38 protein-coding genes (1 of these 38 running past the window's edge) are annotated in these 57,671 nt (G+C 65.9%); 22 read left to right on the plus strand and 16 right to left on the minus strand.

Translation table 11 applies throughout. From position 1 onward, the window contains the following. Positions 1 to 124 precede the first annotated feature (124 nt). From VGQ44_02160 to VGQ44_02175, 4 genes are all read right to left on the minus strand, one after another. A complete protein-coding gene (locus tag VGQ44_02160) occupies positions 125 to 892 on the minus strand; it encodes a hypothetical protein (protein ID HEV8445587.1) in 768 nt (255 codons plus the stop codon). Next, the gene (locus VGQ44_02165; GenBank protein ID HEV8445588.1) at positions 889 to 2,772 is read right to left on the minus strand and encodes a hypothetical protein; all 1,884 of its coding nucleotides are present in this window, start codon (positions 2,770 to 2,772) and stop codon (positions 889 to 891) included. Before VGQ44_02165 ends, VGQ44_02160 begins: the two co-directional genes overlap by 4 nt. 64 nt (positions 2,773 to 2,836) lie before the next feature. Continuing rightward, on the minus strand, positions 2,837 to 3,997 hold the full coding sequence (locus VGQ44_02170; GenBank protein HEV8445589.1) for a glycosyltransferase: 1,161 nt from the start codon (positions 3,995 to 3,997) through the stop codon (positions 2,837 to 2,839). Between the two features lie 24 nt (positions 3,998 to 4,021). Beyond that, positions 4,022 to 6,052, minus strand: a complete 2,031-nt coding sequence (locus tag VGQ44_02175) for a fibronectin type III domain-containing protein (GenBank protein HEV8445590.1) — start codon at positions 6,050 to 6,052, stop codon at positions 4,022 to 4,024. Positions 6,053 to 6,297: 245 nt separating this feature from the next. Here VGQ44_02175 and VGQ44_02180 point away from each other — a divergent pair, with 245 nt between their 5' ends. Then, a complete protein-coding gene (locus VGQ44_02180) occupies positions 6,298 to 6,915 on the plus strand; it encodes a C40 family peptidase (GenBank protein ID HEV8445591.1) in 618 nt (205 codons plus the stop codon). Between the two features lie 155 nt (positions 6,916 to 7,070). On the opposite strand, the gene VGQ44_02185 is transcribed toward VGQ44_02180, so the two are convergent. From VGQ44_02185 to VGQ44_02205, 5 genes are all read right to left on the minus strand, one after another. Continuing rightward, positions 7,071 to 8,387, minus strand: a complete 1,317-nt coding sequence (locus VGQ44_02185) for an Ig-like domain-containing protein (GenBank protein ID HEV8445592.1) — start codon at positions 8,385 to 8,387, stop codon at positions 7,071 to 7,073. A 280-nt stretch (positions 8,388 to 8,667) separates the two neighbouring features. Continuing rightward, positions 8,668 to 13,182, minus strand: a complete 4,515-nt coding sequence (locus tag VGQ44_02190; GenBank protein ID HEV8445593.1) for an efflux RND transporter permease subunit — start codon at positions 13,180 to 13,182, stop codon at positions 8,668 to 8,670. A 2-nt stretch (positions 13,183 to 13,184) separates the two neighbouring features. Continuing rightward, positions 13,185 to 14,321: an efflux RND transporter periplasmic adaptor subunit gene (locus VGQ44_02195; GenBank protein HEV8445594.1), complete on the minus strand. Its 1,137-nt coding sequence runs from the start codon at positions 14,319 to 14,321 to the stop codon at positions 13,185 to 13,187. A gap of 111 nt (positions 14,322 to 14,432) precedes the next feature. Further along, the gene (locus VGQ44_02200) at positions 14,433 to 15,104 is read right to left on the minus strand and encodes a TetR/AcrR family transcriptional regulator (GenBank protein ID HEV8445595.1); all 672 of its coding nucleotides are present in this window, start codon (positions 15,102 to 15,104) and stop codon (positions 14,433 to 14,435) included. A gap of 291 nt (positions 15,105 to 15,395) precedes the next feature. Then, entirely contained in the window at positions 15,396 to 17,627 is a 2,232-nt protein-coding gene (locus VGQ44_02205) for an AAA family ATPase (protein ID HEV8445596.1), read from the minus strand. Positions 17,628 to 17,821: 194 nt separating this feature from the next. Here VGQ44_02205 and VGQ44_02210 point away from each other — a divergent pair, with 194 nt between their 5' ends. From VGQ44_02210 to VGQ44_02230, 5 genes are all read left to right on the plus strand, one after another. Next, positions 17,822 to 17,968, plus strand: a complete 147-nt coding sequence (locus tag VGQ44_02210; protein ID HEV8445597.1) for a hypothetical protein — start codon at positions 17,822 to 17,824, stop codon at positions 17,966 to 17,968. Between the two features lie 98 nt (positions 17,969 to 18,066). Continuing rightward, positions 18,067 to 18,213 carry a hypothetical protein gene (locus VGQ44_02215; GenBank protein ID HEV8445598.1) on the plus strand — a complete coding sequence of 49 codons (147 nt, stop codon included), beginning with the start codon at positions 18,067 to 18,069 and terminating at the stop codon, positions 18,211 to 18,213. Between the two features lie 182 nt (positions 18,214 to 18,395). Continuing rightward, the gene (locus VGQ44_02220; GenBank protein ID HEV8445599.1) at positions 18,396 to 20,312 is read left to right on the plus strand and encodes an efflux RND transporter periplasmic adaptor subunit; all 1,917 of its coding nucleotides are present in this window, start codon (positions 18,396 to 18,398) and stop codon (positions 20,310 to 20,312) included. A gap of 98 nt (positions 20,313 to 20,410) precedes the next feature. Next, a complete protein-coding gene (locus VGQ44_02225) occupies positions 20,411 to 21,331 on the plus strand; it encodes an efflux RND transporter periplasmic adaptor subunit (GenBank protein HEV8445600.1) in 921 nt (306 codons plus the stop codon). 1 nt (position 21,332) lies between these two features. Continuing rightward, positions 21,333 to 23,456 carry an HlyD family efflux transporter periplasmic adaptor subunit gene (locus VGQ44_02230; protein ID HEV8445601.1) on the plus strand — a complete coding sequence of 708 codons (2,124 nt, stop codon included), beginning with the start codon at positions 21,333 to 21,335 and terminating at the stop codon, positions 23,454 to 23,456. Positions 23,457 to 23,756: 300 nt separating this feature from the next. Here VGQ44_02230 and VGQ44_02235 read toward each other — a convergent pair whose 3' ends face one another. Both VGQ44_02235 and VGQ44_02240 read right to left on the minus strand, forming a co-directional pair. Next, a complete protein-coding gene (locus VGQ44_02235) occupies positions 23,757 to 24,047 on the minus strand; it encodes a hypothetical protein (protein HEV8445602.1) in 291 nt (96 codons plus the stop codon). A 110-nt stretch (positions 24,048 to 24,157) separates the two neighbouring features. Next, positions 24,158 to 24,355: a hypothetical protein gene (locus tag VGQ44_02240; GenBank protein HEV8445603.1), complete on the minus strand. Its 198-nt coding sequence runs from the start codon at positions 24,353 to 24,355 to the stop codon at positions 24,158 to 24,160. 248 nt (positions 24,356 to 24,603) lie between these two features. Between VGQ44_02240 and VGQ44_02245 the strand changes: the two genes are divergently transcribed. From VGQ44_02245 to VGQ44_02255, 3 genes are all read left to right on the plus strand, one after another. After that, complete coding sequence (locus tag VGQ44_02245) at positions 24,604 to 26,271, plus strand: HEAT repeat domain-containing protein (protein HEV8445604.1); 1,668 nt, start codon at positions 24,604 to 24,606, stop codon at positions 26,269 to 26,271. Positions 26,272 to 26,339: 68 nt separating this feature from the next. After that, positions 26,340 to 26,681 (plus strand): PadR family transcriptional regulator, encoded by a 342-nt coding sequence (locus tag VGQ44_02250; GenBank protein ID HEV8445605.1) that lies wholly within the window; start codon positions 26,340 to 26,342, stop codon positions 26,679 to 26,681. Beyond that, positions 26,678 to 29,389 (plus strand): ABC transporter permease, encoded by a 2,712-nt coding sequence (locus tag VGQ44_02255; protein HEV8445606.1) that lies wholly within the window; start codon positions 26,678 to 26,680, stop codon positions 29,387 to 29,389. Before VGQ44_02250 ends, VGQ44_02255 begins: the two co-directional genes overlap by 4 nt. A gap of 41 nt (positions 29,390 to 29,430) precedes the next feature. Here the strand turns inward: VGQ44_02255 and VGQ44_02260 are convergent, their stop codons facing one another. Together VGQ44_02260 and VGQ44_02265 are read right to left on the minus strand one after the other, a co-directional pair. After that, a complete protein-coding gene (locus tag VGQ44_02260) occupies positions 29,431 to 30,696 on the minus strand; it encodes an ABC transporter permease (protein ID HEV8445607.1) in 1,266 nt (421 codons plus the stop codon). Next, entirely contained in the window at positions 30,696 to 31,937 is a 1,242-nt protein-coding gene (locus VGQ44_02265; protein ID HEV8445608.1) for an ABC transporter permease, read from the minus strand. Before VGQ44_02265 ends, VGQ44_02260 begins: the two co-directional genes overlap by 1 nt. A 187-nt stretch (positions 31,938 to 32,124) precedes the next feature. Here VGQ44_02265 and VGQ44_02270 point away from each other — a divergent pair, with 187 nt between their 5' ends. From VGQ44_02270 to VGQ44_02300, 7 genes are all read left to right on the plus strand, one after another. Next, positions 32,125 to 35,598: a hypothetical protein gene (locus VGQ44_02270; protein HEV8445609.1), complete on the plus strand. Its 3,474-nt coding sequence runs from the start codon at positions 32,125 to 32,127 to the stop codon at positions 35,596 to 35,598. Between the two features lie 312 nt (positions 35,599 to 35,910). Then, positions 35,911 to 39,015 carry a M14 family zinc carboxypeptidase gene (locus tag VGQ44_02275; GenBank protein HEV8445610.1) on the plus strand — a complete coding sequence of 1,035 codons (3,105 nt, stop codon included), beginning with the start codon at positions 35,911 to 35,913 and terminating at the stop codon, positions 39,013 to 39,015. A gap of 146 nt (positions 39,016 to 39,161) precedes the next feature. Then, complete coding sequence (locus tag VGQ44_02280) at positions 39,162 to 39,488, plus strand: hypothetical protein (protein HEV8445611.1); 327 nt, start codon at positions 39,162 to 39,164, stop codon at positions 39,486 to 39,488. Continuing rightward, positions 39,485 to 40,384 carry an RNA polymerase sigma-70 factor gene (locus tag VGQ44_02285; protein HEV8445612.1) on the plus strand — a complete coding sequence of 300 codons (900 nt, stop codon included), beginning with the start codon at positions 39,485 to 39,487 and terminating at the stop codon, positions 40,382 to 40,384. The genes VGQ44_02280 and VGQ44_02285 overlap by 4 nt, the downstream gene beginning before the upstream one ends. A 45-nt stretch (positions 40,385 to 40,429) precedes the next feature. Continuing rightward, positions 40,430 to 40,996, plus strand: coding sequence for a hypothetical protein (locus VGQ44_02290; GenBank protein ID HEV8445613.1), 567 nt, complete (start codon positions 40,430 to 40,432; stop codon positions 40,994 to 40,996). A 41-nt stretch (positions 40,997 to 41,037) separates the two neighbouring features. Next, positions 41,038 to 41,397: a PadR family transcriptional regulator gene (locus VGQ44_02295; protein ID HEV8445614.1), complete on the plus strand. Its 360-nt coding sequence runs from the start codon at positions 41,038 to 41,040 to the stop codon at positions 41,395 to 41,397. Then, complete coding sequence (locus VGQ44_02300; protein HEV8445615.1) at positions 41,394 to 44,087, plus strand: ABC transporter permease; 2,694 nt, start codon at positions 41,394 to 41,396, stop codon at positions 44,085 to 44,087. Before VGQ44_02295 ends, VGQ44_02300 begins: the two co-directional genes overlap by 4 nt. Positions 44,088 to 44,109: 22 nt before the next feature. On the opposite strand, the gene VGQ44_02305 is transcribed toward VGQ44_02300, so the two are convergent. Then, positions 44,110 to 44,682, minus strand: coding sequence for a hypothetical protein (locus tag VGQ44_02305; GenBank protein HEV8445616.1), 573 nt, complete (start codon positions 44,680 to 44,682; stop codon positions 44,110 to 44,112). A gap of 10 nt (positions 44,683 to 44,692) precedes the next feature. Further along, a complete protein-coding gene (locus tag VGQ44_02310; protein ID HEV8445617.1) occupies positions 44,693 to 46,753 on the minus strand; it encodes an NPCBM/NEW2 domain-containing protein in 2,061 nt (686 codons plus the stop codon). Between the two features lie 159 nt (positions 46,754 to 46,912). Here VGQ44_02310 and VGQ44_02315 point away from each other — a divergent pair, with 159 nt between their 5' ends. From VGQ44_02315 to VGQ44_02330, 4 genes are all read left to right on the plus strand, one after another. Beyond that, positions 46,913 to 47,377 carry a hypothetical protein gene (locus tag VGQ44_02315; GenBank protein ID HEV8445618.1) on the plus strand — a complete coding sequence of 155 codons (465 nt, stop codon included), beginning with the start codon at positions 46,913 to 46,915 and terminating at the stop codon, positions 47,375 to 47,377. Between the two features lie 267 nt (positions 47,378 to 47,644). Next, a complete protein-coding gene (locus VGQ44_02320) occupies positions 47,645 to 47,986 on the plus strand; it encodes a PadR family transcriptional regulator (protein HEV8445619.1) in 342 nt (113 codons plus the stop codon). Next, positions 47,983 to 50,607 carry an ADOP family duplicated permease gene (locus tag VGQ44_02325; GenBank protein HEV8445620.1) on the plus strand — a complete coding sequence of 875 codons (2,625 nt, stop codon included), beginning with the start codon at positions 47,983 to 47,985 and terminating at the stop codon, positions 50,605 to 50,607. Before VGQ44_02320 ends, VGQ44_02325 begins: the two co-directional genes overlap by 4 nt. Before the next feature lie 54 nt (positions 50,608 to 50,661). Next, positions 50,662 to 51,999, plus strand: a complete 1,338-nt coding sequence (locus VGQ44_02330) for an NAD(P)/FAD-dependent oxidoreductase (protein ID HEV8445621.1) — start codon at positions 50,662 to 50,664, stop codon at positions 51,997 to 51,999. 80 nt (positions 52,000 to 52,079) lie between these two features. Here VGQ44_02330 and VGQ44_02335 read toward each other — a convergent pair whose 3' ends face one another. Continuing rightward, positions 52,080 to 53,687 (minus strand): Do family serine endopeptidase, encoded by a 1,608-nt coding sequence (locus VGQ44_02335; protein HEV8445622.1) that lies wholly within the window; start codon positions 53,685 to 53,687, stop codon positions 52,080 to 52,082. Between the two features lie 303 nt (positions 53,688 to 53,990). On the opposite strand from VGQ44_02335, the gene VGQ44_02340 reads away from it, so the two are divergent. Beyond that, a complete protein-coding gene (locus tag VGQ44_02340) occupies positions 53,991 to 54,308 on the plus strand; it encodes an aminotransferase class I/II-fold pyridoxal phosphate-dependent enzyme (GenBank protein HEV8445623.1) in 318 nt (105 codons plus the stop codon). Positions 54,309 to 54,463: 155 nt separating this feature from the next. After that, a protein-coding gene (locus VGQ44_02345; GenBank protein HEV8445624.1) for a hypothetical protein crosses the window boundary here: on the plus strand, positions 54,464 to 57,671 show its 5' portion. 104 nt of this gene lie beyond the right edge of the window; 3,208 of the gene's 3,312 nt are visible here — the first part of the coding sequence; the start codon lies at positions 54,464 to 54,466; the stop codon falls past the right edge of the window.

Consider the following 57,671-nt stretch of genomic DNA (forward strand, 5'->3'; position numbering starts at 1 on the left):
GACGTCAGCGCTCCTAGGACGTCAGCGATCCTAGGACGTCAGCGCTCCTAGGACGTCAGCGCTCCTAGGACGTCAGCGCTCCTAGCAAGCCCTCCCACCAAGTTGGCGCCGTTTCTTCCAAGACCTAACACCGGACCTCCCCCGCATCCGGCACAAACCCCCGATAGTTGTTCGCCGTTAGCGCCGTTCCCGCCGCCGCGAAGTACCGAATCCAAAAATCGCGAATCGTCGCCTCGTGCTGCGTCGTCGACCCGGCGCCGGCGACTAACACGCACACGCCGCGCATGTCGGGAAGTCGGCTCGCGCTGCGCCGAACCTCGATCCAGGCGGGAGACGGAATGCCGCCGGCGCGTTCCATGCGCATTTCGTCCGTCGAATTCTCCATGTCGGACAGCAGGATCAGCGTCGCCCGCCGACCGTCGGCCACTTTCGCGTAGTCGGCCGCACGTCTGATCGTCGCGAACACGTCGGTGTTGTCGATCCGGCGGACGCGGTTCGGGTCGAACATCGCGCCGACCACCTGATGCGCGACGACCTTGAAATCTTCGAGCCGCCGCTTGTCCGACGCGGTGACGACGCCCGGCCGGCGCAAGCGAGGAACTGAGTCGATCCACTGATGATCGCCGGTGTCCGCTGTGCCGTACATCTCCAGCAGGACCAGCTCGTCGCCGTTGTGCAGCCGCGTTTCAACCACGTCGTCGAGGAGCCGTCGCGAATCTCTTAGCGCCTCGACCGAGCGACTCTCGGAGAGGTCGATTCCGACGATGAATCGATTGGCGGGGGACGCGGCCGTCTTCGCGCCGGCCGACTCGCTGCAACCGAGTGCGGGCAACGCGAGTCCAACCGAAGCGATTGCGAGTGCCAGCCGCGTCCACATCGTCGCGCCCATCATATCGTAGTCGCGTCGCTGGGATTGATCGGAATTCGCGCCACGGCGGCACCGAAATCACGACGGGTCACAGCGAATTCCTCCTTCACCCTCGCGAAGTCCGTCGGCTCCGGGAAACCGCGCTCCGCTTCGACGATCGGCAGCGACAGGGGCGAATCTCCGGCGAACGCGATAATGCTCGCCGGGTCGATGCCGCGCAGTCGTGCGTTCTCGCCGCGGAACAACGGAATCACACCCGCCAATCGATCGACCTTGGCGCTCCACTCGGCGAGCGGGCTCGCGGTCATCAGATGCTCGACGCGTGCGATGCTCGCGCGGGCGCGTGTTTCGGTCGCGCGGCCGGCCTGAACGGCGGCGTGCGCGTCTGTCTGCAACCTTCGCCGATCGGCGCGCAGCTGGATGATCGCCGGATGCGCTTCGCCTCCCTCTCCCTCGCTCACTTTCTGGCGATACGTCAGGAATCCCAGGATCGCCGCGCCGAAGACGAGTCCCAAATTGAGGAAGAACAGCGGCCCGTTGTTGTTCTGGACGGTGGTCGCATAGGCGCGATCGTCGCGATGGATTTCTAGCGTCCGCGTTTTCTCGAGAATCGCCGAGGCGGACCGAGCCATCGCGCCCAGGTCTCCCGGCGCGAGCTGCTGTGCTTCGGCCTTGAGCCGTTGCAACTCGAGGCTGTCGGCGCGTACGCGCGACGCGGCCACCGTGGCGATGCTGCCACGCGACAAATACAGAAACGTCAGCACGGCCGCCACGCCCAACGAACAGACGAGCAGCGCCGCAAGGTGTTGTCGCCGAATGCTGCGAATGGTCGTCGCGGCGAGCGGCTGGTCCTTGGTCCTGAGCGCGACGAGAACGCGGCCCGATCCTCCCATCGTCTTGCCGAACAAGACCAGAAAGAGCACCGCGATGAGCGCGACGAAGAGCGCGTCGGCGTGCAGAACGACTTCTTTCATCTGTATCGCCAAACCCGCCCACCAATCGCCGCTCACGGCATCCTGCGCCGCGTCTTCCGCGGCTTTGGCGAGGGCCGGCTTCATCGGAAGCAGCAGGCGAAACACCGGAAAGTTCGCGAAGAACTCGACGGTTGTGAGCGCGATCGCAAAGAACCAGAAAAAGACCCAACTCGGGATTATGGGTTCGAATCCGACCCGCGCCGCGACCTCCTTTGCTTCGGTCCGCAGCTCGTGAATTCTGCGATCGGTGCCGGCGATCTCCGACTCGAGTCGCTCGATGCGCGTCGTCGACCCGCGCAGCTCGACGAGCCTGTCGCCGATCGCCTCGGCTTCGCGCGCGATCCGGTCGCGCATCGTCACGCGAACGTGATCGGTCCACTGACGAAACGTCTCGGTGCACCGGCCCGCGAGGAACTGTTCGACCTCGAGCGGAGCCGTTCGAGGGACGTCGTGCCGAGGCAGTCCCTTGTGGGCCCAGTCGGCGGCGAGCGAACGCGCGTCACCTTCGAGGGCTGTCACTTCCCGATCGAACCAAGCGTTCGTCGCTTTCGTGATCTCTTGAATGCCGCCAACCGCGGCGTTGGCGTGCGCGCCCGCGGGCTTGCTCCACGGCCACAGCCGCTTGATCGCGTCCCGCAGCCCACTCAGCCGCGAACCGGTCTTGCGGACCTGGAAGTCGACGGGCGCTGCGTCAGTGAATGAGCCGAGCGGAACCTCGAGCTCGACTTTCCTCGTCGCGCCTGTCGGGGTCGTTCGACCAAGTGACTCGGCCGCTGCGTCACGCAGTCGAGCATGGTCGATCTCACGCCGGGGGCCGCCGTTGGTCGTCTCCATCGTATTCGCCCGTCCACCGCTGAATACACATGACGGCGCCGTCGCCGTGTTTGTTTCGGTGCCGCCGAGGCTGAAATGCGACACTTTCCGGGCCATCGACGGCGGGAGCCGTCGAGCCTAGTCGGCGAGGGACGAACGAGTGTGCGGTCGAGCGCGGCTCCTATTCTCGCCGCGTCTCCGTTTCGCCGCGTCTCAGCATCGAGTCGTAGCGGCTGTACGCGTAGCCAACGGCGTCGGTTGTGCCGGCTTCTCCGGCGACGGACGCCGCACGGGCCAATACCCGCGCCATCCTCTCCGCGGGATGCATATAAGAATCGAAATACGATCGGCCGTTCAACTGGATCGCGAACAGCGAATCCGGATTGTCGAGCAGCCGATGGCAGGCTTCCACGCACGCTTCGGGCGTCGATACGTGAACGAGATGAAAGCCATCTTCCAAAGGCTCGGGAAGGATGTGCGTGAGCGGCTCGCCGACGACGGCGCATCCGGCGGCCATCGACTCGGGCAGCTTCCACGCGGTCGAGCCATGCAGGCCGCGCGTGTAGATCGAGATCGCGCTATTGCGGAGATCCTTGAGATACGCGCGTCGACTACCGCCCGACCGATCGATCAGCTCCGGACACATTCGCTGCGCAACGGACGTCGGTAGAAAACCGCCGGTGAACCTTGAGCCCAAGCCATTCTTGAGCCGGCTGATCCATCGGATCCGTTCGTTGTTGACAGCTTCCGCCGTGTCTTCGCCGCGGACTTCGGTGTCGTCCCAGAGGCGACTGCGCAGCAGGACGCCGTGGGCCCGTTTCCTCGTCGGAGCGGCGATGAGAGAAGTGTAACCCGGATACTCGATCCGCTCGCGTACGACGCTGATCGCGCGCAGCTGGCCAAGTCCCTGTCGCTTGATCCACGCGCCGAAGATCAGGCGCTTGCAGGCAGCCGTCGCGACGTTGAACATCGCGCCGAAGGGCACGATACGGTCCGCGGGTGCGCCGGCGCGAATCACTTCGTCGGCTACGTAACTGCGCTTGAAGTACAAGCCTGCTCGTTCGAGCCCGATCGGAAAAAAGAGGTCGGCGCGATCGTGCGTATCGATAAAAACCCGCATACTTCGGCCCGACGACCAAGTTATGTCCAACTCGACGTACGGGCGCGACCGCTCACCGGCCAGCAGGCTTGCGTAGTCGATGTCTCGAACGTCCAGCGAGATGCGGCCCTGCTTCGACAACGACAGCGTCCCGCTGAACGCGTAGCTGTTGAAGTACATCGACTGCTGTGCGTCGACGAACAGCGTGACACGAGGCACCGAGGTCGCGCGAGAGTCAGGCATGCTGGAGGCTACCCATCCGACGACCTACGGCGCGTTTGTGGATCCGAGCGCGTTGTTCGTGAACACGTTCCCCGCCGACGCCAATGGATTGGGAGTAACGATTCCCTGTAGCTCGACGTACAGCCCCCATCCTGCGCCGTCATGGATAGTCGAGTTGGTGACTTTGACCGCTCCGCCGGCCGTGATCTCTACGTTAGCCGGCCGAGTTCCGCAACCCGCTCCGCCATCCGCGACTTCGGCGAACGTCAGCTCGCTGGTTCCATTCGACGTCGAGAAGACGAGACCGCACCAGAATCCTGGAGTCGTCTGCTCACCCAAGAACCGGATGCGAGAGGCGGACGTCCCGATCGCGGTGAGACTGCCGTTCGTAATCGTGATGTTGCCGCCCGCCCGCACGATGACCGTGGTCCCCGGCACGAGCGTGAGACCGGCGGCGATGGTCGTCTGGCCGCTGAAGCGAATCGGGACTGATGTGATGCGCCATGTCTGAACACTCGACACGCCCCACGCGGTCGCGTCGAGATACGCAACGCCGTTGCCGGCGGCGTACTCCGACGCCACATCGAGGGAACCGACGAGTTGGTCGGTCACGCGGACGCCGACGTCCACGTTGTTGCGGAACGAGTTGCTCGAGAACAACGGCAGCGTCGCCGTGCCGGCGGCGTATAAGCCTACGCCCGCGCTCTGCTCGACGATAGCGTTGTCGAGCTGCAGCTGGCCGCCGCTCACCACCGCGATGTCGGCCGCGTTCGCGCCGCCACCACCGCCGGCGTACGACACGTTCGCGTAGCTCAGCCGGTTGGCGGCGTTGGTCTGAATGGTCAACCCGCGCCAATAGCCGCGTTGTTGTTTTTCGGGTGTGAACTGGATTCGGTTCGTCGATGTTCCGATCCCGATCAGGCTTCCCGTCGTAACGGTCAGCCCCGCATCGGCGCCGAACTGAACTGTGACGCCCGCCGCGATGACGAGATCCGCCGAAACAGTGGTCTGTCCGCTAAGGTGAATCGGAGTCGACGTCACCTGCCAAAGCTGAGAGCTCGAGACTCCAACGGCGTAAGCGTCGATGTACGACACTCCATTTCCGCTGGCGAAGCTCGACGCATTGTCGAGAACCCCGACGAGGCGATCCGGCAGCTTGATTCCAGCCTTGGCGTTGTTGCGCATCGTATCCAATGCGAACGTGGCGACGGTTGCGATGTCATCCAGGAAAAGGCCGACGCCGGCGCTCTGCTCGAGAAGAGTATGCGAGATCTTGAGCTGCGCCCCGCCAAGGACCGCCACATTCGCCGCGCTCGCCGTGCCGTCGCCGCCGGCGTACGAGACGTCGACGTAGCTCAACTCGTTCGCTGCGTTGGGCGTCAGGACGGTGATACCTCTCCAATAGCCCCGCGTGCTCTGGTCGCCCGTGAAGCGAATCCGTGCGGAGGGCGTACCGAATGCGCCGATGCTTCCCGTCGTGACCGTGAGAGCCGCGTTCGCCCCGAACGAGATGATCGTTCCCGGCTGAATCGTCAGCGTGCCGGTGACGTTGATGGAACTCGTGATATGGTATGCGACGCAGCCGCCGTTGCCCGTCCAATTCGTCGTGATGCTGATGTCCTGCGTGACTGCTATCGCCGCCGGGCAGCTCGCCGGCGTCGTCAGGCTAGCGGTGTTGGAATACGCACTGGTCCCCGCACTCCCCACCGCGCGAACTCTGTAGTTGTACGTCGTACTCGGCGCCAACGACGTGTCGCTGTATGTCGTGGCACCGGCGGCGGTTGTGGCAATGAGATTGAATGACCCGCTGGCCCCATTGGCCCGCTCGACTTGGAATCCGGTCTCGTTCGAAGAATTCCGTGTCCAGGTGAGCGTGATCGACGAGGCCGACGTCGACGCGGCCGCGAGGCCGGTTGGCGCCGCGGGGACTGTCGGTGGTGGTGGTGTCGTTGTCGTGTCGGGCGGGGTCGTGGTCTTGACTCCGCCATCGGAGCTTCCACCGCAGGCCGCGAGGTACAGAATCGACAGCAGCCCGGTCGCGGTGCGGCTGAGTGAGTGAGTTGGGATAAGGCGCATGGTCGTTCTCGGGCAGTCAGTGGGGACGCGTCAACGCCCTAGTAGGACGCGTAACCGCCCGCCGGAGTCATCCTTAGGTGCTCCGCCCACCGCCGCTGAGGCTGTCTACAATTGTGCGTCCGACTTGTCGTCGAGAGCGGACGGATCCGACGACTAGTTCAACGCGCGCCGGTCGCTAAGGCGTTGGTCGGCAACCGGTTCTCCCTCAGACCACGGATGGCGCCCTCTATGCCTCGGCCGAGGGCATGTTCCCGCCCGCGCGCTCGTACCCGCTCGGCGCGATCGCCGTCGCTTCATTGATCCCGCTGTCCGCGTGTACTCCGGCAAGCCTCGGCATCACGCCCGAATCCGTCCTCGGGGCAATCATCTCGACCCTTCCCGCCGAGATCCCGACGTCCGATGGACGATCGTCTCCCTCACCGTCCCCGTCCCCCTCGTCACGCGGCAAGCGCCGCATCCCTGACTCGCCGCCTCCATCCGCCGAGGCGGCGCGTGTGCTACGCACGGCGAGCGACTACGTCGGCACGCGGTACACGTGGGGAGGGAATACCCCGGGTGAAGGATTCGACTGCTCGGGGTTCACGAAATACGTATTCGCGAAGTACCACATCACGCTGCCGAGGACGTCGCGCGAACAGGCGCACGCGGGGCGTGCGATTCCGGCCGACTTCAGCGCGCTGCGTCCCGGTGACCTCATGATGTTCGCCGAGCCGGGTGGGGCGATCTCACACGTGGCGATCTACGTGGGAGACGGGCGGATCATTCACTCGTCGACCTCGGGGCACGGTGTGGCGTACACCGACCTGAACGCTGGTGGGGACTGGTTCTACAGCTACTTTGTCGTTGCGCGACGGGTGTTGTGACTTAGGGCCGTGGCTTAAACGGGACCTCCGCGCGCGGCGAACACTTTGGGCGTCGGGGGCGGGTGGCAGCGACAGAATAGAGCGCCGCTGAGATGTCGAGGACTTCGATCGAGCCGAGACAACCGCGGCGGATGCCGCGGTTGTCTCGTTTACGGCTAGTGTCCTTTTTTGCGGGAACCGCTTCCGCCGGCGCGTCCGGCGTTCGGCGACGGCTGGCGTTGGCGCTCGCGTGCCTCGATCTCGGCGTCGGTTACGAACTGATCGGTCGGCTCGCGGAACTCGCTCTGATCCCGATCGCGATCTTGAGTCGAGCGACCATTCTTCGCCTTCGACTTCGTCGTCCGGCTCTGCTTTCGTTGAGATTTCGCCATTGGAGCCTCCTCGGGTGAAATCGCAGGCGACGCACCGAACGTGCCGGAAATGCGTGTTGCTACCTCGAATGCCTGTGCCCCTGCCCCGATTCTGATCGTCCAGACAACTCTCACTTCGACGATCTCCCCAGCGTGCACCGCCTTCGTGACGGTGCCGTTTCCATAGGTGAGCAGCTCCGATTCGTCGGGTTTGTCGAGCTCGAGGAATGGTGCCACGCCTCCGTCACCGGCCGCATTTACGGTGAGCGTGCCGTCGGATCCCGCGACGACATGGAACGAACGGCATAGCGTGTTGGGGATGAGTGCTGGAGCCGTGTCCAACTCTTGGTACACCGGATCCCCAGGCGAAATCGTCACGGACAGCGAATCGCCCGCCGCGATCTGCTTCATTGTGTGGAGATGCGCGGCCTGCGTGAACGATGTCGCCGTACCGATGACGAACTGTCGATCCGTCTCGTAGTTCGGTGAATGGGTGATGACATAGGCGTAGGCGTGATTGGCCCCGACGAATCCGTCCATCGCTTCGGGGTCCGCCGTAAACCCTCCGACGAATGAACCGGCGGAGTTGGTCGCACCGAGAACGAAGCCGCCGTACGGGATGTTGCACGTCACACATCCCGCCGGCCGCGCGCCGTAGTAGATCTGCTGCACGGTCGCTCCCGGGACCGGACTCCCGCTGTCGTTAGTCGTGACGACGGCCAACTGAAACGCGGTCAAGTTGAGCGCGACCACCTGCACCGGCCGCGAATCTGACTTTCCGTCGCTCGTCGCGGAAATCGTCGCGTCGCCGACCGCCATGGCGGTGACCATCCCTGTATTGGACACGGTCGCCACGTTCGGCGCGTTGCTCGTCCACACAACCGGGTGCCCGGCCAGCACCGCACCGGTCGAATCGTGAACGGTCGCGGTCAGACCAAACTGCTCGTGCACGTCGAGCTTGATCTTGCCGGTGAAACCGTTCGGCTGATCGATCGAGACGTTTGCGGCGGTTGGGCCCGGTGGGGGCGGAGGCAGCGTCGAGCTAATCGTGCCATCGCCGCCGCAGGCCGCGAGACAAGACAACGTCAGTCCCAAGGAAACCATTCGTGCGGTGGGAATCATCGCAGTAGGGGTGCGTTTCCTTGGAAACGAAAAAAGGGATGTAAAGTTGACACTGAGAAAGGGCAGACGGCGCAGATGACGACGGCGCGACGGCCAAACGGCGCAACTCCCCAACGGCGCAACTCCCCAACGGCGCGAAGTGCGCAGAAGCCGAACCGCGCAGGGGGGCGCGACCAGCCGCGTCGTTTGGCAGTCGCGCCCTTCGCGCCGCTCGGGAGTTGCGCTCCTCGGGATTTGCGCCGTTCGGCGGTCGCGCCGTCGTCATCTGCGCAGTTAGCAGTTAGTCAGCACCGACAGCACGTCTGAGCTCCGCCCGTGCAATTCTCATCTGCAGCTCCGCCGCCAGCGCGCGCGCCTCGCTCTCAGCGACCTCCGCCTCCGTCGTCGCCAACGCTGTCGCCGGAATCAAACCGCGCCCCGCTCGGTCTTTCGCGATCGCGAGCTCGGCTCGATGCGCCTGGAGTGCAGCGTGTGCAACTCCGGCTCCGTGCTCGGCACGAACAGCGGCTCGATACGCGCGATCGACGTCGACCGAGACTTGGTCGCGCGCCAGAGCGACGCCGATCGAGGCTGCATCCTGCTGCGCTGTCCGCTCGCGCGAGAGCGAGCGGCGTTTTCCCCAATCGAGCACCGTCCACGACCCTTGAATGCTGAGTCCCACGGCGTGTTGCGGCAGGAAGCTCACGCCGTTCAGCATCGTGTACGTGAGTCCGATGCCCAGATCAGGGATGTAGCTGTCACGAGCGAGCGACGAAGCGTGCTTCGCTTGCTCGAACGTCGCGTTCGCCGCGGCGACGTCGGGGTTGGACGCGAGACCCTTCGAGAGATAGACGTCGGCCGCGGCGAGTGGCTCGTTCCGTGACTCGGGGACGACGAGGTCCAACTTTGTACCCGTCGGCAGTGCGAGAACGTTTCGCAACTGACTCTCGAAGTCGGACGCGGAGTCGGCGGCGGCAAGGCGTACGTACTCCGCGTCAAGTGCGGATGCGGTCGCGCCGAGTCCCTGGGCGGACACGTTGATTCCGGCGGCGACGGCCTGCTCCACGTTTGCGGTCTGCTGCTGCGTTGCCCGCATCGCGAGCTCAGCTGCGTGCTCCTTCGCCCGGGCGATCAACACTGCCGCGTACAGGCGCTCGACGGCCAACGTGATGTCCGCCTCGGCGCGAAAGCGGCCGGCGACGGCGCCCATGGTCTGCGCGTTCGCCAGTTGCTGCGCCTGACGGATGCGCCACAGTTGCGTGACTGGCTGCGTGAACGAGACCTGTGAGTACGTGAGCGCGGCGGCGCCCTGATCGAAGCGCCGGTCGGCCGCGGGCAGTGGGGCGCCCGACGACTCGTTGCCGAGTGCGCCGCGCGGGACGACGATGGTCGTGCGGCCGCTGCTGCGCAGTTGTGTGCCCGACACCGAGAGCTGCGGGAGAAGATCGGCCGCGGCGCCGCGCTCGTGGGCTTCCGACGAGTTGAATCGTGCCTCGGCGAGACGCGTCGCGTAGCTCTGCTTTCTTGCCAGTGCGATGGCGTCGTCGATCGTGAGATGCATGACCGAAGTCGCCGATGGCGTTTGGGCCTCGAGGCGCCGCGATGGAACCAACGCCACGACGATCGAGACGCCGAGGATCAGCGCGGCGCTCGCTGCCGGGCTTAGCGCGGCGATGCCCGCCGGAATCTTCGCCGAGCTGGGAAGCGCGACGCCGTTGTCGACTTCATCGTGCGTGCGACGCGCGGCGCGGCGCTCCTGTCGTCGTTCGATCACGACATAGAGGACCGGCACCAGCACCAGCGTGAAGATCATCGACACGACCAGACCGACCGCGATGACACTCGCCATCGGCGACCAGAGCGGCGATCGTGAGAGAATCATGGGCGTCACGCCGAGTGCGGCGGCCATCGTCGTGAGGAAGATCGGTCGGAGACGCCGGCGGCCGGCCAACAGCGCCGCCGTTTCGACGTCGACCCCGTTGCGGCGCAGTTCGTTCGCGTAGTCGACGAGGATGATCGCGTTCCGAACGACGACGCCCGTGAGCGCGTTGAGCCCCAAGTTCGCCGTGTAGGTGAACGGATTGCCCGTGATCACGAGACCGATCGCCGCGCCAACCACGGCGAGTGGGATCGACGTCATGATGACGAGCGGGTGGCGCACATTCCGGAACTGGAACAGCAGAATCAGGAACACGCCGACGAGCGACGCGAGGAGCGCGATGTTTACCGCGCCCTGCACTTCGGCGCTTCCTTCCTTTTCGCCGCCGAACTCCATCCGTATTCCCGCCGGCAGCTGGAGGGCGGCGAGCTTGGGCGCCGCGGCGTTGAGGACGACGGACGGCAGAACGTTCGGCGCGGCGAAGCTGCGAACCGTGAGCGTTCGGACGCCGTTGCGCCGCACGATGCGGCTTGCACGGAACTCCGGAGCGACGTCGGCGACTTCGCGCAGTGGAATGCGGGCACCCGTCGTCGGCGACACGAGAGTCGTCGTCGAGACATCGCTCATTCCGGACCGTTCGGCGTCGTCGAGCCGGAATGTGACGTCGAGGTCGCGCTTTCCTTCCCAGAACGTGGAGATCGGCGCTCCGGCGAACGCACCGGAGAGTTGCATCGCGATGTCGGCTTCGGAGAGTCCGACACGCGTGGCGACTTCAGGCTTCACGTGCAACCCAAGTGCGAGCTCCTGATCGCGCCAATCGGTGTGGACGTAGGCGCTTCCGGGCGTCCGCTCGAAGATCTGCGCCACACTGTCGCCGTAGGTGCGGAGCAGGCTCGCGTCGTCGCCGACGAGACGGATCTCATTCGGCGCGGCGAACACGGGGCCCTGTTGCAAGGGCTTTACGTAGACCCAGGCTTCGGGCGCGACCCTGTCGATGTGTGTCGAGAGCCGCTCGACCAGCGCGTTCGTCGCTTCGGGCGACGCCGTATTGATCAGAAGCTCGCCGAAGTTCGGCGTCGGCGGCTCGGGGTTGTGATTGTAATAGAAGCGCGGTGCGCCTCCGCCGGTGAATGCGGCGACCGTGCGGACGCCCGGCTCCTTCTTCACAGCGGCCGACAGTCGCTGAAGCACTTCGTCCGTTCCGGCGAGCCGCGTACCGGCCGGCATCCAGAGGTCGACGATGAGCTGATCGCGCTCGTTCATCGGGAAGAAGCGGTACGGCACGCGGGACATCAGCGCGAGACCGGCGACGAACGCGAGCACCGCGCCGACCACCGTCCAACGCTTGCGGGGCATCGCCAGGGTCATGACGCGCTCGTACGCGGCCTGCATGACGTCGAGCGGCGTGCGCCGTTGTTTCGTCGTCGACGACGCGTTCGGGGCTTGGTGCAGACCGGTCTTCACCAGCGTGAGCGCGAGCATCGGCGTGAGCAACATCGCGACCGCGTATGACACCATGAGCGCGATCGCCACGGTGAACGACATGGCGCGAATGAATTCGCCCGGCGCGCCCGGCAGATAGGCGAGCGGCATGAACGACGCGACGATCGTGAGCGTCGCGGCCAGCACCGGCACGGCGAGCTCCGTCGGCGAGCGCCACGCGGCCTCGAGCCGGCTCATTCCGTGATCCAGCTTCTCGACGTAGTTGTCGACGACGACGATCGCGTCGTCGACGACGATGCCGAGCGCGACGACGAGCCCGGCGAACGTGACCTGGTGCAGCTCGATGCCCACGGCGTTCAGAATCGCCACCGTGATCGCGACCGTGATCGGAATCGCGACGGCGGCGATTGCCGCGACGCGAAGCGGCAGCAGCAGCACCGTCACCAGAATCACCGCGGCGAGCGTGATGAGGAACTCGCGGCCGAACTCGACCATGCGTTGCTGCACGTGCTGCGGCTGATCGGCGATCGGCTGAATGATCAGGTCTGGCGGCAGCGTCGTGCGGAGCTGCGCCAGCTTCTCCCGAACCTTGTCGCCGAACTTCACGATGTTGTGTCCTTCCTGCATTTCGACCGCGAGCAGCACCGTGCTCTCGCCGTCGACGCGAACGACGAACTGCGGATCGGCGTACACGCGGTCCACGGTCGCGAAGTCGCCGAGGTGCACGGGTCGCCCGTCGCGAGACGATCCGACGAGCAGCTGCGACAACGCGGTCTCGCTCGACAGCAGGTTGTTCGCGGCAATCGGCACTCGGCCGGCGTCGCCGGCGTCGATGGTGCCCGCGTCGACGAGCGCGGTGCGCGAACGGATGGCGCCGGCAACGTCGAGCGGCGTGATGCCGAAGCCGGCGAGACGGGCGTTCGTCGTCGACACCCGAAGCTCCTCGCGCTGCTCGCCGAGGCGGTTGATGCGCGAGACCTCGGGAATCGTGCGGATGGCATCGTCGATCTTGTCGAGATACTCGCGGAGCTCACGCGAGCCGTAGGTCGGGCCGCGCACGGCGAGGAGCATCGCGACGACGTCGCCAAAGTTGCTGTTGACGATTGGACCTTGCACCGTCGCCGGCAGCTCCGTCGCGTGCAGCTCGTTCATGTCGTGCCGCAGCATCGCCCAGAACCGATCCGGATCCTTGACCCACTCCTCGAGCTCGACGTTGACGACGAGCGCGGCGTCGCGCGACGTCGAAAAGGTCTTGAGCTTGCGAACTTCCTGGTGGCGAAAGAGGCGTTCTTCGATCTTGCGCGTCACCTGATCTTCGACCTGCTGCGCGCTTGCACCTGGGTAGCGCGCGAGCACGAGACCGGTGCGGATGGTGATCTTGGGATCTTCACGCCGCGGCATCGTGAACAGCGCGCCGATGCCGAGTAGAACCGCGAATCCGGTGAGTACGAGCACCACCGAGCGGTTGCGGAGAGCGGAGCGAACCGGGTTCATGGCTATCGCGCTCCCTTGGCCGCGTTCGCGCTCGAAGGAGACGCAACCTGCTGGACCCGCGCGCCGTCGCGCAGCCGCTGCTGACCAGCCACCACGATCTGCTCGCCGGTCGCGACGCCCGATGTAATTTCGAGCGAATCACCGTGCGCGGCGCCGGTCGTCACTCGGCGCGCGTGCACGCGAGCCGCGTCATGATCGAGCACGTAGACGATCGTCGTCCCGTTGACGCCGCCGTCGTGTACCACCGCCGGAGCCGGCACCATCATGGCCGACGTCGACTCGCGCGTGTGGATCGTCGCCTCGGCGACCATCCCGGCGCGCAGCTTTCGCGCGGGATTCGGCACCGAAATTTCTACGGCGTAACTTCGCGTCGCGGGATCGGCGGCGACGCCGATGAGCGACACGCGTCCGGCGAAACTCGTGTCCAGAGCCGGAATGCGCACGGTTGCCGTAGCACCTTCGGTGATGTGGCCGACGTCGGCTTCGGGAACGCCGACACGCACGCGAACCGGATCGAGCGCGACGATCGTGTAGACCGTCTGGCCGGCCGCGACGGTCGCGCCGACTTCTACGACTCGACGCGAAACGATGCCCGGGATGGGAGCTTCGAGCTTCGTGTCGGCCAAGTGCTTTTTCGCCAGATCCGCGGCCGCCGCGCTCTGACGCGCGCCGATCTCGAGGTGCTCCATCTCGGCCGGCGCGATTCCGCCCGACGCGAGCAGCGGCTGGTTGCGGTCACGATCGTGCGCCGCGCGATCGGATTGTGCGCCCGCCTGCTCGACGGCGAGTCGGTATTCCGTGGGATCGAGCGACGCGATCGGCTGGCCGGCGCGAACGGACTGTCCTTCGTCCGGCCCGATCGTGACGACCTTGCCCGGCACTTGGAACGCGACGTCGACGCTGGCGTTCGCCTGCACGATGCCGCTCGCGGTGGCTGACCACCCACGCGCCGAGAGCGAAATTGGCTGAGCGACGACGGGGATCGCACTGTCGGCGGCGTTCGTCGTCTTCGCGGCGGCGGGTGCGCACGCGGATGCCGCCGCGGCGACGCCGACAAGGGCGAGCGCGAGGAGCGCGGAATGCACTGCTGTGGTGATCGGGTTGGTCGATGCTGCGACGGCGGTGCTACGCGATCTCATACGTCCTCCACGAGTGGTGAACATCGGTATCACTGCTAACAGCGTTAACTTCAGGGCCTAAAAAAACGCCGCGTGGGCGACTGCTCGATCCTCCTTTTTTTCCCCGCTCGTCTAGCGCGCTCGAGACTTCCGAGCCGGCGCGCCGTTCGTGCGAGCGTTGGCCTCGGCTTTCACGAGGCCGGCCAACGTTGCGTCGATGAGCCGGTGCGCGGTCTTCCGCGCGTCGCGCCATTCGACCCAACTGTTCGGCCCTTTGATGTTGTGCAGGGCCATGAAGCCATGCGCGCTTCCCCAACAGATCTGTGCGACCTCTTCGGCGTCCTTGTACTCGGGCCGGAAGACACCAGCGGCGAGTCCGTCCTTCACCGTCTGTTTGAGAAACGCGTACGCGTTCCGCTCCGGATCGTCCTTCGCGACCTCCTCTCCGTCGGCAATGAACGCGTGCGGCGTGAGAAAGAGGAAACGGAAGTGGCTCGGATGATCGACGGCGAAGTCCGAATAGACGTAGCCGATCCGCCGGAGACGCTCGACCGGATCGAGCGCGCCGAAGTTCGCGAACTGCTGGGCCAAGCTTCGGAGCTGCCTATAGCATAGCTCCTGGATGATGGCTTCCTTGTCGCGAAAGTGCGCGTAGATGACCGGCGGCGAGTACTCGATGGCCTCGGCGAGCGCGCGCATGGTGACGCCCTGGGCGCCATCCTTCGCAAACACCTCCAGGGCCGCGTCGAGAATCTTCTCGCGGACCTGCGTTCGCTCGCGTTGTCGTCGTTCCTTGACGCCCATCGGCTGGTTCCGGTCGAACAGTGTTCCAATAGTTAACGGCGTTAGGCGATTTCGTCAAGGGCTCCGTTTTGGCGGCCCGCCTCTCGGCGGGCCCGACTCGGGGCGTGGGCGTTCGCGGTGGAACTGTCCTCCGCGGACCGTCGCGCTTACTGAAGCAGCGCCGAGACGGCCCGCGGTCGGGAGCGCGAGCCGAGGCAATGCTGCCGGGCAGTGTCGGCAGCATTGCACTGGTCGCGCGGAAGACCTCGGCCGGTTCGGCCGCGTGTCTCGTAGGTGGCGGCTCAGCGCGTGCTATGGCGTGCGAACGTCGAGCTCCGCGGCTGCATTGGCGCTCGTCATGCGCGCAGGCGGGAGCTCGCGGCGGACGGAGATCTCGAGGAGCTGTGCGGTCGCGCGGTTCACCGCGTCGGACTCGGTAGAGGTCGATGCGACGCCGGCGGCGAAGTCGAGCCAGGCGAGTGCGTCGTCGAAGGCGAAGCGGCGTTCGCAGGACTCGACGGCCTGCATGGCGAACTTGTAGGCCATGGTTCGTTCGCCCGCCTGCTCGGCGTGTCGCGCGATCTCACCGGGATCCACGTACTCGGCGCGCTCCGACCCGACGAGCTCCATCGCGAGCGCGAGCCCGCGATGCACTTCGCGCTTGCGGGATTTCCCGAGCTCGTCGCCCATGACGCGCCCGATCACCGGATGCGCGACGCGGTACGCTCCGTTGTCCTCGACGACCAAGTGACGCTCGACGAGCGCGTCGCCGATCGCCGCGGCGCGGAGGCGGGAAATGCCGTGCACGTGAGACATCACGTCGGTTCTGCAGCCACGCGTCGAGACCGCGATCGTGATCAGCACCCCTTTGAGCTCGTCCGACAGACACTCGATTCGCTCGGCGATTGCTTCGTGGACAGAGGGCAGCGTGAGCGCGGGCTCGTCGCCCGAGTCGCTCGGACGGACGATCCACTCGCCGCTCTCGGGCTCGACGGTCAGCCAGCCCTGAGCGAAGAGCGTCTTGAGCAGCTCGACTATATAGAACGGGTAACCCGCCGTCACTTCATAGATGCGCGACGCCAGCCGGTGCGCTCCGGCCGGTGTGCTCACTCGACCGAGTCCACGCACGAGCTGCCAGACTTCGTCTTCATTCAGCGGTCGAAGCGCGACGACCTCACACGCCGGCGATCCTCGCAACGCGCGCACCCAGCGCGCCGCCGCGGAGTCGCGCTCCACGGCGCCGAGCGCGAAGGTGACGAACCAGAGAATCGCCGCGCGCTCGAGCTTGCGCACGAGAAAGTGGAGCAGCGCGCAGCTGTCGGCGTCGATCCACTGCACGTCGTCGATGAGTACCGTGACCGGAGTCTCTTCCGAAATCGCGAGCAGCATCTGTGCGATCCCCTCGAAGAGACGCCAGCTGTCCGCGGTAGACGCGGGTCCGACGGCGGGAAGTCCGGCGAAACGTTGACGCAGCTCGGGCACGACGCGCACGATTTCCGTCAGCCACTGGGGGTCAGTCCCGCTCAGCCCTGGCGCGTCGATCCCCGAGCGAAGCGCTTCGATCATCGCGCCGAACGGCACGCCGACGCGCGCGTCGAATCCGCGTCCGCGAAGTACCGTGCCTCCCTCGGCGGTCACCCAGCGCGCGAAGTCGTCGGCGAGTCGGGATTTGCCGACGCCGGATTCGCCTTCGACGATCACGACGCGCGACTTGCTCTGCGCGACGGCGCGCCACGACGCGCGCAGGCGGTCCCACTCGCGATCCCGGCCGATGAGGCTTCCGTAAAACGATGGCGCGGCTGCGTACCATTCTTCGGTCGCTTGTCGTTTGGCTTCGCCGCTCGCACGCGAGTCGTGGATCCGTTGCGCCATCTCGACGAGCCGGTGATCCGGACGCTCGTCGGCGTCGAGACGCGACCGATAGTCGGCGAACGCTTGCAACGCCGCCGAACGATTGCGCGCGAGAAACTGCGATTCCATCAAGGCGAGCGTCGCGTCGGCGGAGAAGTCATCGACGGTCACCCATCGCTCGGCGACTCGTACGGCATCGCGCGAACGATTGCTGGCAATCGATTCTCGTACGGCCGCCGCGAGCACGCCGGCGTACCGTCGGAGAAGCGTGTGGCGCTTTTCATCGGCCCACTCGTCGAATCCAGCCGAGCGTCGCAACTGGAGCCCGCGGAGGAAATGCGGGATGTCGACATCGGCCGCGTCGCGGGGTGAGCTATCGGCGGCAGCAAGAAACCGGCGGATGTCGCTGTCCGGCTCCGAGACGAGAAAGACCGACGCGCGATCCGTGTAAAGTGCCTCGCCGAGTGCGTCGCGGAGATGCGCGAGCGCCTGTCGGAGCGAGGCGCGGGCTTTCTCCTCCGGGTATTCGCCCCAGAGCATGGCCATGATCTCGTCCCGGCTATGAGCTCCCGGCTCGAGCGCCAGAAACGCAAGCAAAGCCAAGCTCTTGTTGCCGAGCGACGCCGCGGGCAAAGGACCACCGTCGAGAGCCGCAGCGACGCGGCCGCACAACGTGAGTGACAGCGCGGACATGGAAGGGGGACGGTCTCCGCGAGAGAACTGCGAGAGGAACCGGCGGCGGGAACTGTAACTGACGAGCGCGACCGTATTTCACGATCGGCCCAAGAACATTCACGGTCCTTTCACAGACCGGAAGTACCATCTCATCCGTTCCTGACAGCAACCGGCACCCGCCGCACCCCGACCTCCTTATGGAAAGGCGTGACATGAGCAAGGAAAAAGAGATCGTCCGAATCGACCTGACGAAGGCCCAGAAGGAAGTCGTGAAGAAGGAGACGGGGAAGGATGCCGAGGCCATCGAGTTGACGGTCAACGAGCTCGAAGAGCGCATTGCCCCAATCATGAATTATTGAGTAAAGCTGCCGAAACCGATGTTAACTCGCCGTAAGTACCGCTGAGCCATTAGTTCCGTAGCCTCCTTTCCTAAACAAACTCCCTTATAGGTGCGATCATGAGCAAGGAAAAAGAGACCGTCCGAATCGACCTCACGAAGACTCAGAAGCAGAACGTGAAGAAGGAAACGGGAAAGGATGTCGAGTCGATCGAGTTGACGGTGAGTGAGCTCGAGGAGCGCATCGCACCCATCGTGCAGTGGTAACGCCGTAGAACTGGCGTTAAATGGGCGGGGGAGCCAACGGCTCCCCCGCCTTTTTTCTTGGGGAAGCGTTCCGCCCTTCCCACTGTTCCGCATAGCCCGCCGCCGGTCGCCTGTCCCCGTATTGCGGCTGAGACCGGGTCGTACCACGTTTGCCGTCCCTCCCCCGCTGACTCCTTCCTCCGGTGACGGCGACCGACTTGCCGCTGACGGCAACGCCTGTGGGACAAGCGGCGCTGCCCGACGTTTTCGATCCGCTTCACGGCGCGCTGGTCGAGCTCGCGGCCAGTCTCGACGCGCGCGAGATCGAGACGAAGACAGTTTCTTTCGCCCGCGCGATTCTTCGAGCGGACCGAGTCTCGGCGTGGATTGAGCGAGACGGTTCCCTGACCTGCTGGATAGCGAACGGCGAAGGCGCCGAGCAGGTGACCGGAGCGACGGCGCCGCTCGAAGCGCTGGAGCCGGCGATGGAAGATGAGGAAGGAATGGCGATCCTCGTCACGCCATTTCGCCCCTCGGAATCGGCACTCGGTGCGCTTCGTGTCGCGCGCGATCTCGCCGCACACGGCGCGTTCACACCCGCGGAGCAGGTCGCGTTCAGCCGTCTCGCCGAAGTCGCCGGCGTCGCGCTGCGAAACGCCGAGCGTGTCGCGGCGAACGATCGGACGAGTGATCTCGAGCTGATCATGGAGATGAGCCGCGCGATCGGATCGACGCTCGATCTCGATCGTGTGATGCGCGCGGTGGTGAATCTCGCGATGCGCGCCATTCGATTCGACCGCGGCGCGATCGCGCTCTACGAGCGCGGCAAGTGCGACATCCGCGCGCTCGCCGGCGTCGAGAAGTTCGACCGCGAGGATCCGGAGCTCCAGGATCTCGCCGTGCGAGGCGCGTGGGCCGCCGGCGTCGGCGAAGCGTTCTACCTCTCGGACCGGACCGAAGCCGCGTCGGACGCCGAACGACTCTTTCTCCAGATCTTTGAAGGCGATCTCGAGGCGGATGGCGTGAGGAGCGGTTTGTACATCCCGCTCAAGGACGACGAGGGCGTGCTCGGCATCCTGCTCTTCGAAGCCGAGCGTCCCGAGTTTGCGACGGAGCGGCAGCGCGAGCTGGCGACGATTCTCGCGAATCAGGCGACGGTCGCGCTTCGCAACGCGCAGCTCTACCAGCAAGTTCCCCTCGCCGACACGCTGGGCGCGATCCACGCCAAGAAGGAGCAGCTGCTCGCGTTGCCGGCGGCCCGAAGACTCACGTGGGCGATCGTCGCCGCGGTGGTGATCGCGTCGCTGACGCTCATTCAGTGGCCGCTGCGAGTCGACGGAAACCAGCCGGTTTTTCGGCCAAACGTCCGCACCCAGATCCGGCCGCTCGTCGACGGCGTCGTGGAGCGTGTCTTCATCCGAGAAGGCGCACGCGTGACGCGCGGCGATCCGATCATGCAATTGCGCGACGTCGATCAACGAGCGGCGCGTGACGCGGCGCTGTCGGATGCCGCGAGCGCCGAGCGCGAAGCGACATCGGCGTCCGCGCGCGGCGACGCGGCCGAGGAGCGGCTGCATCGAATGCGCGCCGACGCGCTGCGCCGCGAGGCGGCCGTGCTCGATCAACAAGTTCGCGGGGCGCTCGTGCGGAGTCCGGTCACCGGCGTCGTGCTGACGCCCAGGCCGCAAGAAAAACTCGGTTCATGGGTGGAGGCAGGGAGCGAATTGATCGTCGTCGGTCGCACCGACACGCTCGAGTTGGACCTCAACGTGGACGAGCGCGACATCGCCCGAATTCGTATCGGCGACGAAGTGCGCCTGCGAGTGGACGCATATCCGCAGCGGACGTTCTCGGGACACGTGACGGCGATTTCGCCCGTGGGGGTGGGGGTCGGCGTGGACGGGTCGACGGGTGGACAGGTGGTCGGGTCTAACGGCGCTACTGGAAACGGCGCGAGCGGGTTTCCTGTGCGAGCACTGGTTCCGAATGACTCCGATCTGGTGCGCCCCGGGATGGTAGCGTATGCCCGCGTTCTCACCGATCCGTCATCCGTACTTGGTCGAGTGACGCGTGAACCTTGGCGGAGATTGCGGCTCTTCTGGTGGAGGATCTGGTCGTGAGGAAGATCGGGCAATCGGGATACCGGGCTACCGGGATACCGCGACTCACCGTGGCGGGCAGTGTGAAGTCGGCGTGCCTGACCACAATCGTTGCGACGATGATGGCTTGTAGTCGACAGTCGAACGTCGTACCGAAGAAAGCAACGGTTCAGACGGCGGCTGGCATCCTCGTCGACACGACCACGGTGAGGGTACCACTGCGGTTGCCGGCGCAGCTCTACGTCGAGCATGATGCCGTCGTAGTCGCGCGCGCCGCGGGGAACGTGGACTCGGTGCTGGCCGATTTGAACGATCACGTCGCGAACGGCGCACCGTTAGCGTTGTTGGAGAACGCCGATCAGCAGATCGCTCTCGCTCAGGCCGACGCGTCGTTCGAGAATCTGAGTAAAGTCGTGGCGCGTGCGCGGTTGATGACGAAGGCGGGGGGCATCACCGTCGCCGACTCGGAGCAGGCGGAATTCCAGTACCAGCAGGCGGATCTCGCGCGACGGAAAGCGCGGCGGGACATTGAGCTCACCAAGGTCATCGCGCCGTTCAATGGAGTCGTCACGGCGCGATATGCCCGCGCCGGACGCTTCGTGAACGTCGGCGACACGCTCTTTCGCGTCACCGAGACGTCGCCGCTCATGGCGCGAGTTCGCGTGCCGGAAGCAACGGCGGCGAGCGTGCACGTCGGCGACCATGCGACGGTGTCCAATGACGCCGGAGCGACGGCGAGTGCAATCGTGGCCAGCGCCGCCCCGGTCATCGACGCGGCGAGCGGAACGCGCGAAGTCGTGCTTCGGGTTGGCGAAACGTCGCGGCTCATCCCGGGCGCGAGCGTCACCGTTCGGCTCGGCGCCGAGCGACGGCGCGTCGTCGCGATTCCGCGCGACGCGGTGGCGCCGGACGGCTTCGTGCTCGTCGTCGAGGGAGCCGGGACCGCGCTTCGTCCCGTCACGGTCGGCGCAGATCTCGGCGACGGTCGCGTCGAGATCGTGAACGGCCTGTCGCCCGGCGAGCGGATCGCTCGGCGCTGACATGGCCACCGCGGCATTCATCGCCGACGCGAGCGGAGCGCGGGGGGCGTTCCTTCCACGGCTTCGACCGGATCTGACGATCGTCGAGCAGCTCTTCAAAGGTGAGAAGAGCTTCGTCGTCAAGGACCCGACTACCAGAAAGTACTTTCGCTTCGGCGCGGTCGAGATCGCCGTGATGCGCTGTTTCGACGGCCGACGCACGCCCGACGACATCGCGCGCGCGCTTGCCGACCAAGGAATGAAAGTTCCGTCGCGAGCCGTCGAAGGCTTCGCGCGGAAGCTTTCGTCGATCGGCGTGTTGGAACGAACGCTCGTCGAGCGCACGACGCTCGAGCTGGAGCGCTTGCGCGCGGAGCGACGAAAGCGGCGCCAACCCGCGCTGTTCGCCGGCGAGCTGCTGCGGATGCGTTGGTCGATGGGAGACCCCGATCAGTTGTTCAACAGGATTCTTCCCACGATCCGCTGGTGCTTCACGCCGGCGTTTCTCGCGGCGTGCGTGCTCCTTTTCGCCGCATACTTCGGAGTTCTTGCCGCACGGTGGGACGAGTTCTCGCACACGATCGCTCAACTGTATTCATTCGCCAACATCACCTTTGGCGCGGTCGTGGTGCTCTGGTGCACCGCGTTAGTCGTCATTCTCATTCACGAGCTGGGCCACGCATTCACGTGCAAGCATTTCGGCGGCGAGGTGCACGAGATGGGATTCATGCTCGTGTACTTTCAGCCGGCGTTCTACGCCAACGTCACCGACGCGTGGAGTTTTCCCGAAGTGCGCTCGAGGCTCTGGGTCACCGCCGCGGGGGCCTGGATTCAATTCGCCGCCGCGGGGTTTGCGGCCCTGGTCTGGTCGGTCGCTCGTCCCGGCACTCTCGTGGCGGAGATCGCGCTGGCAGCGATGCTGATCGGCGGAGCGACGACGGTTCTCACGAATATGAACCCGCTCATCCCGCTCGACGGCTACTTCGCGCTGACCGATTGGCTCGAGATCCCGAATCTCCGTCAACGGGCGCTGGCGTACGTCGGATGGTGGCTGCGCCGCCACACTCTGCGGCTGGACATGCCCGAGCCTCCAGTGAGTGGCCGGGAGAAGCGCGTCTTCCTTGTGTACGGCAGTCTCGCCGTGTGCTACATCGCGCTGCTGTTCGCGCTGATCGGGTCCTGGTTCGTTGGAAAAGCGCGAGCGGGGCTCGGTGCGTTGGGAGTCACGCTCGCGCTCGCGCTGATCTTCACGCTGGCCCGAAAGACGATCGTCGAATGGGCGCGCGCCGTCGTCATGGCCGTTCGCATGCAACGGGCCGAGCGAGGACGCCGATGGGGTTGGAAGCGAATCGCCGCCTCCGGCATGGCAGCCGGGCTGATTGCGATAGTAATCATGGCGATGATTCCGTGGAATCTCACGGCGTCGGGTCAATTCGTGCTGGCGCCGGTGAGAACGTTCGGCCTCGTCGCGCCAGACAGCGGGATCCTCGCCGAAGTGTTCGTGCGTGAAGGAACGCGAGTCCCGGCGGGAGCCCCGGTGGCGCGCATCGTGGATCGCTCGCTCGAGCGAGAGCTTTTGTCCGCGGCGCGAGTCGTCGATTCTCTGAGCGTCGCCGCGCTGCGCGCTCGAGCGACTAATCAATCGGCGACGGCGGCACAGCTCGACGACCAGCGCAGCGCCGCGTCGGCGCGCCTCTCAGGCTTACAGAAGCGAATCGACGCGCTGACACTCCGCGCGCAATGGAGTGGCGTCGTCACGACTCCGCGCGTCGAGGAACAGACCGGACGCCGAGTCGACTACGGCACGAGCATTCTGACGATCGCGACAGTCGATTCCCTGGAGGCTCGCATCGCGCTCGACGGTGCGGGATCGACGCGAGTGCGAGCCGGACAGGTGGTGAATCTCGTCACGAACGCCGATCCGGCATCGCGCGTCGTCGCGACGGTCGACGCGGTTTCACCGGCTGGACGCGGGCTGAACGGTGTGGCGGGGGGAACGATCGAGGCGCGTGTCCCCGTCCGCACTGACGGCGCGTGGCGCGTGGCCGCGACGGGTGAGGCGAAAGTGGAAATTCAGCGGTCGTCGCTGCTCGGGGCGATGTGGTGGACTCTGAGGCAACGCGTGCGCGGCGATATTCTTCTCTAACATGCCGACCCACAGGACGTTTCCCAATCTTTGGTGCGCCGCGGCGTTCAGCGTGGCGTTCTCCCCTGCTGGCGCCCACGCGCAAATGAACGAGTGCGCACGTGTGACCGAAGACAGCGCGGCGGGGCGCGAGAATCCTCGCGACGTGTGCCGCCTCCTGTCTGCGCTCGCCGCCGATTCCATGGAAGGGCGCGCGGCGGGCACACCGGCCGTAGCGGGCGGCCCACTCGACCCACGTGCGCAACGATTGAGGTTAGAGCCCGCGGACTTCGGACGTCAGACCGGGATTTCGCTACACGGCTAACGTCGATCGCGAGACCCGAACCAGCCGAGCTCGAGCCACCGATCCGCGGCGGCGAGCAGACCCCACGCCGCGAGCATGATGGGCACCACGAACAAGAGCGACAACAACGCTTCGTTTGCGACGTCGCTCAATCGGTCGGCGTACGCCAATCGCACGCGTGCGACGAAGCTTGCGGTCCACAGCGTGACGAGGAGCGCGACACCGGTCTCGTAACGGTCGACGAGGCGCACCCGCGCGGCGGGCGTCAGGACAATCGATTCGGGTTCGAGCGATGAAGGCGGGTTCATGCCGGCGAGGACGGGAGTATATCATAAGCACAGGCATCGCGGATGGGATGTGCGAGCCCTCACGCGACGGACGCTAGCACGCGGACGACTGGCCTTCCGGTCCGGTAATATTACCCTTCGATCCGGGCCGCAAACGCCGCCGGCAAGGGTCCGGCCGGAATCAGTTCCTTGCCGGTGAGATCCACTCGAAGGTTGAGTCCTTCGAGTCCGTGCGCGCCCAGTAGCACCATGTCCCCATCGCGCGCAAACACGACCACCGACGGGCCGGAGTCGTCCGGCCGCGTAGAGCAACGCGAATCCAACTTCATGCTCGAGAATGCGGCCGTCGGTCGTCTCGAACCGGTCGACGCGCACCGGAGTGACACCGAGGTCGATCAGGACGTCGCTCGGAATCCAGTTGTACTCACTGCCCGTGTCCACCATGACGGGTGTTGGGATCTTGGGTTGGCATTCTACCCGAGTATTGCCTCCGTTGGGTAGGATGTCAACCCGAGTCGCCTTTGTCGGCCGAAGGCAGCGCCGTTCCCGCGGTCTTGACGAGGCTGCTCCGGCGGTGATGTTCACCGCCATGACCGTCCAGCGCGCGCTCTTGTTGCTCGCGTCTACCGCCTCCCTCGCCGGCGCGCAGGCGCGTCGTCCGCCGCTCGATTCCGCGGCGATCGCGGATGTCGCTCGATTGCTCCGGCTCGAGGACGTACGGCGCTTCGACACACTCGAGCTCGTTGGCGCGCTCGGATCGAAGCATCCGGAAGTGCGCCGTCGCGCGATGCTCGCCATCGCGCACATCAATGACAAGCGCGGCGTCGCGCTGCTGCGTGCCCGGCCGCTCGACGCCGACACCGCACTTGCCGCCACGGCGGTCTTCGCCGTCGGGCAGCTCCGCGACATGCTCACGATTCCGTGGTTCGACAGCTTGCTCGCGAATCCGAGCACCGCGCCGACGGTGGCGGTGGAGGCGGCGTGCGCACTGGGAAAAATCAAAACCGCAGCGGCCCGGGAGGTGCTCGCGCGCTATCTGACGCGAGCCAACGTCGCGCCGAATACGCGCGATGCGATCGGCGAAGCGCTGCTCGCCATCGGTCGCTCGACCGCCCGCGGCAACATCGCCCCGATCGTTCGCTTCACGAGCTCGCCCGACGAAGAGATCCGATGGCGCGCGACGTGGGCGCTCTTCCGCCCGCGCGATCCCGCGGCGGTCGCCGAGCTGCTGCGACTCAGCGGCGATCCCTCGGCGCTGGTCCGATCGTGGGCCGTGCGCGGCCTGGTCAAATCGCAAGCCGATTCCGCATCGCTCGGCGATCGCGCCGAAGCGAAGCTGATTGCCGCGACCCGAGACGACGATCGTCGCGTACGCACGGAAGCCGTGCGGGCGCTCGGCACCTACCCCGATTCGCAGGCAGTCGCGGCGCTGGTGACGGCGCTCGCGGCACCCGACGCATGGCTTTCGGTGAGCGCGGCCGAAGGACTCGGACGAGCGCGCGGACCGTCTGCCGTCGCGGCACTCGTCGCCGCGAGCGACGGGTCGCGCCCGTGCGCGCTACGCGCGACGGCGATTCGTCAGCTGCAACCGTTCGCCAACGCCGAAGCGCGCACCGCGGCATCAGCGCTGGCGAGCGACACTGTGCCCTACTGTCAGAATGTTGCCGCGCAGATCCTGCGCGACACGTCGGGCGGGGGAACCGGTCGCGGCGGAGGCAGAGGACGCGGCCGTCAGCCCCAACCGCTCGTCGAGCGACCATTCGGCGAGTACCGCGCCATCGTGGAGCGGTGGGTGGTCCCGGCGTATGAAGGAAAGCCGCTGCCGCGCGCCGAATGGCAGACGCCGCGCGGCACGATCGAGCTCGAGCTGTACGCCGGCGATGCGCCGCTCGCCATGGATGCTCTCGCGCGCATCACCGAACGGGGAACGATCGTCGGCACGGAGTTCACGCGCGTCGTGCCGGATTTCGTCGATCAGCAAGCGACGATCCGGGACGCCGCCCTACAGCGGGACGAAGTGAATCGCCATCGTCTGACGCGCGGCAATCTCGCGTGGGCGAGTGCGGGACTCGACACGGGACGGCCAGGCTACACGCTCAATCACACCCCGCAGCCGCACAACGAGGGCGACTTCACGTCACTCGGCAGAGTGGTTCGCGGCCAAGAGGTCGTCGACCGGATCGAGCTCGGTGATCGTATCACCGCGGCACGCATGATTTCCAACATGCCCCACCCATCATCTTGACCACGTCGTTCCTCTTGACAATCGAGTAGAGCACCCACACCTTCTCTCTGCAACCGAGAGGAGCCGCGGTGCCGCAGAACGACCAGTCCGGCGACATGATCCAGGGCATGCTCGACATGCTCATCCTCAAGGCACTCAGTCTCGCCCCGATGCACGGATGGGGGATCACGGAGCGGATCCACCAGTGGTCCGAGCAAGCACTGGCCGTGAATCAGGGCTCGCTCTACCCCGCCCTCTATCGCCTCAAGCGCCAGGGGTGGATCGCGTCCGACTGGCGCACCACCGAGAACAACCGCCGCGCGCGGTACTACTCGCTCACGACCGCCGGCCGGCGTCAGCTTGCCGCTGAGCAACGGGGTTGGGAACGGCTGTCGCGCGGCATCCAGCTCGTGTTGAGGATGGAACCATGAGCTGGTGGCGGAGGATCGTGTCCGAGCTCCGCCGCATTGTCGGCGGGATGACGGCTGAGCGTGAAGATGGGGCGATGCGTGAAGAGATGCAGTTTCACATCGACATGCACGCCGCCAAGCTGCGGGACCAGGGCGTCGGCATTGAGGAATCGCGCCGGCGGGCGGCGGTCGCGTTCGGCGGGGCTCAGTGGATCGACGCCGCGCGCGACGAATATCGTAGCCGCCCGCTCGACGAGCTCGCGCGCGACGTCCGGTTCGTGTTTCGCTCGCTCGACAACGCGCCGGCGTTTACGGCCACCGCGCTCCTCACCCTCTCGATAGGCATCGGCGCAGCGGCGGCGATTTTTACCGTCGTAAACGACGTCGTGCTGCGCGCGCTTCCGTACGGCCGGCCGCAGCAGCTCGCGTCGATCTCGCACGACATGAAGAAGCTGTCGTTCAACAACGCCGGCATCACGCCGAACATGTATTTGACGTATCGGCAACAAGCCCGGTCATTGCGCGGCATCGCGCTCTACCGCACCACGTCGGTCAACGCGAGCGACGCCGACGGCGCCGGCAACCCGGAGCGGGTCACGTCGGCGTTCGTGAGTGGCAACTTCATGACGATGTTCGAGGTGCCGGCGGCCAAAGGCCGAGCGCTGTCGGAGGCGGACGACGTGCCGAAGGCGCCGAACGTGATCGTGATCAGCGACGGACTGTGGCGCGCACGGTTCGGCGCGGACCCGAACGTCGTCGGCAAGAAGCTTCTCATCGCCGGCGCGTTGCGCGAGATCGTCGGCGTGATGCCGGCGTCCTTCCGCGTGCCGGCGGCGAACACACAAGTCTGGTTTCCATTGCAGCTCGACACGACCGCCGCGTGGCTCGGCGGCTTCAACTCGCGGGCGTATGCGCGTCTCGCGCCTGGGGCGACCGTCGATGCCGTCCAGCGCGAGCTGGCCGCGGCGCTGCCGCGCACGATCGAACGCTATCCGCTCATCGCGCCGGGCGTGACGACCAAGCTCTTGATCGAGCAGGGCAATCCGGCGCCGACGGTCACGCCGTTGCGCGACGATCTGGTCGCCGGTGTTGCGCCGACGCTGTGGCTCCTCGCCGCGGCCGCCGGCCTTGTTCTGCTCGTCATGTGCGCGAATGTCGCCAATCTCATGCTCGTGCGCGCGGAAGCCCGGCAACGCGAGATCGCTGTTCGCGCCGCCATGGGCGCGTCTCACGCGCGCCTCGTGTCGCACTTCCTCACCGAATCGCTCGTCCTCGCGGTCATCGCTTCGGTAATCGGTTTCGTCGGGGCGACCGCCGCGGTCCGGCTCCTCGTCGGAGCGAGCCCGATAGAGATCCCGCGGCTGGCCGAGGTCCACGTCGATCTGGCGACCGTTGGGTTCATCATCGTGACGAGCGTGTTGGTCGCCGCCGCCTGCGCGATCGCGCCCGCCGTTCGCTCGTTGCGAAGCGGCGTCTTTGTGGGGCTGCGCGATTCCGGCCGCGGGTCGACGTCGGGCAGCGCCCGCGCCCGCGCGCGATCGATCCTCGTCGGCGTGCAGATGGCGCTGGCGCTCGTCGCCCTCGTCGCATCGGGCCTCCTGTTGCGCAGCTTCGAGCGATTGCGAGCAGTGAAGCCCGGGTTCGACGCCAATGGAATCGCCACGCTGTGGGTGGCGGCGCCGGCGACGCGGTATCCGAAGGATTCGGACGTCGTACGTTTTCAAACCGAGCTCGCGACGCGCGTCAGCGCGCTGCCGGGGGTGACCGAAGCGGGCATCACCACCGACCTTCCACTCGCGTCGTCGGGCCATAACGGCGATCCGCTTTACGTGGAGGGCACGGCCGATCACTCGAAAGCGATTCCGCCACTCCAGATCTATTCGGCCGCGGATGCGGGATACTTCCGTGCCCTGCGCATTCCGCTCGTGAAGGGACGGCTCTTCGGTCCGCCGCCCACACAGCGATGGGACGAAGCCGTGGTCAGCACCGAAACGGCAAAACAGATGTTCGGGGACTCGACTGGCGCCACCGTTCTGGGCAAACGCTTCCAGATCCTACCGAGCGGGCCGCTGTACACGGTCGTCGGTGTGGTCGGCAGCGCGCGCGACACGTCGCTCGCCCTTCCGCCGACGCGAACTGTCTACATGCCACCCGTGGTGAGCCAGGATTCGATCGAGACTCCGACGGGGCGCACCGTCGCGCTCGTCGCGCGCACCGCCGGCGATGTGGACGCGACGACTCGCGCGATGCGGCGCGTCGTTCACGATCTGGATCCGACGCTGCCGACGTTCGACGCGCGCCCGCTTGCCGAAATCGTGCGCGCCTCCACGGCTCGTCTCGCGTTCGTTATGGTCATGCTCGGCGTTGCCGCGGGCGTGACGCTGCTGCTCGGCGTGGTCGGGCTGTATGGCGTGATCGCGTTCGTCGTTTCGCTCCGGACGCGCGAGCTTGGCCTCCGCATCGCCCTCGGCGCGACCCCGTGGGGAGTCGCCGCGATGGTGGCGCGACGCGGACTCGAACTGGCCGCGCTCGGTGCGATCGCGGGGACGATCGTCTCGGCCCTCGTCGCGCGATTCCTGAGAGCATTTCTGTTCGAGGTCACTCCGCTCGATCCCGCGATTTTGGCCGCGGCGATCGTCGTGTTGACGGCGTGCGCGCTTGCGGCGAGTTGGATCCCGGCTCGTCGCGCCGCGCGACTCGATCCGTCGAGCGCGCTCAGGGCCGAGTAGTCGCTGCAACGGTGGCGCGGGACGCGCAGCCGCTGAGCCGGTCACTCGTATCTCAACGACTCGATCGGATCCAACTTCGCCGCCCGCCTCGCCGGCAGCACGCCAAACACCAAGCCGATCCCGATGGAGACCGCCAGCGCCAAGACCGTGAGGTCGATCGGCGTCGTTCCATGCACGTTCATCGCGAGACTCGCCACGCGTCCGAGCCCCAGCCCGGCCACGACGCCGATCAGTCCGCCCGTTCCGGTCAGGGCCGACGCTTCAATCAAGAACTGTTGAAGAATGTCGCGACGCGTCGCGCCAACCGCCTTCCGGATTCCGATCTCCCGCGTCCGATCCGTGACGCTGATCATCATCACGGCCATCACACCGATTCCCCCCACCAACAGCGCGACGCTCGACAACGATACCATCACCAGGAAAAAGACTCCCGTGATCTTGTTGAACGTGTCGAGGATCTGGTCCTGCGTGATGAGGTCGAAGCTGTCGTGATCCGCGGGCCGTAATCGCCGCGACTCCCGCATCGCGATCGTCACCGCTTCCTCGGCCGCCGTTACGGTCACACCCGCGCGGGGTTTCACTGGAATAAAGACCGCGTTCGCCTTGTCGACGAAAAATTGGTGATCCATCGCGCGATAGGGGATTATCGCGTGCGTCGCCTGCCCCGGCGGCTGGAAGATGTTGTCCGCCGCCTGATAGATCCCGATCACCTTGAACGGACGGCCGCCGATGCGCACTACCTTGTCGATCGGTTGGATCGCGCCGAAGATCTTGTTTGCCACATCCACGCTCAGCACGGTGAGCGACGCACCGGCGACTTCCTCCTTGCGCGTGAACCATCGGCCTTCAGTCAGGTCGCCGCCGTAGATCTCGGAATATCCATCGTCCGCGCCGACGATCACGCCGACATTCGTGTGCGAGCCGCTGAACTCCACCGTGTTGTTGATCTGCCCCCAGATGGCTGCGTACTTGATCTCGGGCAGTCTCTCGATCATGTCCGCCTCCTCCATCGTGAGCTCCGGACGATTGCGCACCCAGGCCGGAAGATCTTGCGGGTTGATCGGGGTCTCCGAATACACTCGCAGCACGTAGAACGTGGTGGGGCCGGCGATCTCGATGGTCTGCACGATTTGATCGCGAATTCCCGAGACGATCGTCGCCATCGCCATCACTGTCGACACGCCGATCACGACGCCGAGCACCGTCAGGCCGGACCGGCCCTTCGCCGCGTTCAGCGAATCGACCGCGGACCATAAGTTCTCGCGAAGCTGATCGCCGAGCCGGAACATCGATCTGATCGGCCGCACTAGTCGGCCCTCATCGCGGCGACCGGATCGAGCCGCGCGGCGCGCGACGCCGGATAGACGCCGAAAATCACTCCGACCCCGGCGCCGAGTCCAAGCGCAACGACGATCGACCAAGTCGTGACGCGCGCCGGGAGCGGCGACACCGCGGCGATGAGCGCCGCGAATCCCCACCCACCTGTGGCGCCGATCGCGCCGCCTATCGCGGCCAGCATGATCGACTCGGCGAGGAACTGGCGCAAAATGTCCGCGCGGCGCGCGCCGACGGACTTTCTGAGCCCGATCTCGTGCGTCCGCTCGCGGACCGACATCAGCATGATGTTCATGATCACGATCCCGCCGACGACGATGCCGATGGCGACCATCGCCGGGATCACCGTGAAGAGCACCTGAGTCAGCTGCTTCCAGAAATTCACCAGCGCGTCGGCCGTCTCGATCGAGAAGTTGTCCGCCTCACCCGGGCGTAATCGGTGCGCGACGCGCATCGCTTCCTCGGCCTGCTGCATGGCCGGGGCGACGTCCTGCGCTTCGGCCATCTTCACCGAGATCGTCGTCGACTGCCGGCGTCCGTACATCGACTCGAACGTCGTGATCGGCAGCATCACGAATCCGTCGAACGACTGGCCGAGCACCTTCCCCTTCGCGGCGATGGTGCCGACGATCAGGATCGGGATGCCATGTACATGGATCGACCTGCCGACGGGATTGCGGCCGTCGAACAGCTTGTCGGTGATGTCCGCACCCACAACGCCGACGTATCGCCGTTCGCGGGTGTCCACGTCCGTCAGCGGGTCGCCGTACCGGAACTTGTAGTCCTGGATCGTCTGATACTCGGGAGTGACGCCGTACACCTGGATGGAGCCGAGCGTCTTGTCGCCCGAGACGACGTCGCTACGCGGCGTGGGGAAGCCCGATTGCACCGAGATCGCCGTGGCGTTGGGGAGTGCCGCGCGCACGAAGTCCACGTCGGCCGTGCCGAGCTTCGGCCGCCGCTGCATTCGCAGCCATTCGGCATCCTCGATCAGGCCGAGGTTGATGGGCAGCCGGCGAATCTGGAAGGTATTCGATCCGATCAGCGCATCGGCGATGCTCTCTTTTACGTACGCGTTCATCCCCTGGATCACGGCGACGACCGCCACCAGGAACGCCACGCTCACAATGACGCCCAGGAGGGTGAAGAACGAGCGGAGCTTGTTGGCGCGGATCTGGGTGATCGCAGTCGTCAGGACGTCGCCGAAGCGCATAACGACGGATGGAGAACGAGCGGGGGCCGGCTGTGGAGGTGGGAGCGGGGAGGGGGGGGAACCCTTCGAATCCTCACGATCGACCTGGTCGGGCGCAAGCATCGGCGGGTGGCCAAGGAGGTTCTCGCCGCCGTCAGCCGCGCGCGCTAGAATCTGGCCACCCACAATCGCCTCCTCGGAGCGTCAAATGATTCGCCACGTGAGCCGTGTCGGACTCCCGGCTGCTCTCGTCGTCACCATCGCGGGCCGCTTCGCGTTTGCGCAGGCCAATGCACCGGTCGCGCAGCAGTTCGAGAAACTCCACTTCCGCTCCATCGGGCCGGCGATCATGTCGGGCCGCGTCTCGGATTTCGCCGTCTACGAGAAGAACACTTCCATATGGTATGTCGGCACCGCCCACGGCGGCGTGTGGAAGACGACCAGCAACGGAGCGACGTTCAGCCCGCTGCTGCAGAACAAAGGGCTGCTCGCGATCGGCGACGTCACCATGTCGCAGCAGAACCCCGACATCGTCTGGGTCGGCAGCGGTGAAGCGAACAATCGGCAGACGACGTCGTGGGGCGACGGCGTGTGGAAGTCGACCGACGGCGGCAAGACGTTCACGAATGTCGGACTCAAGGACTCCAAGCACATCAATCGCATTCTGATCGATCCGAGCAACGACGACGTTGTGCTCGTCGCGGCGGTCGGGTCGATCTTCGGGCCGGGCGGCGACCGCGGCGTCTACAAGACGATCGATGGCGGCAAGACGTGGAAGCGCGTGCTGTTCGTCGACGACGAGACGGGCGCGAACGATCTCGTGATGTCGTACACCGACCCCAAAACGCTTTACGCGTCCACGTACCAGCGCCGTCGGACGGCGTGCTGCGTGAACGGCGGCGGACCGGGAAGCGGGATTTGGAAATCGATCGACGGCGGCGACACGTGGACGCGCCTGAGCGGCGGATTGCCGAGTGGTCCGCTCGGGCGGATCGGTCTCGACACGTATCGCAAGAACGGCAACATCGTGTACGCGTCAATCGAAGCACAGGGACCGCCGGGCGGGCGCGGCGGGCGAGGAGCGATCAACCCGGAGAGCGGCGACACGGTTCCCCAGGCCGGTGGACGCGGCGGCGGTCGTGGTGGCGCGGGCGCCGACGCCGGCGAGTCGGGACTCTATCGCTCCGACGATGGCGGCGCGACGTGGCACAAGGTGAGCTCGAACAATCCGCGGCCGCTCTACTTCAGCCAGGTGCGTGTCGATCCGAACAATCCGGAGCGCGTATTCCAGGGCGGCGTGAAGATGTCGCTCACGATCGACGGCGGGAAAACGAGTGAAACGCAGGCCTCGCTCGTCGCACACGACGACGTGCACGCGATCTGGATGGATCCCGCCAATTCCGATCACATGATGATCGGCGACGACGGTGGCGTGAGCGTGTCGTACGACGGCGCGAAGACGTGGAACTTCTTCGCCAATCTGCCGGCCGGCTTGTTCTACCACGTCGGCTACGACATGGCGCGCCCGTTCAACGTGTGCGGCGGCATGCAGGACAACTACGATTGGTGCGGCCCGAGCGCGTCGCGGTTCTCGAACGGCATCATGAGCTCGGAGTGGTTCCAGATTCAGGGCGGCGACGGCTTCGTCGCCATTCCCGACAAGAGGGATTCGCACTGGATCTACAGTGAGACGCAGGACGGCAACATCACGCGCAAGCACACGGTCACCGGCGAGTCGAAGCAGATTCGGCCAAACGCGCTCAACGTGACGCCGGCGCCGAAGCCCGGCGAGTCGTTCCGCTGGGAATGGGACACGCCGATGATCATCTCGCCGAACGATCCGAGCGCGCTGATCGTCGCGGCGAATCACGTCTTCGTGTCGCACGACCGCGGCGACTCGTGGACGATGATCAGCCCCGATCTCACGACGAACGCCAACCGCGACACGATCGTCACGATGGGACTCAAGGGCTCCGAGATCCGCATCTCGCGCGACGATGGCGTGTCGCAGTGGCCGGCGATCGTCACGCTCGCCGAATCGCCGAGGCAGCCGGGTGTGTATTACACGGGCAGCGACGACGGCCTTCTCTATGTGTCGCGTGACGCCGGGAAGAGCTGGCAGAACATCACGAAGAATCTCCCGGGTGCGCCGGCGGGCGGCTGGGTCAGCAAGGTCGCGCCGTCGGCCTACGACGCCGGCACCGTCTACGTCACGATCGACAATCACCGTCTCAACGACTTCAAGCCGTACGTGTGGGTGAGCACGGACTTCGGCGCGTCGTTCCACTCGCTCTCCGACAACCTGCAGAGCGACGTGGTCAAAACGTTCACCGAAGACCAGCGCAATCGCGACGTGCTCTACCTCGGCACCGAGACCGGCATCATGGTCTCGCTCGATCGCGGCGAGAGCTGGTCGCGTCTCCAGGCGAATCTGCCGAGCGTGCGCGTCGACGAGATGACGCTCCATCCGCGCGACAATTCCATGATCGTGGCGACGCACGGCCGGGCGATCTGGGTGCTCGATCACCTCGAGCCGATTCAGGAATACGCCGCGGCGCAGAACGCCGACGCCAAACTCTTCACGGTGCCGACGGCGCTCGAGTGGAAGACCAAGGACGATCGCAACGACGAGTTCTGGGGACACCAGTACTTCCTCGGTGAGAATCCGCCGAATGAAGCAGTCGTTCAGTATTATCTGAAGTCGCCGATGACCGACCTCTCGCTGCGCGTCACCGACGCCACCGGCAAGACGGTGCGCAGTGTGACGATTCCGAGCGCGAAGTCACAGGCGGGAATCCAGACGGCGTGTTGGGACATGCGCGGCGAGCCGATCACCGCCGCGGCGGACTCCGAGGCCGCCGGTGGCGGCCGTGGTGGGCGCGGCGGCGGCGGTGGGGGTGGCCGAGGTGGCCGCGGTGGTCAAGCAGTGCCGGGCGTACCGCAGCCTGTGCCGAGCGCGGGATATCTCCCGATGAATCCGTGTGCGAACCCGGCCGACAGTTCAGGCGCAACGGGCCGCGGCGGCGGGGGCGGGGGCGGCGGATTCGGTGGCGGTGGTGGACTCGGCGGGCCGGCGCCGTACGTGATGCCCGGTAACTACACGGTCGCGCTGATGTCGGGCACGAAAGTGCTCGACTCGAAGCCGCTCAAGATCGTGTTCGACCCTGACGTGCACTTTGGTCTCGGTGAGCACGAACGTTACAACGCGATCGTCACCGACCTGCACGCGATCCAGCGGCGCGGCGTCGCGATGGCGACGGCGCTGAACGCGCTCTATCCGCAGATGACGGCGGCCGCGAAGAGCGTGAGCGAGAAGAGTGACATTCCCGCCAACGTGAAGACGCAGTTCGAATCGCTGAACAAGGAGTTCGACGCGATCCGCAAGAAGTTCGGCGTACCGACGAACGCGGGAGCCGGCGGACGCGGTGGTGGTGGCGGAGGCGGGCGCGGCGGAGCGGCCGATCCGGAAAACGTTCTCGGTCGGACGTCGACGCTGAAGAACCAACTCGCCGGTGTGTGGGAAGCGCCCAGCGCGGCGTCGGTGCGGCAGTACAACGACGTCAAGCTCGCGCTGCCGAAGGCAGTCGCGGACGGCAACGCGTTCCTCGGAAAGGCAAATTCAATGAGTCAGGCGCTCGCCAAGTACGGCGTGACGATCAAGGTTCCCGCTTCGGTCAAGTGAACGTTGCGGGGTGAGGCTCGGGGGTGGGACTGTCTTCCGCGGACCAGCGCAGTATTGCCGACACTGCCCGGCAATACTGCCCGGCGGTATCGGCGGTATCGGCAGTATTGCGCTGGTCGCGCGAAAGACCTCGGGCGGCTCGGCGTGATTCGCGACCCACGGGTCGGAGCGTGTCTAGTCCGCGCGATCTCGCGGGCGGGCTGTGACGCTAACGGTTCGTCGGCACGCGCCGTATTCTTCCTTCGTTCCGCCGCCGATCGAGCGGCACCCTCTTCACGGTTAGCCATCACCGGCTCCCCGGTCCGACGACATATGCGCCTTTCCTCTTCCCTCGCCCGTCGCGGTGTCACCGCGGGCGCCTTGGGTCTCTTCGTCGCGGCCACGCTGGCGTTTGCCGCTCCATCTCTCCGCGCCCAAGCGTCCGTCAACGAGACGCGCGATCCGAACCAGCGACAGGATCCCGAGTTCGTCTCCTTCTATAAGATGTGGACGCACCACGGGAGCCCGCTCGTCGATCACCTCCCACTTGTCTCGGGCGTCCCCACGCCCAAACAGTTCCTCGGCTATTACGTCGGCGCGCCGGCGAAGCTCACGTACTACGACAAGATCATCGCCTACTACCGGGCCCTGGCTAAGGCGACGCCGCGCGTCAGAGTCGAGACGATCGGCAAGTCGGACGAAGGCCGCGAACTGGTGGTGGTGTGGGTGTCGTCGGAAGAGAACATCAAGAATCTCCCGCACAATCGCGCGAACATGGCGAAACTCGCCGACCCGCGCGGTCTGACCGACGCGCAGGTGCGCGACCTCATCGCCACGACCAAGCCCCACTACCATTTCCTCGGATGCCTGCACTCGGGCGAGACGGGTCCGTGCGAGATGCTGATGGAGCTCGTCTATCGGCTCGCGACGGAAACGTCGCCGCTGATCACGCAGATCCGAAACAACGTGGTCGTCTCGGTGTCGCCGGCCGCGGAGCCGGATGGACGTGATCGCAACGTCGATTGGTTTTATCACGGGCTCGACATGAAAGCGCAGTTCGGCGCGGCGGATTCGATCGCCGCGGCGGACAGCACGCGCAACGGCGCGGCCCGAACCGACAGCGCTCATGCGGCCGGCGCCGCACCAGCGGTTCCTCCCGGGGCGGTTGGCGGTGGCCGCGGTGGTCGCGGCGGACGTGGCGGCGGTGGACGCGGCGGCGCTGGAGCAGCCGCGCCGACTGACTCCGCGGGCGGCGGTCGCGGTGGCCCGCCTGCAGGTGGCGGCGGCGGCGGGGGACGCGGTGGCAGCCTCGAGGGCGGACTTCCGTACTGGGGGAAGTACGTCTTTCACGACAACAATCGCGACATCAACCTCTCGCAGTTGGAGATGCGCGCGATCACCGATTGGTACTTCACCGCGCATCCCCCGATCATCCACGATCTACACGAGGCGCAGCCGCTGCTCTACACGTTCAGCGGCGGTCCGCCGCAGAACCCAAATCTCGATCCGATCCTCTTCACCGAGCTGCCGTTCTTCGCGAACTACGAGCTCGAGCAGATGACGAAGTACGGCATGCCGGGCGTGTACACGTACGCGTTCATGGACGGGTGGTCGCCGGGCTACCTCGGCGCGGTCGCGTACAATCACAACGGCATGATGAAGATGTACGAGACCCAGTCGGGTCGAGACATCCCGGCCGACTCGATGGCCGACAGCATCATGTACGCGACACCCCGCGGCCGCGGTGGACCGGGCGGCTTCGGCGGCGGCCGGGCGACGATTCCGACCGGCAAAGGCGGAACGCAGGATCGCGAGTGGTATCGCGGACTGGCGCTCCCACCGAACGGCGTCGGCACGTTCACGCGCCGCGACAACACCAACTACATGGAAACCGGCGTGCTCTCGGCGCTTCAGCTCACGTCGATGTTTCCGCAGATGGTGTTGCAGAACTTCTATCTCAAGACGAAACACTCGATCGACGACGGCGCGAGCAAGGCGCCCTATGCGTTCGTCGTACCCGCGGCGCGGGACATGACCAAGCCCGCCGAGATGATCAACGTCTTCCGTGCGCAGGGCGTCGAAGTCGGCTCGCTCACCAAGGTGACCGTGGCCGGAAAAGACACGTTTCCGGCGGGCTCGTACGTGATCAAGCTGAACCAACCGTACGGTCGTCTGGCGAAGAATCTACTCGAGCGACAGGTCTTCCCCGACCCCGCGCTCACGACGTACGACGACAGCGGGTGGTCGATGGGTTGGGCATTCGGCGTCGCGGTGAAACAGGTGGACGACAAGTCGATTCTCGACGCGGCCGTGACGCCGGTGAAAGTGGCCGTCGTGAAAGGCACAGTGGCCGGCAACGGCAACGCGGGGCTTGCCGTGGCGCACCTCGGCTCCAACAACATGATCACCTTCCGCTTCGCGCTGAAGAGCGTCGCGATGAAGGTGGCCGACGCGGCGTTCACCGCCGAGGGCGTGAAGTTCCCGGCTGGTTCATTCATCGTGACCGGCTCGGCGGCAGATCTCGCCGCGGCCAGGCGCGAGGTGGATTCGCTCGGACTGACGGCGGCCGCGCTCTCATCGCTGCCGACGGTGGCGTCGCACGACGCGCCCCCGCCGCGCATCGCGATTTACTCGCAGTGGTCCGGCACGCAGGAGCTGGGCTGGTATCGGTTCACGTTCGACGAGTTCCACATCCCGTACGACCTGATCTTCAAGGAGCGCGTCGCACAAGGAAATCTCAAGAAGGATTACGACGTCATCCTGATGGCGGCGCAGAACGTGAATCGCTCGGCGGTGTTCGCGCAGAAGGCGAAACACCCGCAGCCGTACCTGAAGAGCGACAAGTACACGTTCCTCGGCATGTACGGTTCGACGCCGGATATGAGCGGCGGATTCGGCCAGGCCGGCGTCGACGCGATCAATGCGTTCCTCGACGCCGGAGGAACGTTGATCACCGCCGTGCAGTCCGTGCGCTACCCGATCGAGTTCGGCCTCGCGCGGTCGATAGACACCGAGAGTCCCAGTGGCGTGGTGGCGCAGAAGCCGCTCGTGACGGCGAAGATCGTTCGCACGGACAGCCCGGTCTTCTACGGGTATCCGGACACGATCCCGATCAAGTTCGGCCAGGGTTCGCAGGTCTTCCGCGTCGGGATCGCCGACTCGGCGAACGTGCTCGCTGAATACGCCGGCGGCGACGCGTCGGTGTTGAGCGGGCTCATGACTGGCGCCGACAACCTCCGCAATCGCGCGTTCGCCATCGACATTCCCAAAGCGCACGACGGACACGGACGCGTGCTGATGTTCGCGAACAATCCGATCTACCGTTGGCAGAATCATGGGGAGTTCAACATGATCTTCAACGCGATCGTGAACTGGGATGTTCCGACGCCGACGAAGACGGCCGCGCCGGTGACAAGCGTCACCCCGAGCGGGAGATAGCGAAGCAATCCGCGCTCTCGCCCACACCCCAGATCCACGCCTGTCACAACTCCGCAGCCAATCCTGTCTATATAGCGAATAGCGGTTCGGCGGCCCGGCCATTGCGGGGGTCGCCGTACCGCGGCTCGCATCGGATTGGAGGAGGAATGCTTTTCAGAAAGGCGCGCACACGACAGACGCGCATCGCGCGCGCATTCTATTGTGACATCCTGGAAGGCCGACAAGTGTGGGACGGAGAGCGCGAACGGCGCGCGGATCTGTCGTTCATCGTCGAGGGAACGCGCATCGACGTCGGTGCGAGCGGGCCGGCCGACGACAGCGAGGCGGTCGTTCTCTCGGTTCCCAACCCGGACGCGGTGGCTGAGCGATGCTGGGATGCCGGCTACAGCGTTCGCGTGGCCGATGAGGCCACGGGTGAGACGGCGCTGTCCGTGATCGATCCATTCGGCCGCCGCATCGATCTCGTCCGATGACGTCTGTGCCGAACCCCAGCGAAACTCGCTCGGATGTCTTCGCGTCGACGCGACCGCTGCTCTTCGCGATCGCGTATCGCATGCTCGGCAGCGTCACCGACGCCGAGGACCTGGTGCAAGACGCGTATCTCCGATGGCTCGAGGCGCCGGAGAGGGATGTGCGGGCGCCGCGCGCGTATCTCGCGACGATCGTCACTCGGCTCGCCATCAATCACATGCAGTCGGCGCGTACCAGACGCGAAACCTACGTGGGGCCGTGGCTCCCGGAGCCGCTCATGACCGAACACGCGCCCGATGCCTCCGAGCCCCTCGAGCTGGCGGAGTCGTTGTCGATGGCGTTTTTGATGATGCTCGAGCGACTGTCGCCGACCGAACGTGCCGTGCTGCTCCTGCACGACGTGTTCGAGTTCGACTATTCCGAGATCGCGCGCATCGTCGACAAGTCCGAGGTGAACTGCCGCCAACTGCTGACGCGCGCGAAAAAGCACATCGGCGAACCGCGCGTGCGCTTCGACGTCGACCCGGCACAGGGCGACCGATTGCTCCACCGATTCATCGAGGCAACGCGTGCCGGCGACATCGACGGGTTGGTCGGCGTGCTCGCGGAGGACATCACGCTCTGGGGCGATGGCGGCGGCAAAGTCACGGGCGCGGCGTTGCGCCCGGTTCACGGCGCGGGATCGGTGGCGAAATTCGTGGTTCAGCGGGCCCGAAGCGGTGCGTCGCCCGAAAACACGCTGCGTCCGACGCGGATCAACGGGCAACCGGGCTTCGTCATTTACCGCGATGGACAACCGCTCGCGGCGCTCGTTCTCGATGTCCGCGACGAGCGGATCCACAACATCTACGCGATCGCGAATCCCGACAAGCTCCACGCTCTCGCCTTGCCGGCGTAGCGGGTGGGGGAGGCGGCTTCACATCGCATCGGAGGATGCTCATCCATGTATTCCATATTTCTGTTCCTGCACATCGTCGGCGCGCTCGGCATTTTCGCCGGCATGGCAATCGAACAAGCTGCGCTGATCAACCTGCGTCGCGCGAGAACGATCTCGCAGGCCAGCGAGTGGCTGTCGCTGTCGCGCGGGCTGCAGCGCTTCGCCGGACCGTCGGCTCTGGCCCTGCTCGCCACCGGCGTCTACATGATGGTCACGCGCTGGAGCCATCAGGCGTGGGCGGGGCTCGGGCTCGTCGGCATGATTCTGCTTGCATTGATCGGCGCGCTGGTCACCGGGCGACGAATGAAGCCGATTGGACAAGCGCTACTCTCCGGCGACGCGAGCGGACCGCTTCCTACGACGGTGCGCGAGCGACTCGCCGATCCCGCGCTACGATTGTCGGCGTGGGTGCGCCTCGGGCTGGCGCTCGGAATCGTGTTCAACATGTCCGTGAAACCTGGAACGACAGGAGCCGTCGCCGCCCTGCTGGTCGGATCGGCGATCGGAGCGCTGGCGGCGCAACTCGCCGGTGGATTCTCACGCCCAATGCGTCGGCCCGCGGCGCAAGAGTAGAGGGTCTTGACCAACTATAGCCACTGTGGCTATAGTTGGCCATGACGGTCGATCGCGACGAGGTCGCGGCGCTCCTTCCCCTCCCGCCCGCCACCTTTCACATCCTGCTCGCTCTTCTGGACGAGGATCGGCACGGCTATGCGATCATCCAGGATGTCGAAGAGCGCACGGGCGGCGAGCTGCGCATGAGCGCCGGAACGCTCTACCGCTCGATCGCGCGGATGGTCGAGCAGGGACTCATCAGCGAGGTCGCGAAGCGCCGCCCCGACGATGACGACGCGCGGCGGCGTTACTACCGGCTGACGGCCTTGGGCAACGCCGTGGCGCGCGCCGAGATGGGCCGTCTTTCCGACCTCGTGCGTCTGGCCCGTCAACGAGGACTCACGCCGGGGACGACGTGAGGCGCCTCTATCGCGCGCTGCTCCATCTCTACCCACGACGCTTCAGCGAAGAATACGGCGAGGAGCTGTGGCGCGCTTTCGAGCAATCCGCGCGCCACCGCTCGACGCTCGGCCGGCTCGCGGCGGCGCTGAGCGACGTCATGCCGAACGCGATCGCCGCGCACTGGGATGTTCTGCGGCACGGCGCCGCCGCCGGAACGACCTGGCCCGCATTCGGGAGCGACATCCGCTTCGCATTTCGACAGATCAAGGCCGCGCCTCTCGTTTCCGGCGTCGTGATCGCCGTGCTTGCGCTCGGCATCGGGATCAACGCCGGTCTGCTCACCGTTCTCGACATCTTCGTGTGGCAGCCGGCGCCCGGCATTTCGCGCGACGCGTCGCTCGCGCGCCTGCTGCCTCGCGCGTCACGCCCCAACGGGCGGGGGGAGAAGAGCTCGACTTCCCTGTCGTACCCCGAGATTCTCGAGCTCCGGGAGCGGCGCGACGTCTTCGCGGATGTCGCCGGTTGGACGAGTCTACCCCTCGGGGTCGATTTGGGCGCCGGCGCCGAATCGATGACGACCTTTTTTCCGACAGCGAATTTGTTCCGCGTGCTTCGCGTGTCGCTCGCCGCCGGGGCCGGCTTTCCCGACGAAGCCGACCGATCGTACGTGCCATCCGCCATCATTCCGCACTCGATCTGGATGACGCACTTCGGCGGGTTGCCGGATGTGATCGGAAAGACGATCCGCGTGATGAATCAACCGTTCACCATCGTCGGCGTCGCCCCGCCGCTTTTCAACGGACCCGACATCCAGGCGTTCGGACAGCCGGCGATCTGGGTTCCCCTGGGCACACGCGGGTCGCTCGCGCCGAGCGATGCTCGAGATGTCTCGGCTCGGCGGACTGTGGCCTTCCGAACAGTCGCGCGGCTCGCGCCAGGCGTCGCGCCAGACGACGTCGCCCGGATGACGACAGCGACCGCGACGCGACTCGCGCAGCTCGAGCCGACGAGGCATGCGAGTCTAACGATCGACGCAGTACGACTCACCGCCATGCGCCCCGGTGGCGACCGGACGGAGACGATCGCCGGGATCGCGCTCGTTGCCGCGCTGATCGTCGTGATCACCTGCACCAACGTCAGCGCGCTGCTCCTCGGACGCGCGGCGGCGCGTCGCCGGGAGATCGCGGTCCGGCTCGCCCTCGGCGCGACGCGGCGCCGGCTCATTCGACAAATGCTGACGGAGTCGCTCGTCCACGCGCTGCTCGGCGCCACGGTCGCGCTCGTGTTGTATGCCGTGGTCATCAAGCTCGCGTACGCGACCATTCCCGACATCATTTATGGGTTGACGCCGCGGCTGCCGACGTTTCTCTCCGCGGCCGCGCTCGCGCTTGTGACGACGATCGTCTTCGGCCTCGCGCCCGCGCTGCACGCGACGAACGCCGACATCGGCGAGGCGATGAAGAACAGCGGGAGCGGCTCCATTCAGCGTTCGCGGGTGCAGACGTTGTTCGTCGTAGCGCAATTGGCGTGCAGCCAACCGGTGCTAGTCGTCACGTCGCTCGTGCTGGCGGACTTACGCGCGTCGGCAAACGAGAACGCGTCACGGGCGCCGGCGTCAGTGATCACGATGGCGTCGACGTTGATGAGGCCCGAGCATTCTGCGGCGTCTGAGAGTCGCGACGCCGTGGCGGATCTCCGTGCTGTGCAGTCGATTCGCGACCGACTCGAGCGCGTTCCGGCTGTGCTTTCGGTCGGCCTCAGCACGGAGGGCGCCGGCGTCAGCGCGGAGGGCGAGGAGGGAAGGTCGATCGTCATAACCGGGCGAGCGGACGTGGCGGCCGGCGGCGGAGTTCCGACGCGCCTTCATCAACTCTACGTGAGCTCGGGATACCTCGCGACGCTCGGACGGCCGATCACTCGCGGTCGCGCGCTCACTCCGGATGACGATCGCGCGGGTTCATCGGCCGTCGTCGTCAACGAGGCAGCGGCATCGGCTCTCTGGCCCGGTGAGAATCCAATAGGCAAACGTCTCTCACGCCAATCCGACGACGGACTGCAATCGACGCCGCTCGAGGTGGTCGGCGTGGTTGGCCGCGCTCCTTACGAGGGTGAAGAGACGGAACCGACCGCGCTGGTCTACGCGCCGCTTTCGACGGCCTCGGGTTGGTGGGACGCGAGACTTGCCGTGCGAACGGCAGGAGACGCTCGCGCGACGCTGCCACAGCTACGCGCCGCCATTCGCGAAGTAGAGCCCTACGCCGCCCTCGGCGACATCTCGACGCTGGCGGAGCGCTACGCGGCGCAGCGGCAAGAGGCGGTGCAGTCGAACGCCGCCGCGTTCGCGACCGGCGCCGCCGCGTTGGTGCTCGCGTCACTCGGTCTCTACGCGATCATCGCGTTCGCGGTCGCGCAGCGTACGCGGGAAATCGGCGTGCGCATGGCGATGGGCGCGAGCCCGAAGCGCGTGGTTCAGGAATTCTTCAAGAACGGCGTCCGCGTATCGGCGATCGGTCTCGCGATCGGACTGCCGGCGACGGTGATCGGCATCAGACTCGTCAAAGCAAGTCTCTTCGGATTCACGATTCACAACGTCGCCGCGGTGCTCGTCGTCGTGCCGATGCTCATCGCCGTGGCGGGGGTGGCGAGCTGGCTGCCGGCGCGGCGCGCCGGGCGAGTCGACCCGCTGATCGCGTTGCGGGCCGAATAGGTCGCAACGTTCGCGACGCTGCCTATTTCCTGCTCATTCCGATCCGGTTGACGACGGCTTCGTCGAGCTCGATGTCCCAGGCGAGTGTGAGCTGCTCTTCCGGCGTGTCCGCTCCGGCCGCATAAGTCCCCTTGCTCTCCAAGTGCAGCCGCCCGCCGGCGTACCGATAGTTCGAGAACCACTTGGCGATGTCGGCCTGGAGATACGCCACAGTGCGCACGACGGTGGTTCCCGGAATGATGTACGTGAGATTCGCCTGTGTGATTCGGTTGTCTTTGTCGAGGAAGAGGACGAGATACGCCGCGCCGGAACGATTCAGTGCGGTGTCGTCCCTGTTGTTCTTGACGAGGCGGGCGCGCGCCGTCGCGTCGATCGATGCCGCGTACATCTGGATCGCGAGCGCGTTGACTCGCCCGCCGAAGAATTCGTCTGTAAGGCTGACGAACGCGCTCGTGGCGTCGACGTGGCTCTTTCCGAGCGTTAGGACCTTCGACTTCTGGACGTCGAGATCAAATCGGCCGCGCGGCGGCGCGACCGAGAGCAGCGCCACAGACGCAACTGGAAGCCAAATCCACCGCATCGAATTCAGCCCCACGCTTCCACCTCTACTTCGCGATTCTCACGAAGACGGTCCCATGCCGCGGCACGACGCTCGAGAACCCGCCGTCGAACGCGCCGAGATCCTTTTGCCGCCAGAGATCTCGCACGATGCGCCGGCCGGTGATTCCCAACTCGCTCCACGACACCGAGACGTTCATGTCCATCTCGTCGCGGTTGAAGAGACCGACGGCAAACGATCCATCAGCGAGCGGGCGCGCCCACACCTCGAGCATGTCCTTCTTCGAGATGCGGTCCGCGGGTTTGCCGAGCGGGTCTTGGTGCACCGCGAGCACCTCGTCGTTGGTCACGAGGTTGAGCTCGAAGTCATCCATCTGCGTGAGGTCGTTGCCGAGCAAGAGCGGCGACGCGAGCAGCGTCCAGAGCGTGATGTGCACATACTGTTCGTTCGGCGTGAGACGCGAATCGCGGAGACGCGGACCCCAGCCGACTTTGCCGATGACGAGCATGTCGGGATCGTTCCAGTGTCCCGGCGACGCGTACTTCGAGTGGCCGACCTGCTGGAATCCGATGCCGGCCATGCTCTCCCAGGTGTCGGTGATGTCGCCCGTCGTGCGCCACGAATTGCCGGCGATGCCCGGCTCGGCACCCCACTCCCAAACGTTGCCCCAACCGTATTGGCACAGTGAAAAGACGATGTCGCGCGACACCTGGTCGAGCGCTGACCGTGCGACTTGATATGGACGCTTGAGGACCGGGAGCTGCTGGTTCGTTTCGCCGGGCGCGAGCACGCTCGAGTAGCTGCACCAGTCGTACTTGAGATAGTCCACGCCCCAGTCGGCGTACGTTCTAAAATCCTGAACTTCGTGCTGCCAACTCGCCTCGAGGCGCTGACACGTCGTGGGACCCGGTCCGGAGTAGATCCCGAACTTGAGTCCCTTACCATGGATGTAGTCCCCGAGGGCTTTCATGTTCGGGAACTTCTTGTTCGTGAGCATCGTGCCATCTTCGGCACGCACGGCACCCTCGAACAGCGGATCGGACTCGCGGGCGCTCCGCTCCCACCCGTCGTCGAGGTTGACGTACGTCCAACCGTGGTCGATGAGCCCCTTCGAGACCATCGCGTCGGCGGCTGCACGGGCGAGTGAATCGCTGACCGCGCGGCCGTAGGCGTTCCAGCTGTTCCAACCCATCGCCGGTGTGAGCGCGAGCTGTCCTTCCGCGACGAACGTAAACGGCTTCGACGCGGAACCCGCGGAATTCTTCGCGGTGAACGTGACGGGATAGCGGCCGCGCGCGGCAATCGTGCCGCGAATGATTCCAGTCGCCGGATCGAGCCGGAGTCCTTTGGGAAGATTCGTCGCACCGTAGGCGATCGGCACCGATCCGGTCGCCGGAATCTTGTAGAGAACGTCGTGGCCGGGTGTGACGCCGGTGAGTGACGGACCGTTGATGCGCGGAGCCGGTCCTGGTTTTGGCGTCAGAATCTCACGCGGTTCGACGGGAATGTCGATCGCCGTCGGCGTGGCGCCATTGACGGTGAACTTGGCGTCGGCCCAGTTGGCCGTGACGGCGCGGACGACGTCCACCTGCGTGACTTGCAGAACGAGCGTCTTGATGCCGCGCAGGTCGACGTCAAACGGCTCGGGTGCGTCGCCGCGCGACACCGGCTTGCTGACGTGCAGCACACGTCCGTCGCCCAAGGCGCGGAAGATGATGGGTGTGGGTGGCGGCGGCGCCGGCGGTTGAGCCCCAGGGGCCGCGTTGGGTGGCGGGGGAATGGGATTGTCATCCGCGCCGACGAGCGCCGAGAAGTGGTCGGCGCCGCCGTTCAGCTGGACGAAGAGGACGCTGTTGGCGCGTGTGCCGACGCCGCTCGCGAATTCCCTGCCCCCGATGTGAATCGGATTCCCATCGATGCTCTTGTTCGCTTGCGCGACAGTCTGAGGCGTCCCGCGTCCGCCGCCCGGCTGCACTTTCATCTTCGCGAGGTCGAGCGATGCGAGCGGGACGTCGGCGCGGCGTGGTCCGGCCGCGGCGATGGTGAACAGCAGCGCGGTTCCGGTGACGAACGACGCGGCCTTCGCCGAGCGTGAGATATTGGCCATGGTGATGCGCTGGGAGAGGCGACGGGCTAATGTAGCCGCCCGTTCCTGCCGGTCGCAAACAGCCTGGCGCTCCTCTCGCCTCTGACGGCGGCGGCGGTAGGTTAGGTGGCATGCAGGGAGATGCGCTCGTGGTGCCCGCACTCTCGCGCTGAGAATTCCGTGAAGACTTTTTCTCTCGTGTGTCTTCTTCTCATTGCGGCGGCCGGCCCATCCGGTGCGCAAGGACTCGTGCGCCTCGACTCGGCCGCCCTGGTGCGCGGTGCCCGATTCGGAACGTGGAGCGCGACGAACGGCAAGAGCACGTTCATCGGCACCTGGACCGCGGTTCCCGACACGACGAACGGCACCGTCACCGGAACGTGGACGCTCGCCGGCGCGGAAGGAAAGACGGTCGCTTTCGGCGGCTGGTCGGCGATCAAGGCGTCAGACCGATGGACAGGCGCATGGCGAGCGAACGTGACCGGCCGCGGCGGCGAGTACTCGGGTAGCTGGACCTCGAGCGTCGATCTCAAGCCGACGACGCGGTTCGCCGAAATGTTCGAGAAGGCGGCGCAGGCGATCGTCAGCGGAACATGGAGCATGGGCACGCAGACGGGAGCCTGGTCGATTCGGGCAGGGAAATAGCGTAAGAGCGCCTCCCATTCTGGAATCGCGAGCACTGGAAAGGACGGTGGCGCGCTAGAAATCGGACGTCTGATGTCAGACGTCCGACATCAGACGAGGCGTTTCTCGTTCGTCGCTCCGCCTGACGCTGCTGCCTGACCCTCGCGCCGAGAGTTTACCCTTCCGCAGCGACCCCGTTGAGCCAGCACCCCGCCCAACTCCTCTTCCTCCCTTGACCATTCGACAGGAACCTCCCTACCTTCCCTAGTCCGTTCGACAGGAGCCGCTGTGGCGACCTCGGCCGACGTTCTCCAGGGTACGCTTGATCTGCTCGTTCTCAAGGCACTTTCCCTCGCGCCGCTTCACGGCTGGGGGATCAGCCAACGCATTCAACAACTCTCGAAGGACGCGCTGCAGATCGGACAGGGGTCGCTCTACCCCGCCGTCTACCGCCTCGAGCGCAAAGGGCTCGTCACGAGCGAATGGAGCGTCACCGAAAACAATCGCGAGGCGAAGTATTATCGCTTGACGGCCGCGGGGCGCCGAGCGCTCGCCACGGAGCTCGATGACTGGCGCCGATTCGTCGGCGCGGTCGAGTTGGTCCTCGTCGCGAAGGAGGTGTCGCCATGACCGGCCGCGCGAGGTTCACCCTGTGGTTGCGGGCTCTTTTTCGCCGGCGTCGCGTCGAATCGGAGCTCGACCGCGAATTGCGGCTGCACCTCGAGCTCGAGACTGAAGAGAACGTCCGCCGCGGGATGACGCCGGCGGAGGCGCGCCGCCGAGCGCTCGTCGCATTCGGCGGCGTGGAGCGGACGAAGGAGGCGGTGCGCGACGAGCGCGAGACGCGCTGGCTGGATGAGATCTCGGCCGACGTCCGTTATGCCGTTCGCGGGTTTAGGCGCCAGCCGTGGTTCACGGTGACCGCCGTGCTACTCCTCGCGCTGGGCATCGGAGCGAATGTCGCGATCTTCAGCGTCGTACACCGGCTCATCTTGCGGCCGCTGCCGTTTGCCGACGGTAACCGCATGGTCAACCTGCAGGCCACGTACGGACACGGCGCGCTGGTGAGCGGATCGAGCCGGCGCTTCATCGACGAGTGGCGTGCGCGCGCGCGAGACGTCGTGTCGATCACGATGGTCGACGAACGGCGCTATGCGATCGGCGATACGGCGCGATCGCCGGAAAGTGTGTGGGGCGCGGCGATTCCGCCCGGCGCGCTCGCGTTCACCGGCGCGCATCCGGCAATGGGTCGCGACGTCATGGGGCAAGACACGCTGCCGAATGCGCCGCCGGTCGTCCTACTGAGCGACGGCATCTGGCAGCGGTTGTTCGGCGCGTCGACATCCGTCGTTGGACGGACGATTCTACTCGACGGAACGCCGCACACCATCATAGGTGTGATGCCGCCGGAGTTCCGACTTCCGTTCATCGACGGGAACGCCGTGTTCACGGCGCTTCCGGCGGCTGCGGCGAGCGATCGGGAGGTCACCGCCATCGCGAAGCTGGCGGACCGTCACGGCGTCGATGACGCGAACCGAGAAGTTGCCGGCATCTTCAATTCCATCCCGCGACCGCAGGGGTCGATTAGCGATCCGCCGCGCCTGCTCCGCGCGGTGGATCTGCTCGGCCGGCGATACCGTTTGATCGTCGAACTTCTCTTCGGCGCGGTCGGATTCGTTTTGCTCATCGCCTGTGCGAACGTCGCCAATCTCGTTCTCGCTCGGGCCTGGTCACGTCAACGCGAGTTCGCCGTCCGCGCGGCGATGGGCGCCGGCACCGCTCGGCTCGTGCGACAGGTGTTCACGGAAAGCATTTTGCTGGCGATCGGCGCCGGCGCGTTGAGTCTCGCTGTCGCCGCGATGGCGCTCCGCCTCATGGTCGCCGCGCAGCCGCCGCATTCGACGGAACTGAACAGCGCGACGTTGAGCGCGCCGGTGCTCGCCTGGAGTGTCGTCATTTCGGTCGTCGCCGGGCTCCTGTTCGGGCTCGCACCAGCGCTCTTCCTCGCCCGGCGCGACTCGGCCGATGTACTCAAGGATGGCGCGCGCACGGCGACGGGGTCGCGGGCCGCGAGACATGTCCGTTCGGTATTGGTCGTCGTCGAGGTGGCACTCTCGGTCGTGCTGCTCATCGGCTCAGGACTTCTCATTCGGACGCTCGTCGCCATGCAGCACATGGATTATGGTATCGAGCCGCGACATCTCGCCGCGGTGAGTCTGCGTCTCACCGACAAGAAGTTCACACTGGAGGGAAAACGAGACGCGCTGCGCGCGGCACTGGACCGCGTTCGAGCTGTTCCCGGCGTCGAGCAGGCGACGCTGGCGGAGCGCCTGCCTCCGGACAACGTGATCGGAGCGAGCCAGATCGAGATCGAAGGACGTACCGTCGGCGTCGGGGACAGTCTGTCGAGCTTCGTCTTCAACGGCGGCCCAGCCGACTTCTTCTCGATGCTCGGGATGCACTTCGTCGCGGGACGCGGGTTCACCGTGGACCCGACGCCCACCGACGTACACGCCGTGAGCGAAGTGGTGATCGGCGAAAGTTTCGCCAAACGGTTCTGGCCGAACGGCGGCGCCGTCGGCGCGCGGATTCGGCCGTTCTCGAAGCTGGGGTGGGCAACCATCGTGGGCGTCGTGCACGACATTCGCGAGCCCGGCGACGAACGGCGGGCATGGCATCCGCAACTCTTCATGCCGATGCCGGCATCGTCGCCTCATCCATTTTTGCTTTTTCGTTCGCGGCAGCCGCTCGACCGCATCCTTCCGTTGATCACCGCGGCGATTCGCGAAGCGAATCCCTTGATCGTGGTCGGGCCGGCCGCCACGGCCGACGCGCAGTTCGCCCACGCGATGGTCATGCACCGGTTCACCTTGACGCTGCTCGGCGCGTTCGCGGGACTCGCGCTGGTGCTGGCGATCGTCGGACTTCACAGCGTCGTGGCGTATTCGGTCGGCCAGCGGTCACGCGAAATCGGCGTGCGGATGGCGCTCGGTGCGGCGGCGACCAATGTCGTGGGGCTCGTGGTGCGCCAAGCGATGACGCTCGCGCTCGCTGGTGTGGCGGTCGGAGCCGTAGCGGGCGTCGCCGCCTCGCGAGCGCTGAGATCGATGTTGTACGGCGTCGGAACGACTGACCCGATCACGATCGCCGGGGTCGCCGTCGTGCTCGTGGCCGGAGCCCTCGCCGCCGCTTACGCGCCCGCCCGACGCGCGGCCAACGTCAACCCGGTCGACGCACTCCGCTCGGACTAGCCGTTGGCCGCACGGAGTATGCTTCTGTGAGCCATCAGCGCGGCGGAGGCGAGCATGGCGGCGACGTCGAGCAAGGTGAAACGAATCGTGGTCGTTGGCGGCGGCTTCAGCGGCGTCACGTTCGCTCGCCATCTCGAGCGACGCTGCAGCGGCCGCCAGAACGTGGAAATCACGCTCGTCAGCCGCGACAATTTTTTCGTCCTCACGCCGCTGCTCTTCGAGGCGTGTTCGGGGAGGCTCGAGCTCCGACATTGCGCGCAGCCGATTCGCCCGGCGCTGAAGCGCGCGCGATTCATCGAGGCGATGGTGCGCCAAGTGGACGTGGACCAGCGGCTCGTCAGCGCTGTCGCGTCCGATGGCACGAGCTACGAGTTGCCATATGACCACATCGTCGTCGCGCTGGGCGCGTCGACGAGCGAGAGCGTGATTCCCGGCTCGCCGTTCGCGTTCACGTTCAAGACGATGGCCGACGCGCTCTTGCTGCGAAATCACATCATCGAGCAGTTCGAGCGTGCCGACGCGGCGACCGACCCCGAATACCGGCGTCGCTGTCTCACGTTGGTCGTGATCGGCGGAGGACTCGTCGGCGTCGAGCTGCTCGGGGAGCTGACCGCCTTCGCCGAGGACGTACTGCGGTACTATCCGCGCATTCGGCGAGAGGAGATGTTCGTGCATCTGTTCGAGGCCGGACCGCGCATCCTTCCGGAGGTCGACGCGGAGCTCGCGGCCGTCGCCGCCGACGTGTTGCGCGAACGCGGCGCGCACATCATGACCGGCACGCCCGTGCGCGGGGTCGAGCCGACGCGCGTCCACCTCGCCGAGGGCAAATGCATCGACGCGGCGACGATCGTGCTCACGGCCGGCATCGTCCCGTCCTCGGTCGCGGCGGCGATGAAGGTGGCGCGAGACAAGAAGGGCCGCATCACCGTCGACGCGACGATGCGCAGCGTGAGTCATTCGGAGGTATGGGCCCTCGGCGACTGCGCGTCGATCCCGTCGCCCGACGGTCGGCCGTACCCCGCGCTCGCGCAGCACGCGGTCCGCGAAGCCAAACACCTCGCGCAAAACGTGGTGGGAGTGCTCGACGACAGGCCCCCCACTCCGTTCGTATTCAATTCCCTGGGAACGATGGCGTCGCTCGGTCACACGCGCGCCGTCGCAAAGATCTTCGGCGCGCAAGTCACGGGCTTTCCGGCGTGGTGGGTTCGCAGAACGTATTACCTACTACAGATGCCGCGCTGGGACCGAAGGCTCCGCATCGTGCTCGATTGGACGATCGCGCTCTTTTTCCGTCCGGACATCACGAAGGTCGAGTTGGTATCCGAACAGGTCCAGTCGCGCGAAGTCCCGGTCCAAGGCGCTCAAGCGTCAGGAATCCGGCGCGTCGGGTAGCCGATCACTCGCTCGAAACGACGAGCGCCGTGGCGAGCGAACTCGCCACGGCGCAGTCATCCGTTTCATTGGATCGAGTGTTATCCGTTGCCGAGTCGCACGCGCTCGATCCGCTTGGTCTTCGCCGGAACGTTGTACACGCGAAGCGTCACGATGCCACCCTTCGCCTCGTCCAGCGCCGCCCGCAATTGCTCGGGCGTCTGAACTGCCTTGCCCTCGACGGACATGATGATGTCTGGTCCGCCCTCGTCGGGCGTCGCAAGGTGACTTGCCGCCGAGCTTCCATCCTCGACACCCATCACCAGTACGCCGCGCACGTCCGACGGAAGCCGCAGTTGCTGGGCCGTCTCCGCGTCGATCGCACTGACGCTCGCGCCCAGCGCGTGCATCGACGAGCCTTTCGCGTGGTCGCTGTCGCCACGCTCGGTGGACGCAGCCGGATTCTCGCCCGGTGCACGCTGGAGAGGAACGCGAACCGTCGCGTGCTGGCCACCCTTGCGCGCCACTTCGACGGTGACCACGTCGCCCGGCTTGCGGAACGCGATCATCTCTTGAAGCTGTGCCACGTAGCTGACCGGCTTGCCGTCCACGGCGACGATCACGTCACCAGGCTGCAGACCCGCCTTCGCGGCCGGAGAGCTCTTGTCGCTGAAGTCCTCGACGAGCACACCGCCGATCTGCTTCTGACCGACGTACGCCGCGTCGTCGGCACCGGCGTCGCGAACCGCAATGCCGAGCGCAACGCGCTCCACGCGACCGGACTTGATGATCTGGCCCATGACGGAACGCGCGAGATTGATCGGCACGGCGAAGCCGTAGCCGGTGTTGTAACCGGTCGGGCTCTCGATCGCGCTGTTGATGCCGATGACTTCACCGCGGACGTTGACGAGCGGACCGCCCGAGTTTCCGGGGTTGATCGCCGCGTCGGTCTGGATGAAATCCTGAATGCTCTGCGTCACCTCGCCCCCGCCGAGCGCGCGACCCTTGGCGCTGATGATGCCCTGGGTCACGGTGAACGTGAGGTTCTCACCGAGCGGATTCCCGACGGCGAGCACCCACTCGCCGACGCGCGACGCGTCGCTGTCGCCAAGCGGAGCCGGCGTCAGGTCGTTCGCGTCGATCTTGATCACGGCCACGTCGGTGCTTGGGTCACGCCCGACGACCTTGGCCTTGTATTCACGCCGGTCGAGCAAGCGCACGCGAACTTCGCTCGCGCCGTCGACGACGTGATTGTTGGTGAGGATGTATCCGTCGGCGGACACGATGAAGCCGGAGCCGGAGGCGACGGCGCGACGCGGCTTTTGCGGCGCTCCCTGTCCCTGCCCGTCCGGATTTTCGAAGAATCGCCGGAACTCCGGCGGAATTTGCTCGAGACCCGGCGCCTGCTGCGGTCGCTGGCCAGTGCCGCGGCGGGCCGCGGCGTTGGCGTCCTGAATGGCAACGATGTAGACGACGCTCGGCTTGATGCGCGCAGCGATGGTCGCGAACGCGTCACTCAAATCCTCGAGCTTCGCAACAGCCGGGGTTGGCGCCGGCGCGTTGTGCTTGGCGCTCGACGTATCCACAGGGAAAGACGACGCACGTGCAACGTGCGGAAGTTCGGCGACGGCCGCGGCGGCGGCGACGCCAATGATCGACAAGGCGACGGCGGAGCCGCGGCCCCATCGATTTCGCCGGAATGCTGACATCGAAGGTCCTCTAGTAGCTTGGGATTGGAGATGGTGGAACACGTAGAGTCGTACACCACTTGTCCCATTGCGTGCCGCTGTCGCGCCCGCTGTTCTCGCCGCGATTTGCCACGGCGCTACGCGAAGGCCGACCGAACAGCGACGTCAGCCGATTGCGCGGGGCTAGTGGGCGCTTCCTATTTTTGGCACCCCGCGTGAGCCCAGGCCGCGCACGCCGGTGCGAGTCATTCGCCGAGAGCCGACCGACGTCCTGGAGTCGCCGTTGGTCCAGATCGCGACGCGGACAAATGCAGGCTGATCGTCGTGAATGGCTTCGCCGCACTGCGAGACGGAGAGCAGTGCGTTTCCGAGCGCCGATCGCATTTCACGGCGCGGCCAACGCAAGTCGTCGATGGGCTGTCGGAGATCGAGGGTGTGCGAGTGACCGCGCCGGTAGGGAGCTTCTTCGCGTTCTTCACCGTCGATGGCCTCGGCGACTCGGCGTCATTTGCTCTCGACCTGCTTCGCGAGTCGGGAGTGGCGTTGGCTCCGGGGTCGGCGTTCGGCGAAGGAGGAAAGGATGCGCTGCGGTTGTGGTTTGCGTCGTCCAGAGAGACGATCGATGCCAGCCTCGATCGGTAGTTGCATTGGGAACGGCTGGCCCGGTCTTGACGGAGGGGGTTCCCGAGGTTCAGGAGCGCGGAGATAGTGGAGTCGTCGTCAGCGATTTGTAAGCCGGCCGGAAACCGTCGATCGGTCATCTCGCCGCGGCGCGCGCGGGCCGTACTTTTAGGGCCATGCGCACTCTCGCCCTCTTCGCGTTCGCGACCACCGCCGTCGCGCAAACGCCAACGGATTCAGTCAAGCTCTCGTCCGTCGTTTCCGGCCTCAAGCTTCGCTCGATCGGCCCCGCGCTGACGAGCGGGCGAATCGCCGACATTGCCGTGCATCCGACCGACAAATCCATATGGTATGTCGGCGCCGCGGCTGGTGGTGTCTGGAAGACGACGAACAATGGCATCTCGTTCACCCCGATCTTCGACGCCGAGGGGTCGTTCTCGATCGGCGTGGTGACGATCGACCCACGCAATCCGAACGTCATCTGGGTCGGCACCGGCGAGAACAACGTGCAGCGCGTCGTCGCGTACGGCGATGGCGTCTACAAGTCGATCGACGGCGGCAAGAGTTGGACGAACACTGGGCTCAAGGAGTCCGAGCACATCGGCCGCATCGTCGTCGACCCGCGCAACTCGGACGTCGTGTACGTGGCGGCGCAGGGTCCCCTATGGCGAAAGGGCGGCGATCGTGGACTCTACAAGACGGCCGACGGCGGGAAGACGTGGACGAAAATCTTGCACGTCGACGACTGGACCGGCGCGAACGACGTGCAGATCGACCCGCGCAATCCGGACGTTCTGATCGCGACGATGTGGCAGCGCAATCGGCGCACGTTCGGGTTCGTCGCCGGCGGTCCGGGTTCGGGCATCTACCGCTCGACCGATGCCGGCAAGACGTGGACGAAATCGCAGTCCGGATTTCCGTCGGATGACCTGGGGCGCATCGGCCTGTCCATGTCGCCGGCGAATCCGAGCGTGGTCTACGCGATGGCCGAAGCGGCGAACGACAAGGGTGGATTCTTCCGGTCGAAGGACGGCGGCGCGAGCTGGGAGCGAATGGGACCGACGCAGATGGGCGGCAACTACTACAACCGCATCTTCGCCGACCCGAAGAACGTCGACCGCGTGTACGCGACCGACGTCAACCTCCAAGTCACCGACGACGGCGGGAAGTCATTTCACAGAGTAGGCGAGCAGTGGAAGCACGTCGACAATCACGTGGTGGTCGTCGACCCCGACAACACGGACCATCTGATCGTCGGCTGCGACGGCGGTGTGTATGAGACGTTCGACCGCGGCGCTTCTTGGCGTTTCTCCGCCAATCTTCCCGTCTCCCAGTATTATCGTGTCGCGACGGACAACTCGCGCCCCTTCTATAGAGTGTACGGCGGCGCGCAGGACAACTTCTCGGTGGGCGGACCCAGCCGAACACGCAGCAACAACGGCATTCGCAACGCCGACTGGTTCATCACGAGCGGCGGCGACGGCTTCGGCAGCGTCGTCGATCCGGTCGATCCGAACACGGTCTACGCGGAGTCGCAATTCGGTGGACTGAGCCGATTCAACCTTCGCACCGGCGAAATCACGGCGATCCAGCCGTTCGATTCAGTCGGCGAAGCGCTGCGCTGGAATTGGGACTCGCCGCTGTTCGTGAGCCCGCACAACCATAACCGCGTCTACTTCGCGGCGAATCGTCTCTTCCGCAGCGACGACCGCGGTGACAGTTGGCGCGCGGTGAGCCCGGATCTCTCGCGGCAGATCGACCGCAACAAGCTCAAGATCATGGACCGCGTGTGGGGCGTCGATGCCGTGGCGAAAAACGTCTCGACGACGCTCTTCGGCACGATCTTCACGATCGCCGAGTCGCCGATCAAAGAAGGCTTGCTGTTCGTCGGCACGGACGACGGGCGCGTGCAGATCAGCGAAGACGGCGGCACGCATTGGCGCGCGATCGACCATTTTCCCGGCGTCCCCGACACGACGTTCGTTTCGCGCGTCGTGCCGTCGAACCAAGACGTGAACACGCTGTACGTGACGCTCAACAACCACTGGTCCGGCGACTTCAAGCCATATGTCGTCAAGACCACCGATCTCGGGAAAACCTGGACGAACATCACCAGCGATCTGCCCGCGCGGGGCGACGTGTGGTGTCTCGCCGAGGATCCCGTCGATCGGAATCTGCTGTTCGTCGGCACGGAGTTCGGGCTCTTCTTCACGAATGACGGCGCAAAGAGGTGGACGCAGCTCAAAGGCGGCTTACCGACGATCCAGGTCCGCGACATCACGATCCAACGGCGCGAGAACGATCTCGTGCTCGCGACGTTCGGCCGCGGCTTTTACGTGCTGGACGACTACACGCCGCTGCGCATGCTGAACGATCAGGCGATCGTGCAGGCGGGAAGTCCGGCCGGCGGCCGTGCCGCATCGTGCGCCGGCGATCCGTGTACTGGCGCGGACATTCTCTTCCCAGTGCGAGCGGCACCGCTCTACGTCGAGTCGAGCCCACTTGGCTTGCCGGGCAGGTCCTTCCAGGGCGCCGGCCAGTACATGGCGAGCAACCCGCCCTATGGCGCGGTCTTCACCTACTATCTCAAAGACGCGCTCGAATCGCGCAAGGATCGCCGGCGAAAAGCGGAGTCTGCGGCCGAGAAGAAGAACGCCGACACGTTCTATCCGCCGTGGGATTCGCTCAAGGCCGAAGATCGCGCCGAGGATCCGGCCGTGATCGTGACTGTGAGCGATGCAAGTGGTCAAGTCATTCGCCGTTTCACCGCACCGACGGGCGCTGGCATCAGCCGAGTGGCGTGGGATCTGCGGCTTCAGCCGGCTGATCCGGTGAACGGGCCGCCGTACCGGCCCGATCCTGACTATCCGTTCACGTCGCCGCCGCTCTCCCCGTTCGTACCCCCGGGCATGTATCAGGTCGCGCTCTCGAAGCGGGTCGACGGCGTGTTCACGCCGCTCGGCAGCCCGCAGCGATTCCAGGTGGTGGACGTCGACAGCGTGCCCGGTCGCGTGATGGCGACGATCGCCGAGCAGCGGAAAGTCGCGGATCTCGAGCGCTCGGTGCTCGGGACGTCGGCGCTGGTGAGCGAGACACTGCGGCGAGTCGGATTCTTGAGGCGCGCGATCGACGAGACGCCGTCCGCCGATACGTCTCTCGCCAAGCGCGTGAGGATTCTCGAACAGCGGCTTATCGATGCGCGCGAGGCGCTCAGCGGCGATCCGACGCTGGCGCGGCGGCAGGAGGCGACCACTCCCTCGCTCGACGGGCGACTTCAGACGGCGATCGGGAATTCGTGGGGCACTTCGCTCTCGGCGCTCAATCCGTCGCAGACGGCGCAGATTGACATCGTGAGACGGGATTTCGGCGCCGTGCTTTCGCGCG

The organism is Gemmatimonadaceae bacterium (assembly GCA_036003045.1).
Lineage (GTDB): Bacteria > Gemmatimonadota > Gemmatimonadetes > Gemmatimonadales > Gemmatimonadaceae > JAQBQB01.

Bases quoted from the DNA above. Each gene is read 5' to 3' on its own strand.
- VGQ44_02160 (HEV8445587.1), bottom strand. From the start codon at position 892: ATGATGGGCGCGACGATGTGGACGCGGCTGGCACTCGCAATCGCTTCG.
- VGQ44_02165 (HEV8445588.1), bottom strand. From the start codon at position 2,772: ATGGCCCGGAAAGTGTCGCATTTCAGCCTCGGCGGCACCGAAACAAAC.
- VGQ44_02170 (HEV8445589.1), bottom strand. From the start codon at position 3,997: ATGCCTGACTCTCGCGCGACCTCGGTGCCTCGTGTCACGCTGTTCGTC.
- VGQ44_02175 (HEV8445590.1), bottom strand. From the start codon at position 6,052: ATGCGCCTTATCCCAACTCACTCACTCAGCCGCACCGCGACCGGGCTG.
- VGQ44_02180 (HEV8445591.1), top strand. From the start codon at position 6,298: ATGTTCCCGCCCGCGCGCTCGTACCCGCTCGGCGCGATCGCCGTCGCT.
- VGQ44_02185 (HEV8445592.1), bottom strand. From the start codon at position 8,387: ATGATTCCCACCGCACGAATGGTTTCCTTGGGACTGACGTTGTCTTGT.
- VGQ44_02190 (HEV8445593.1), bottom strand. From the start codon at position 13,182: ATGAACCCGGTTCGCTCCGCTCTCCGCAACCGCTCGGTGGTGCTCGTA.
- VGQ44_02195 (HEV8445594.1), bottom strand. From the start codon at position 14,321: ATGAGATCGCGTAGCACCGCCGTCGCAGCATCGACCAACCCGATCACC.
- VGQ44_02200 (HEV8445595.1), bottom strand. From the start codon at position 15,104: ATGGGCGTCAAGGAACGACGACAACGCGAGCGAACGCAGGTCCGCGAG.
- VGQ44_02205 (HEV8445596.1), bottom strand. From the start codon at position 17,627: ATGTCCGCGCTGTCACTCACGTTGTGCGGCCGCGTCGCTGCGGCTCTC.
- VGQ44_02210 (HEV8445597.1), top strand. From the start codon at position 17,822: ATGAGCAAGGAAAAAGAGATCGTCCGAATCGACCTGACGAAGGCCCAG.
- VGQ44_02215 (HEV8445598.1), top strand. From the start codon at position 18,067: ATGAGCAAGGAAAAAGAGACCGTCCGAATCGACCTCACGAAGACTCAG.
- VGQ44_02225 (HEV8445600.1), top strand. From the start codon at position 20,411: ATGATGGCTTGTAGTCGACAGTCGAACGTCGTACCGAAGAAAGCAACG.
- VGQ44_02230 (HEV8445601.1), top strand. From the start codon at position 21,333: ATGGCCACCGCGGCATTCATCGCCGACGCGAGCGGAGCGCGGGGGGCG.
- VGQ44_02235 (HEV8445602.1), bottom strand. From the start codon at position 24,047: ATGAACCCGCCTTCATCGCTCGAACCCGAATCGATTGTCCTGACGCCC.
- VGQ44_02240 (HEV8445603.1), bottom strand. From the start codon at position 24,355: ATGAAGTTGGATTCGCGTTGCTCTACGCGGCCGGACGACTCCGGCCCG.
- VGQ44_02245 (HEV8445604.1), top strand. From the start codon at position 24,604: ATGTTCACCGCCATGACCGTCCAGCGCGCGCTCTTGTTGCTCGCGTCT.
- VGQ44_02255 (HEV8445606.1), top strand. From the start codon at position 26,678: ATGAGCTGGTGGCGGAGGATCGTGTCCGAGCTCCGCCGCATTGTCGGC.
- VGQ44_02265 (HEV8445608.1), bottom strand. From the start codon at position 31,937: ATGCGCTTCGGCGACGTCCTGACGACTGCGATCACCCAGATCCGCGCC.
- VGQ44_02270 (HEV8445609.1), top strand. From the start codon at position 32,125: ATGATTCGCCACGTGAGCCGTGTCGGACTCCCGGCTGCTCTCGTCGTC.
- VGQ44_02275 (HEV8445610.1), top strand. From the start codon at position 35,911: ATGCGCCTTTCCTCTTCCCTCGCCCGTCGCGGTGTCACCGCGGGCGCC.
- VGQ44_02280 (HEV8445611.1), top strand. From the start codon at position 39,162: ATGCTTTTCAGAAAGGCGCGCACACGACAGACGCGCATCGCGCGCGCA.
- VGQ44_02285 (HEV8445612.1), top strand. From the start codon at position 39,485: ATGACGTCTGTGCCGAACCCCAGCGAAACTCGCTCGGATGTCTTCGCG.
- VGQ44_02290 (HEV8445613.1), top strand. From the start codon at position 40,430: ATGTATTCCATATTTCTGTTCCTGCACATCGTCGGCGCGCTCGGCATT.
- VGQ44_02295 (HEV8445614.1), top strand. From the start codon at position 41,038: ATGACGGTCGATCGCGACGAGGTCGCGGCGCTCCTTCCCCTCCCGCCC.
- VGQ44_02310 (HEV8445617.1), bottom strand. From the start codon at position 46,753: ATGGCCAATATCTCACGCTCGGCGAAGGCCGCGTCGTTCGTCACCGGA.
- VGQ44_02325 (HEV8445620.1), top strand. From the start codon at position 47,983: ATGACCGGCCGCGCGAGGTTCACCCTGTGGTTGCGGGCTCTTTTTCGC.
- VGQ44_02330 (HEV8445621.1), top strand. From the start codon at position 50,662: ATGGCGGCGACGTCGAGCAAGGTGAAACGAATCGTGGTCGTTGGCGGC.
- VGQ44_02335 (HEV8445622.1), bottom strand. From the start codon at position 53,687: ATGTCAGCATTCCGGCGAAATCGATGGGGCCGCGGCTCCGCCGTCGCC.